This is a genomic window from Bradyrhizobium sp. SZCCT0148 (assembly GCF_018129985.1).
Lineage (GTDB): Bacteria > Pseudomonadota > Alphaproteobacteria > Rhizobiales > Xanthobacteraceae > Bradyrhizobium > Bradyrhizobium japonicum_H.
In genome coordinates this window covers 55,635-112,805 of sequence record NZ_JAFCKT010000008.1, presented here as the reverse complement: position 1 = coordinate 112,805, position 57,171 = coordinate 55,635, and the positions used below count along the sequence as shown (strand labels likewise).

47 protein-coding genes and 1 pseudogene (2 of these 48 running past the window's edge) are annotated in these 57,171 nt (G+C 65.1%); 26 read left to right on the top strand and 22 right to left on the bottom strand.

Annotation, left to right across the window (positions count from 1 at the left end; translation table 11 throughout):
- The 7 genes from JQ580_RS23000 to JQ580_RS22970 all read right to left on the bottom strand — a co-directional run.
- A protein-coding gene (locus JQ580_RS23000) for a P-loop NTPase family protein (RefSeq protein WP_106951166.1) crosses the window boundary here: on the bottom strand, nt 1-659 show its 5' portion. Its footprint begins 94 nt before the window's first position; only the first 659 of its 753 coding nucleotides appear in the window; the start codon lies at nt 657-659; its stop codon lies off the left edge, out of view.
- Between the two features lie 195 nt (nt 660-854).
- Nucleotides 855-2,072, bottom strand: coding sequence for a M48 family metallopeptidase (locus JQ580_RS22995; protein ID WP_212282484.1), 1,218 nt, complete (start codon nt 2,070-2,072; stop codon nt 855-857).
- Between the two features lie 35 nt (nt 2,073-2,107).
- On the bottom strand, nt 2,108-2,668 hold the full coding sequence (locus JQ580_RS22990) for a LemA family protein (RefSeq protein WP_212282483.1): 561 nt from the start codon (nt 2,666-2,668) through the stop codon (nt 2,108-2,110).
- Between the two features lie 138 nt (nt 2,669-2,806).
- Nucleotides 2,807-3,784: a small ribosomal subunit Rsm22 family protein gene (locus tag JQ580_RS22985; RefSeq protein WP_212282482.1), complete on the bottom strand. Its 978-nt coding sequence runs from the start codon at nt 3,782-3,784 to the stop codon at nt 2,807-2,809.
- A gap of 32 nt (nt 3,785-3,816) precedes the next feature.
- On the bottom strand, nt 3,817-7,281 hold the full coding sequence (smc, locus tag JQ580_RS22980; protein WP_212282481.1) for a chromosome segregation protein SMC: 3,465 nt from the start codon (nt 7,279-7,281) through the stop codon (nt 3,817-3,819).
- Nucleotides 7,282-7,498: 217 nt separating this feature from the next.
- Nucleotides 7,499-8,155, bottom strand: coding sequence for a DsbA family protein (locus JQ580_RS22975; RefSeq protein WP_212282480.1), 657 nt, complete (start codon nt 8,153-8,155; stop codon nt 7,499-7,501).
- A 138-nt stretch (nt 8,156-8,293) separates the two neighbouring features.
- A complete protein-coding gene (locus JQ580_RS22970; RefSeq protein WP_212282479.1) occupies nt 8,294-8,785 on the bottom strand; it encodes a DUF721 domain-containing protein in 492 nt (163 codons plus the stop codon).
- A gap of 122 nt (nt 8,786-8,907) precedes the next feature.
- On the opposite strand from JQ580_RS22970, the gene mutY reads away from it, so the two are divergent.
- Nucleotides 8,908-10,005, top strand: a complete 1,098-nt coding sequence (mutY, locus tag JQ580_RS22965; RefSeq protein WP_212282478.1) for an A/G-specific adenine glycosylase — start codon at nt 8,908-8,910, stop codon at nt 10,003-10,005.
- Between the two features lie 2 nt (nt 10,006-10,007).
- On the opposite strand, the gene JQ580_RS22960 is transcribed toward mutY, so the two are convergent.
- Nucleotides 10,008-11,756 (bottom strand): sensor domain-containing diguanylate cyclase, encoded by a 1,749-nt coding sequence (locus JQ580_RS22960; RefSeq protein WP_212282477.1) that lies wholly within the window; start codon nt 11,754-11,756, stop codon nt 10,008-10,010.
- Between the two features lie 233 nt (nt 11,757-11,989).
- Between JQ580_RS22960 and JQ580_RS22955 the strand changes: the two genes are divergently transcribed.
- The gene (locus tag JQ580_RS22955; protein WP_212282476.1) at nt 11,990-12,409 is read left to right on the top strand and encodes a PaaI family thioesterase; all 420 of its coding nucleotides are present in this window, start codon (nt 11,990-11,992) and stop codon (nt 12,407-12,409) included.
- Between the two features lie 74 nt (nt 12,410-12,483).
- On the opposite strand, the gene JQ580_RS22950 is transcribed toward JQ580_RS22955, so the two are convergent.
- A complete protein-coding gene (locus JQ580_RS22950) occupies nt 12,484-13,758 on the bottom strand; it encodes a flavin-dependent oxidoreductase (protein WP_212282475.1) in 1,275 nt (424 codons plus the stop codon).
- Nucleotides 13,759-13,884: 126 nt separating this feature from the next.
- Here JQ580_RS22950 and JQ580_RS22945 point away from each other — a divergent pair, with 126 nt between their 5' ends.
- Complete coding sequence (locus JQ580_RS22945) at nt 13,885-14,505, top strand: glutathione S-transferase family protein (RefSeq protein ID WP_212282619.1); 621 nt, start codon at nt 13,885-13,887, stop codon at nt 14,503-14,505.
- Between the two features lie 52 nt (nt 14,506-14,557).
- Here JQ580_RS22945 and JQ580_RS22940 read toward each other — a convergent pair whose 3' ends face one another.
- Nucleotides 14,558-15,472, bottom strand: a complete 915-nt coding sequence (locus tag JQ580_RS22940; RefSeq protein ID WP_212282474.1) for a LysR family transcriptional regulator — start codon at nt 15,470-15,472, stop codon at nt 14,558-14,560.
- A gap of 91 nt (nt 15,473-15,563) precedes the next feature.
- On the opposite strand from JQ580_RS22940, the gene JQ580_RS22935 reads away from it, so the two are divergent.
- From JQ580_RS22935 to JQ580_RS22920, 4 genes are all read left to right on the top strand, one after another.
- Complete coding sequence (locus JQ580_RS22935) at nt 15,564-16,007, top strand: nuclear transport factor 2 family protein (protein ID WP_212282473.1); 444 nt, start codon at nt 15,564-15,566, stop codon at nt 16,005-16,007.
- Between the two features lie 348 nt (nt 16,008-16,355).
- Nucleotides 16,356-16,940: a biliverdin-producing heme oxygenase gene (locus tag JQ580_RS22930; protein WP_212282472.1), complete on the top strand. Its 585-nt coding sequence runs from the start codon at nt 16,356-16,358 to the stop codon at nt 16,938-16,940.
- Nucleotides 16,937-19,483: an HWE histidine kinase domain-containing protein gene (locus JQ580_RS22925; protein ID WP_212282471.1), complete on the top strand. Its 2,547-nt coding sequence runs from the start codon at nt 16,937-16,939 to the stop codon at nt 19,481-19,483. The genes JQ580_RS22930 and JQ580_RS22925 overlap by 4 nt, the downstream gene beginning before the upstream one ends.
- Nucleotides 19,484-19,728: 245 nt before the next feature.
- A complete protein-coding gene (locus JQ580_RS22920; RefSeq protein WP_212282470.1) occupies nt 19,729-21,738 on the top strand; it encodes a methyl-accepting chemotaxis protein in 2,010 nt (669 codons plus the stop codon).
- A gap of 59 nt (nt 21,739-21,797) precedes the next feature.
- Here the strand turns inward: JQ580_RS22920 and JQ580_RS22915 are convergent, their stop codons facing one another.
- Together JQ580_RS22915 and JQ580_RS22910 are read right to left on the bottom strand one after the other, a co-directional pair.
- Nucleotides 21,798-22,484 (bottom strand): glutathione S-transferase family protein, encoded by a 687-nt coding sequence (locus tag JQ580_RS22915; RefSeq protein ID WP_212282469.1) that lies wholly within the window; start codon nt 22,482-22,484, stop codon nt 21,798-21,800.
- 298 nt (nt 22,485-22,782) lie between these two features.
- Nucleotides 22,783-23,913 (bottom strand): site-specific DNA-methyltransferase, encoded by a 1,131-nt coding sequence (locus JQ580_RS22910; RefSeq protein ID WP_283813972.1) that lies wholly within the window; start codon nt 23,911-23,913, stop codon nt 22,783-22,785.
- A 413-nt stretch (nt 23,914-24,326) separates the two neighbouring features.
- Here JQ580_RS22910 and ypfJ point away from each other — a divergent pair, with 413 nt between their 5' ends.
- Both ypfJ and moaB read left to right on the top strand, forming a co-directional pair.
- Nucleotides 24,327-25,262: a KPN_02809 family neutral zinc metallopeptidase gene (gene ypfJ, locus JQ580_RS22905; RefSeq protein WP_212282468.1), complete on the top strand. Its 936-nt coding sequence runs from the start codon at nt 24,327-24,329 to the stop codon at nt 25,260-25,262.
- A gap of 152 nt (nt 25,263-25,414) precedes the next feature.
- On the top strand, nt 25,415-25,978 hold the full coding sequence (gene moaB / locus JQ580_RS22900; RefSeq protein WP_212282467.1) for a molybdenum cofactor biosynthesis protein B: 564 nt from the start codon (nt 25,415-25,417) through the stop codon (nt 25,976-25,978).
- Between the two features lie 209 nt (nt 25,979-26,187).
- Here the strand turns inward: moaB and JQ580_RS22895 are convergent, their stop codons facing one another.
- Nucleotides 26,188-27,147: a bifunctional helix-turn-helix transcriptional regulator/GNAT family N-acetyltransferase gene (locus tag JQ580_RS22895; RefSeq protein WP_212282466.1), complete on the bottom strand. Its 960-nt coding sequence runs from the start codon at nt 27,145-27,147 to the stop codon at nt 26,188-26,190.
- Nucleotides 27,148-27,209: 62 nt separating this feature from the next.
- Nucleotides 27,210-27,785 (bottom strand): glycosyltransferase family protein, encoded by a 576-nt coding sequence (locus JQ580_RS22890; RefSeq protein WP_212282465.1) that lies wholly within the window; start codon nt 27,783-27,785, stop codon nt 27,210-27,212.
- Nucleotides 27,786-28,108: 323 nt separating this feature from the next.
- On the opposite strand from JQ580_RS22890, the gene JQ580_RS22885 reads away from it, so the two are divergent.
- Nucleotides 28,109-28,948, top strand: a complete 840-nt coding sequence (locus tag JQ580_RS22885; RefSeq protein ID WP_212282464.1) for an RMD1 family protein — start codon at nt 28,109-28,111, stop codon at nt 28,946-28,948.
- Nucleotides 28,949-29,081: 133 nt separating this feature from the next.
- Here the strand turns inward: JQ580_RS22885 and JQ580_RS22880 are convergent, their stop codons facing one another.
- Together JQ580_RS22880 and JQ580_RS22875 are read right to left on the bottom strand one after the other, a co-directional pair.
- Nucleotides 29,082-30,266 carry an acetate/propionate family kinase gene (locus tag JQ580_RS22880; RefSeq protein WP_212282463.1) on the bottom strand — a complete coding sequence of 395 codons (1,185 nt, stop codon included), beginning with the start codon at nt 30,264-30,266 and terminating at the stop codon, nt 29,082-29,084.
- A gap of 2 nt (nt 30,267-30,268) precedes the next feature.
- Nucleotides 30,269-32,683 (bottom strand): phosphoketolase family protein, encoded by a 2,415-nt coding sequence (locus JQ580_RS22875; RefSeq protein ID WP_212282462.1) that lies wholly within the window; start codon nt 32,681-32,683, stop codon nt 30,269-30,271.
- A gap of 212 nt (nt 32,684-32,895) precedes the next feature.
- On the opposite strand from JQ580_RS22875, the gene JQ580_RS22870 reads away from it, so the two are divergent.
- The 4 genes from JQ580_RS22870 (at nt 32,896) to JQ580_RS22855 (ending at nt 37,238) form a co-directional block, all read left to right on the top strand.
- Nucleotides 32,896-34,062, top strand: a complete 1,167-nt coding sequence (locus JQ580_RS22870) for a PA0069 family radical SAM protein (RefSeq protein WP_212282461.1) — start codon at nt 32,896-32,898, stop codon at nt 34,060-34,062.
- Nucleotides 34,063-34,084: 22 nt separating this feature from the next.
- On the top strand, nt 34,085-34,540 hold the full coding sequence (locus JQ580_RS22865; RefSeq protein ID WP_212282460.1) for a VOC family protein: 456 nt from the start codon (nt 34,085-34,087) through the stop codon (nt 34,538-34,540).
- A gap of 73 nt (nt 34,541-34,613) precedes the next feature.
- A complete protein-coding gene (locus tag JQ580_RS22860; protein WP_212282459.1) occupies nt 34,614-35,474 on the top strand; it encodes a ribonuclease HII in 861 nt (286 codons plus the stop codon).
- 255 nt (nt 35,475-35,729) lie between these two features.
- On the top strand, nt 35,730-37,238 hold the full coding sequence (locus tag JQ580_RS22855) for a glycosyltransferase family 39 protein (RefSeq protein ID WP_212282458.1): 1,509 nt from the start codon (nt 35,730-35,732) through the stop codon (nt 37,236-37,238).
- Between the two features lie 121 nt (nt 37,239-37,359).
- Here JQ580_RS22855 and JQ580_RS22850 read toward each other — a convergent pair whose 3' ends face one another.
- Entirely contained in the window at nt 37,360-38,175 is an 816-nt protein-coding gene (locus JQ580_RS22850; RefSeq protein ID WP_212282457.1) for a uracil-DNA glycosylase, read from the bottom strand.
- A gap of 137 nt (nt 38,176-38,312) precedes the next feature.
- On the opposite strand from JQ580_RS22850, the gene JQ580_RS22845 reads away from it, so the two are divergent.
- The 3 genes from JQ580_RS22845 to JQ580_RS22835 all read left to right on the top strand — a co-directional run bounded on the left by JQ580_RS22845 (nt 38,313) and on the right by JQ580_RS22835 (nt 42,978).
- Nucleotides 38,313-39,974, top strand: a complete 1,662-nt coding sequence (locus JQ580_RS22845; RefSeq protein WP_212282456.1) for an electron transfer flavoprotein-ubiquinone oxidoreductase — start codon at nt 38,313-38,315, stop codon at nt 39,972-39,974.
- A gap of 296 nt (nt 39,975-40,270) precedes the next feature.
- Nucleotides 40,271-42,064 (top strand): tetratricopeptide repeat protein, encoded by a 1,794-nt coding sequence (locus JQ580_RS22840; RefSeq protein ID WP_212282455.1) that lies wholly within the window; start codon nt 40,271-40,273, stop codon nt 42,062-42,064.
- Nucleotides 42,065-42,093: 29 nt separating this feature from the next.
- On the top strand, nt 42,094-42,978 hold the full coding sequence (locus JQ580_RS22835) for a 4-(cytidine 5'-diphospho)-2-C-methyl-D-erythritol kinase (protein ID WP_212282454.1): 885 nt from the start codon (nt 42,094-42,096) through the stop codon (nt 42,976-42,978).
- 130 nt (nt 42,979-43,108) lie between these two features.
- On the opposite strand, the gene JQ580_RS22830 is transcribed toward JQ580_RS22835, so the two are convergent.
- The 4 genes and pseudogenes from JQ580_RS22830 to JQ580_RS22815 all read right to left on the bottom strand — a co-directional run bounded on the left by JQ580_RS22830 (nt 43,109) and on the right by JQ580_RS22815 (nt 46,701).
- Nucleotides 43,109-43,984 carry an alpha/beta fold hydrolase gene (locus JQ580_RS22830; protein ID WP_212282453.1) on the bottom strand — a complete coding sequence of 292 codons (876 nt, stop codon included), beginning with the start codon at nt 43,982-43,984 and terminating at the stop codon, nt 43,109-43,111.
- Nucleotides 43,985-43,991: 7 nt separating this feature from the next.
- Entirely contained in the window at nt 43,992-44,624 is a 633-nt protein-coding gene (locus JQ580_RS22825) for a LysE family translocator (protein ID WP_212282452.1), read from the bottom strand.
- Nucleotides 44,625-44,684: 60 nt separating this feature from the next.
- A pseudogene (locus JQ580_RS22820) lies at nt 44,685-45,434 on the bottom strand (beta-ketoacyl synthase N-terminal-like domain-containing protein); the annotation flags it as partial.
- Between the two features lie 259 nt (nt 45,435-45,693).
- Entirely contained in the window at nt 45,694-46,701 is a 1,008-nt protein-coding gene (locus JQ580_RS22815) for a polyprenyl synthetase family protein (protein WP_212282451.1), read from the bottom strand.
- 134 nt (nt 46,702-46,835) lie between these two features.
- Here JQ580_RS22815 and JQ580_RS22810 point away from each other — a divergent pair, with 134 nt between their 5' ends.
- From JQ580_RS22810 to glyS, 6 genes are all read left to right on the top strand, one after another.
- Nucleotides 46,836-47,063 (top strand): putative signal transducing protein, encoded by a 228-nt coding sequence (locus JQ580_RS22810; RefSeq protein ID WP_018323354.1) that lies wholly within the window; start codon nt 46,836-46,838, stop codon nt 47,061-47,063.
- The gene (locus JQ580_RS22805) at nt 47,056-47,820 is read left to right on the top strand and encodes a tRNA1(Val) (adenine(37)-N6)-methyltransferase (protein WP_212282450.1); all 765 of its coding nucleotides are present in this window, start codon (nt 47,056-47,058) and stop codon (nt 47,818-47,820) included. The genes JQ580_RS22810 and JQ580_RS22805 overlap by 8 nt, the downstream gene beginning before the upstream one ends.
- A 214-nt stretch (nt 47,821-48,034) precedes the next feature.
- Nucleotides 48,035-48,943 (top strand): S49 family peptidase, encoded by a 909-nt coding sequence (locus tag JQ580_RS22800; protein WP_212282449.1) that lies wholly within the window; start codon nt 48,035-48,037, stop codon nt 48,941-48,943.
- Nucleotides 48,944-49,047: 104 nt separating this feature from the next.
- Nucleotides 49,048-49,239, top strand: a complete 192-nt coding sequence (locus tag JQ580_RS22795; protein ID WP_212282448.1) for a hypothetical protein — start codon at nt 49,048-49,050, stop codon at nt 49,237-49,239.
- A 193-nt stretch (nt 49,240-49,432) separates the two neighbouring features.
- Nucleotides 49,433-50,368 carry a glycine--tRNA ligase subunit alpha gene (locus JQ580_RS22790; protein WP_063196539.1) on the top strand — a complete coding sequence of 312 codons (936 nt, stop codon included), beginning with the start codon at nt 49,433-49,435 and terminating at the stop codon, nt 50,366-50,368.
- On the top strand, nt 50,368-52,467 hold the full coding sequence (glyS, locus tag JQ580_RS22785; RefSeq protein ID WP_212282447.1) for a glycine--tRNA ligase subunit beta: 2,100 nt from the start codon (nt 50,368-50,370) through the stop codon (nt 52,465-52,467). Before JQ580_RS22790 ends, glyS begins: the two co-directional genes overlap by 1 nt.
- 184 nt (nt 52,468-52,651) lie before the next feature.
- On the opposite strand, the gene JQ580_RS22780 is transcribed toward glyS, so the two are convergent.
- Nucleotides 52,652-53,005 (bottom strand): DUF1236 domain-containing protein, encoded by a 354-nt coding sequence (locus tag JQ580_RS22780; protein WP_212282446.1) that lies wholly within the window; start codon nt 53,003-53,005, stop codon nt 52,652-52,654.
- 226 nt (nt 53,006-53,231) lie between these two features.
- Between JQ580_RS22780 and JQ580_RS22775 the strand changes: the two genes are divergently transcribed.
- The 3 genes from JQ580_RS22775 to JQ580_RS22765 form a co-directional block, all read left to right on the top strand.
- Nucleotides 53,232-53,387: a DUF3096 domain-containing protein gene (locus JQ580_RS22775; RefSeq protein ID WP_018648785.1), complete on the top strand. Its 156-nt coding sequence runs from the start codon at nt 53,232-53,234 to the stop codon at nt 53,385-53,387.
- Nucleotides 53,388-53,483: 96 nt separating this feature from the next.
- Nucleotides 53,484-56,411, top strand: a complete 2,928-nt coding sequence (gene ppdK, locus JQ580_RS22770) for a pyruvate, phosphate dikinase (RefSeq protein WP_212282445.1) — start codon at nt 53,484-53,486, stop codon at nt 56,409-56,411.
- A 415-nt stretch (nt 56,412-56,826) separates the two neighbouring features.
- Nucleotides 56,827-57,171 carry the 5' end (the start) of a cell wall hydrolase gene (locus JQ580_RS22765; protein ID WP_212282444.1) on the top strand. Its footprint extends 1,110 nt past the window's final position, so 345 of the gene's 1,455 nt are visible here — the first part of the coding sequence; its start codon is at nt 56,827-56,829; its stop codon lies off the right edge, out of view.

The window sequence follows — 57,171 nt, the reverse complement described above, 5'->3', positions numbered from 1 at the left end:
CGGACATAGCCGCGCAGCACGAACGAATAATTCGCGGCCTCGTCGTTGATGCCCTTGTTGGCCACGAACTTCAGGAACGGGACGGAGGACACTTCGACCTGTTCATAGGCCATTTCGTTGAGCTTTGGGATGGTCAGCTCGGTCGCGTCCTTGATGCGGTTGAAATACGATTGGTAGGTCGCCTGGTCCCACTGGAAGAACTGGGTGTCGTTGATGAAGTTCTTCACCAGGAAATATTTCGCGCCGCCCATGAAGCCTGCGGTCTCGGCAATCTCGTCCAGTGAGGCGATCGAGGGGCCGAGGATGTGGAACACCGCGAAGGTGATCTGGCCGGCCTTGGCGGCGTCCAGGAAGCCGATGTCCCGGAGCGAGGCCAGCGCCGGCGAAAGCAGGCCGGCGCGGACGTCGATCACGGTGACCGACGGGCTTGTTGCGTTGAGCGTGTCGAAGATCTTCATCTGATCGGCCGTCGTCGTCATATCGACGATCTCGGTGATGTCGGGGTGGAAGCGCTTCAGCGTTCCGCGCGGCGACTCCGTGTCGAACGCGCGCGTCGGCACGTTGTTGGCGGAAAAATAATCAAGCAGGGTGCGCGATACCGTGGTCTTGCCGACCCCGCCCTTGTCCGCGCCCACCACAACCACTGCCGGCTTTGCCATTGCTGTCCCCTAACGCGCCCTCCGATCGCAAGGTCGCAATCGGCCGGGCCCCAAATCGATGTCCCGAGTCTGCTGTTGGGCGCGAACATGGCAGAAACAAGGGAGAATTCAATTCCTCGGCATGCCGATAAGGCAATTCCCGAAGTTTTTCCCAGCCCTCGCAAAGCCCGGCGCGCGCGGCGGTAAATCACGCACTCAATGGCGGCCCCAGGGACCCATCGGATCGATTGGGCTTCCCGCTGCGGTTCCGGCGGGGCCGGGTGCGAGCACGGGTGGCGGAGCCGAGCCACCGGCGTCGTTCCACGGTCCCTTCGCCACCGGCGGCGGCGCGTCGGGCTGGCCGGTCTGCGGCTCCGGCTCGTCGGTCTCGTCTCCGGGCGGTGGCAGCGGGCCGGGATCGCGGCCGCCGGCAAACTTGACCAGCGCGTCGACCCGGGATTGCACCGACGGGTGGGTCGCGAACAGATCGGCAAAGCCTTCGCGAGGGTTGTCGACGCAGAGCTCCATCACGGCCGAGGTCGCGCCGGGCAGCTCGCCGCGATTCTCGATCTTGCGCAGTGCGGAGATCATCGCATCGGGATCTTTCGTCAGTTCGACGGAGCCTGCGTCGGCGAGATATTCGCGCGACCGCGACAAAGCGAGCTTGACCACCTGGGACAGCAGCCAGGCCACCACGATCAGCACGATTGCGATGATGATCACGATCACGGCGCCGCCGCCGCCGGAATTTTTGCTGTCGCTCGAGGACGAGGACGAGCGGGATGAGGAGGAAGATCCCGAGGACCACGAGCCCAGGCTGGAGCCCCAGTTGGAGTTCGCGAACAGACGGAAGAACAGTTCGCCGAAGAAGCCGACCACGCCGGCGATGATGACGGCGACCACCATCAGCTGCACGTCGCCGTTCTTGATGTGGGTCAGCTCGTGGCCCAGCACCGCCTCGATCTCCTTATCGTTCAGCGCGCTGAGGAGACCCGTGGTTACGGTGATGGAATATTGCCTGGGATTGAGGCCGGTCGCGAACGCGTTCAGCGCCGGGCTCTCCATGATCTTCAGCTTCGGCATGGTGATGCCGCGCGAGATGCAGAGGTTTTCCAGCAGATTGTAAAGCCGCGGCTCCTCCTGCCTTGTGACGTCGTGGCCGCCGGTCACCGCGTCGATCATCGACTGGTGGAAGAAATAGGCGATCACGACCCAGACCGCCGCCACGATCGTCGCAACCGGTGCGGCCACGATCAGATCGTGGAGGGCGCGCCTCAGATAATAGACGACGGTCTCATTGCCGTTGATGACGACTTCTGCGACCAACGCGCCGGCATAGACCAGCACATAGACCAGCGCGAACAGGCCGGCGAGCAGCAGCATCGAACGAAACTTGTTCGAGGCGATGTGCGTGTAGAGACCATACGCGGCCATGACGCGGTGTGCCCTGCCGGCCTATCGGCTCAACTTCAGAACTTCACCTGCGGCGCGGCCTCGACCTCGGTACGGCTGGCGCCGAGATCGAAGAAGTCCTTCTTGGTGAAGCCGAACATGCCGGCGAACAGCGCCGCAGGCAGTTGCTGAATGCCGGTGTTGTATTCCTGAACCGCATTGTTGAAGAAGCGGCGGCTCGCCGCGATCTTGTTCTCGAGGTCGGAGAGCTCGGATGCGAGCTGCTGGAAATTGGCATTGGCCTTGAGGTCGGGATAGGCCTCCGACAGTGCGATCAGCCGGCCGAGCGCGCCCGACAGCTGGTTTTCGGCCGCGGATACCTGCGCCGGCCCCTGAGCCGACATCGCCGAATTGCGCGCCTTGATGACGTCGTCGAGCGTGCCGCGCTCGTGCGAGGCATACCCCTTTACGGTCTCGACCAGGTTCGGAATGAGGTCGTGGCGCTGCTTGAGTTGCACGTCGATATCGGCAAAGGCCTGGCCGACGCGCTGGCTGAGCGCCACCAAGCGGTTGTAGGCGCTGAACGCCAGGAATGCGAGGACGACGATGACGCCGAGAACGATCCAGCCGGTCGACATGGAGAACTCCTGAAGGGGGGAAGAAGGCGGGCGCTAGCCTAAACCAAATTGACGCGGGATGAGAGCCCGGCGCAGAAGGAAGGTAAGACTTGGTCGAATGAGGAGCCGCACGAGTTCAAGGCAAAACGGGCTGCGAGGTTAACTTTCGGCAATCACGGCATCGCCCCACCGCCAGCGGCGCGCACCGGCGTATGCCGCTTTGTCGCGCCGCGGCACCTTGGCGAGTTCGACGCCATGCTTGGTGCAGAGCTTCGCGGTGATCTCGGCCTTGCCGACATCCGGCGGCGCCAGCATGCGCGAGGCGCGCGTGGCGGGTGGGGTGCGGGTCAGGGCGACGTAGATGAAGCGTTCGTCCTCGAACGGCACGTCGGCGCCCTTGATCTGCCGATGGGCCTGCGAGCGCGGCAGGCGCTGGCTAAAATGGCACCAGTCGGGCGCGACGAGCGGGCAGGGCTTTTCGTGCGGGCAGGGCGCGGCGACGAAGGCACCCGCAGCGATGAGCTGCTGGCGCAGGGCGAGGATACGCGCATAGCCGGCCGGCGTGCCGGGCTCAATCACGATCAGGGCATGGCGCGCCTTGGCCCACATGGCTTCCGTGAGCTTGCGTTGCGCGGCGTCACTGAGTTCCCCGATGACGTAGCTCGCAACGACCAGATCGGCTTGCGGGACCTCTGTGAGGTTGCCGCCGGCGTCGCCCGGCAGGTAGCGGCAGTCCGCCAATCGCGAGCTGCCGCGGGCCAGTTCGAGTGCGAGGCGGCTGAGGGTCGCGTTGGCATCGAGCAGCGTAAAGTCTTGCAGCGAGGGGAAGGCCTCCGCCGCGGCCCAGCTTGCGGTGCCCGGCCCTGCACCGACATCGAGCAGCGTTTCCGGGGCCAGGTTCGGCGTCATCCCGGTCAGCGCATTCAGGCTGGCCGCCACGGCAGCATAGGTCGCTGGCATGCGCGCCAGCGCATAGGCGAGGGCATCGGCGTCCGACTTGATCGTGCCGGAGCCGCCGCCTGAGCGATAGCTTGTCGAGATCCTCTTGGATCGATGTGCGGCCTCGGTGCGCGAGAAGCCCTGGAGCTTGCCGTCGAGGGCGGCCTTGAGTTCAGCGGGGAGGGTGGGCGAGATCATGGTCGCCCACCGTCATTCCTGGGCCAGCCGTATCACGCCACGTTCTGGTCGAGAATGTCCACCGCCTCGGACAGGCTGACCGACACCAGCTGCGAGACGCCGCGCTCGGCCATGGTGACGCCGAACAGTCGGTTCATCCGCGCCATCGTGATCGGATTGTGCGTGATGATGATGAAGCGCGTGTCGGTCGAGCTGGTCATCTCGTGCAGCAGATTGCAGTACCGTTCGACGTTGTGGTCGTCGAGCGGCGCGTCGACTTCGTCCAGCACGCAGATCGGCGAAGGGTTGGTGAGGAACACCGCGAAGATCAGCGCCATCGCGGTCAGCGCCTGCTCGCCGCCCGAGAGCAGGGACAGCGTCTGCGGCTTCTTGCCCGGCGGTTTTGCGATGATTTCGAGGCCGGCTTCGAGCGGGTCATCGCTCTCGATCAGGTGCAGCGCGGCTTCGCCGCCGCCGAACAGCTCGACGAACAGGCGCTTGAAGTGGTTGTTGACGACCTCGAACGAGGTCAAAAGCCGCTCGCGAGCTTCCTTGTTGAGGCTCTGAATGCCCTGGCGCAGCCGCTTGATGGCTTCGACCAGGTCGTCGCGCTCGGTGACCAGACCGTTATGCTGGGTCTCGACCTCGCGCAGCTCTTCCTCAGCGCGCAGATTGACGGCGCCGAGGCGCTCGCGGTCGCGGCGCATCTTTTCGAGGTCTTCCTCGATGTCGTGCAGCGGCGGCAGCTCCGCGCCGGGCTCGATCTCGGCCAGACCTGCAACGGCCTGGGGCTCGACTTCCAGCATGTCGCGGATCTCGCGCTCGATGTCCTCGAGCCGGCGCCGCGCGCTTTCCATGCGTTCCTCGGCGCGGGCGGTGGCCTCGCGCGAGCTGGAGAGCGCCTCCAGCGTCAGCTTGGCGACGCGGTCGGTCTCGGCCATCGCGCTCTCCGCGGTGGCAAGCGCGTCGGCGGCCATGCGGCGGTCGTTCTCGGCGTATTCGATCTCGGTGATCAGCGCGCTGCGCTTCTCGGCGAACACTTGCGGCGCGTTTTCGAGCTCGCTGCGCTCGATCGTGAGCTCGGCGATGCGGGCCTGAATGGTGTCGATGTGCGAGGCCGCGCTCTCCTTGCGGTTCTGCCACTCGGTGCGTTCGGCCAGGATCGCCTGGACGCGGCGGTCGGCAAGCTCGGCCTCGCGCGCCAGCGCCTGCGCTTCGGCGCGGACCTGCGCCGCCATGCGGCGATGGCCTTCGATGTCGCTGCGGACCGCGGCGAGACGGGTTTCGGTGTCCTCGCTCGACGGCAGTTCGGAGATGCCGGCTTCGGCATATTCGTAGGCGGCTTCGGCCTCGGCGCGGTCGGCGGCGAGACGGCTGTGCGCTTCCGACAGCGTCGCCTTGCGCGCGGCGTGACGGCTGATCTCGCGCTCGGCGGTGGCATGACGCTCGCGCGCGACATTGAGCTCGCGCTGCGCGGCGCGCCAGGCTTCGCGGCTGGCGCCTTCGGTGCTGGCTGCCATCTGCAGCTCGGACTCGGCGTTCTCCAGCGCCTGACGCTTGACCTGCGCGTCGATGCGGGCCTGCTCCAGCTCGTTCTCGATGTCGACGAGACGGGCGCGCTCGGCGAGGCGCCGCGCGGCACCGGTCGGGGCATGGGCTGCGGCGACGAAGCCGTCCCAGCGCCAGACGTCGCCTTCAGGCGAGACCAGCCGCTGGCCGGTCTTGAGTTGCGACACCAGTTCGGCGCCACGCTCGCGCGGCACCACGCCGATCTGGGCCAGACGGCGCGTCAGCTCGGCCGGCGCCTGCACGTGATTGGCGAGCGGCACGGCGCCTTCCGGCAGCTCCGGATCGCCGTCGGTGTGTCCGACATTGGTCCAGCGCATCGGCGCCGACGGGTCGATGGGCGCATCGAGATCGTCGCCAAGTGCGGCGCCGATCGCCTTTTCAAAGCCCTTGTCGACGGTGATGCCGTCGATGATCGGCGGCCACAGATTTTTGGTCTCGCCGTTGAGGATCTTGGAGATCGTGCGCGCTTCGGTTTCGAGCCGCTGCGCGCGCTTGTCGGCCTCGACCAGCGGCGAGCGCGAGGATTCCAGCGTCTGGCGCGCCGCGACGTGCGCGGCCTCGCTCGCCTGCGCTGCAGCTTCGGAAGCCGCCAGCGTCTCTTCCGCGGTCTCGACCAGGGCAGTCAGCTCGTCCAGATCGCCGAAGCCGCCGGTCTCGGCGGCAAGCTTCTGCTCTTCGGCGGCGACGTTCGCGATCTCCTGGTCGAGCCGGGCCAGCTTGTCGCGGTGGGTGCGGACGTTGGCCTCGAGCTGGTTGCGCTTGGCGGTGAGGTCGGCGAGCGCGGTGGTGAGTTCGGCGAATTGCTGCTCGGTTTCGGTCAGCACAGCCTCGGCTTCGGCGACACGCTCGTCGACGCCGGAGCGCTTCTCGACGCGCGACTTGATCTCTTCCTTCAGCTCGGCATCTTCGGTGTCGAGACGCTGCAGCGCGACGTCGGCGTCCATGGTTTGCTGCTGGGCGCGGGAGATGTCGCCTTCGAACTGGGCGAGGCGACGCTCGAGCTCGGCGACGCGCTCCTTGGCGCGCTCCTCCTCGCGGTCGAGCAGCTCGCGGGCATTGGTGAGACGCTGCAGCCCGGCCGCGGCGCGCGCCTCGGCATCGCGCAGCGCCGGCATTTCGGCGGCGCGAATGGCCTGGATGCGGGCGGCTTCGGCCTGGTGCTGGGTGCGCTCGGCCATCTCGCGCACCGCGAGATCGTGGGTCTGGCCGGATTCGTTGACGTCGGCATGGGCGCCGATCCAGCGCAGATGAAACAGCGTGGCTTCGGCCTTGCGGACCTTGGCCGCGACCTCGCGGTAGCGCACGGCCTGGCGAGCCTGCTTCTTCAGGCCTTCCATTTGTCCTGCGAGCTGGCCGATCACGTCCTCGACGCGGGTGAGGTTGGTTTCAGCCGCCTTCAGCCGCAGCTCGGCCTCGTGGCGACGGGCGTGCAGGCCGGCGACGCCGGCGGCGTCTTCCAGTACGCGTCGGCGCTGCTCGGGCTTGGCCTGGATGATCTCGCCGATCTTGCCCTGGTGGACGAGGGCGGGCGAACGCGCGCCGGTGGCGGCGTCGGCGAACAGGATCTGCACGTCGCGAGCGCGCACGTCGCGGCCGTTGATGCGATAAACAGAGCCGGCCTCGCGCTCGATGCGGCGCGAGATTTCGAGCAGCTGGCTGTCGTTCATCGCCGCAGGCGCGGTGCGATCGGCATTGTCGATCGTCATCGTCACTTCGGCGTGGTTGCGCGCGGGACGGTTGCCGGAGCCGGCGAAGATCACCGCATCCATGTCGGCGGCGCGCAGAGACTTGTACGAGGTCTCGCCCATCGCCCAGCGCAGTGCCTCGACGAGATTCGACTTGCCGCAGCCGTTGGGTCCGACCACGCCGGTGAGGCCGGGCTCGATGACGAAGTCCGTGGGCTCAACGAAGGACTTGAAGCCGTGAAGGCGCAGGCGGGTGATTTTCATAAGCACGCATCTCTGTTGGCAGGCGCGAATCCCCCTGCCGGGACACTACCATGGAAGGCAATGCCGCTATCCGGGCGAGTCGCGCGAGGCGCCTCATGCGGCTGGACAATGGCCGCGGTGCGCCGCGAGGGCAACCGGCGAAAGCCGCTTTTCCCAAGGGATTTATGCCGGGAAAGATACGGCTTTCGAGATGCGAATCAGGATCTTGACGAGCGAATCAGCTCTTCAGCAGCGGATTGATCTTCTTGGCGAACTCCTCGAACGAGGTCTCGCCCTTGATCTTCTCGCCGTTGATGAAGAAGGTCGGCGTCGAATCGACCTTCAGCACGTCGCTGGCATATTTCTGGTCGGCGGCGATCTTGTCGAGCAGCGCCTGATCCTTCAGGCAGGTCTCGACCTGCTGCTGGGTGAGGCCGGCCTGCTTGCCGATCCGCGTCAGGGTCTCGGTGGTGTTCTTCACCACCCAGTCGTTCTGCTGGCGGAACAGCATGTCGGTGACCGCGAAGTATTTCGGTCCGTCGCCATTGGCGATGCAGCGCGACAGCATGGAGCCGGCGGCAGCTTTGATGTCGAGCGGAAACTCGCGGAAGATGTAACGCACCTTGCCGGTGTCGATGTATTCCTTCTTGATCTTGGGAAACACCTGCTCGTTGAAGGCGGCGCAGTGCGGGCAGGTCATCGAGGCGTATTCGGTGATAGTCACGGCGGCGTCGTTGGGACCGAGCGCCATGTCGGGCAGCGACACCGGCTTGGCGACGTCGGCGGCCGACTGCGCCATCGCCTCGGATATGAATTGCAGCGGCGAGAGTCCGGCGAGCGCGGCAAGCCCTGTCAGCGACAGCATCGTGGTGAAGGCGCGGCGGGTGATGATCACGGTCGGCTCCCGAATTGGCAAAAATGTCGCCCCAGGGGTCTATCATCTTCCCGCCGGGCGGCCTGTCGCTAGCTTGAAACGTAGCTTGAGGCAATGGCGAGCGGTGGAGGCGGGTCCAGATTGACCGCGAAATAAGGCTCAATTTCGCTTGATGGCAGCCCCAAGCCGCGCCAGCGCCGTCTTCAGTTGTTCATCTTCGATGTCGCCCAGGCTCTCCGCCATCTCCGCCACCGCTTTGGCGTCGGGCGGGGCGGGCCGCTTCCGGGCCCGGGGCCGCGACAGCGGCGCCTGGCGGAAGGCGAGCTTGCCGACCGCGCTCCAGCCGAAGAAGCGGTTGACCCGCTCCAAGATGATGTCGGCGGAATGCTGGATTTCCAGCGCCATCGGCCCCTCCACCCGGAGCACCAGAGTCGCCGGTTCCTGCGGCTGGCCCTCCACCGGGCGCGGCCATTGCATCTTCAGGGGCTCGGCATGGGCCGCGATCTCGGGACCTGCAATCTGCGCCCACCGCGTCACCAGTTCGCGCGCCGCAAAGCCCTGCTTGGCATAGGCCTCGGCAAAGACGTCGTTGAGCAGGATCCCGAGCGGCTTGGCGCTGATGGGGCCGGGCTTTGGAGGGTATTTGGACATGAACCCTTATAGCACTCCGGGGCGCGACCCACAGGCTCCCGGCGGTGAAGAAAGACGGGGATGCCCGCGAGGAGCGCGGCCATGACGTGGAGAGATCAGGCCGATCTCGCTACAGTGTGAGCATGACCCCCAAACCCGCGCTGAAGGCGACATCGGAACCCAGTCGGGCGGAGACCTCGTCACGCCCGCTCGCCCTTCTCCAATGGTACGACCGCCACCGTCGCCGACTGCCCTGGCGAGCCGCACCCGGCGAGACGTCGGACCCTTACCGCGTCTGGCTGTCGGAGATCATGCTGCAGCAGACGACGGTAAAGGCGGTCGGCCCATATTTCGAAAAGTTCGTCGCGCGCTGGCCTGATGTCACCGCGCTGGGGCGGGCCTCGCAGGACGACGTGCTGCGGATGTGGGCCGGGCTCGGCTATTACTCCCGCGCGCGAAATCTGTACGCCTGCGCGGTCGCGGTGACGCGCGACCACGGCGGCAGCTTTCCCGACACCGAGGAGGGCCTGCGCGCGCTGCCGGGAATCGGGCCGTACACGGCGGCGGCGATTGCCGCGATCGCCTTCGACCGCCGCACCATGCCGGTCGACGGCAATATCGAGCGCGTGGTGTCGCGCCTGTTCGCGGTCGAGGAGGAGTTGCCGCAGGCCAAGCCCGTGATCCAGCAGCTTGCGGCGACGCTGTTGGCGGACTCTCGCGCTGGCGATAGCGCGCAGGCGCTGATGGATTTGGGCTCTTCGATTTGCACGCCGAAGAAGCCGGCCTGCTCGCTGTGCCCGCTCAACGAGGATTGCACCGCGCGGGCGCAAGGCACCCAGGAAACGTTTCCGCGTAAGGCGCCGAAGAAGAACGGCACGTTGCGCCGTGGTGCGGCCTTCGTCGTCACGCGCGGTGACGAACTGCTGGTGCGATCCCGTCCCGAAAAGGGCCTGCTCGGCGGCATGACGGAAGTGCCGGGCTCGGACTGGGTGGCGGGACAAGAGGACGCGACAGCGAAGCAGCAGGCACCGGCGTTGAGAGGGCTGTCGCGCTGGCAGCGCAAGGTCGGCGTCGTCAGCCACGTCTTCACGCATTTTCCGCTGGAGCTGGTGGTCTACACGGCGAAGGCCGAGGCCCGGACCCGCGCGCCCGCGGGCATGCGCTGGGTGCCGATCGCGACTCTTGCCGATGAGGCGCTGCCCAATGTCATGCGCAAGGTGATCGCGCACGCCCTCGACTGAATTCAGGCGGCGCGCGCAGGGCGCTCGACCTCCGCCGGCATCAGGAAGGTACGATTCCGCCCGGATGTCTTGGCGACATAGAGGCCCTGGTCCGCGCGCTCGATCACATCCTGCACGTCGCGATCGCTCTCGTCGAACAGTGCGAGCCCGACCGAAACGGTGATGGGAATAACGACATTGCCGTGCGTCACTTTCGCGCCCTCGATTGATGTTCGGATGCGGTCGGCAAGCAATATGGCGGTCTCCTGATCGATCTCACGCAGCAGCACCACGAACTCCTCGCCGCCGAAGCGGGCGGCCTTGTCGGTGGTCCGGATCGACTGGCTGACGATCTCGGCGACGCGCTTGATCGCGTCGTCGCCGGCGGCGTGGCCATGGGTGTCGTTGATCTTCTTGAAATGATCGATGTCGATCATCAGCGTCGCCATATTGCGCTTGTAGCGGCGGGAGAACGCCACCGCGTCGTCGGCGACAGCGAGGAAAGACCGGCGGTTCATTAGGCCGGTCATGAAATCGGTTTCGGCGAGCTGGCGCAGCTTCAGCATGTCTTCCTGGAGCTGCATTGCGTTCTCGGTCGCGCGCAACTCGGCTTCCTTCGTGCGCTCCTCGGCAAGGCCGATGCGGCGCAGCAGCGAACGCAATGCGCGTGAGAGCTGCACTACCTCGGCCGAGCCGCTCTGCCGGGCCAACATGGTCGGGCCGTGGACGCGTCCGATGCGATCGGCCTCCCGGGTCAGGGCGATGATTGGGGCTGCTATTCTTCGAGAGACCACAACGGCCAGCGACAGCGCGATCAGCGCCGTCGCAGCGCCGATCGCCAGGATCATCTGCGCCGACGAGATCGCGGCCTTGAGCGCCACGCTCGCCGGTTGGGTCGCGGTGACGATCCAGTTCAGGCCCTGATAGTCGCGATGTCCCTTGCCGACGTGGAAAGCCGTCAGCATCTGCTCGCCGTTCTCGGTTTCCCTGAATGTGCCGGCGCCGGCTTTCACGATGCGCGCGAGCTCATCGCCGCCGTAGCGGATGCTCTGCTTCTGCGGGCCCAGCAACACCATTCCGCCCTTGCTGAGGATCGACAGGGTCGCGTCGGCGTTGCCGTCATTGGCTTCGACGTCCTTGATCAGGCTTGTGGCCCAGTCCCAGTTCAAGTGACCGCCGAGCACGCCGAGCAGATCGCCATGGACGTCACGCACGGGGACCGCAATGTCGACGAAGCGGTAGGGCTCGTTATTGGCGCGCTGCGCCAGCAGCGACGACAGCAGCACCGCCTCATGCACGTCACCCACAGCCATTCTTTCGAGCCCCTGCTTGAACCACGGGCGCTCGGCCACGGACTTGCCTTGCAGGAGTCCGCCGGTGGCAGCAACAACGTTGCCATTGACGTCGGCATAACCAATCCAGGCGAATTCAGAAAATGAGCGCTGGAGGTTCTCCAGCGAACTGCGCAAAGCGGCCGGATTTCCCTGCCATTGCGTTTGCATCGGCTGCATCTCAGCGAACAGTTTCATCTCCTGTTGGCGCGTCGCCATGAACCGATCGAGCCGGCCCGAAGCCGTGGCGGCAGTCGCTGTCAGGCTGCTCTCGATGAGAACGGCCGTGTTTCTGTAGCTGATGAGTGCGGCGCCGGCGGCGAGCGTGCCGACAAGCACGACAGACATGACGGCCACGGCCGCGGCGATCTGCGTCCTGACGGTTAAGTGGTTTTCGATCGCGTGCAGGCGGTTTCCGACCTGCTGCAAGAGGGCTCGCATGAATAGGCTCCGGTTTCACCGTCGCGTATGCCATGTGGTACCTGCCAACCGCTTACCGGCGGATTGCCCAATTGGATCGTATTGAATCGGTCGTGAAGCCGCTTGGTTGATAAAACCTGAAGCGCCGCTTCGCTCGCGAAGTTCCGGTGTCTCCGGCCCGCTGCGGGGCGGCGTCGCCTGCTGACATCAGGCTGTCAGCAGGCCTCAGCTAAAGACCGGCAACGGAGCCCCGAATGGTCAAGACCGCCCTCGACGATTTTCCAAGGCCGCCCTGTGCCGAATTGCTGGGATGGCGCCTGCTCGATGCCCGCCCCAAGGAGGGCTGGATCAGGCTCGGCTTCGAGGGCAAGCCGGAGTTCTGCAATCCGGCCGGCTTCATCCAGGGCGGCATGCTGTCGGCCATGCTCGACGACACCATGGGCCCGGCGGTGCTGGTGATGAGCGAGGGCCGGCTCTACACCACGACGATCTGCATGACCGTGAATTTCCTCAGCCCGGCGAGACCCGGTCCGATCGTCGCCGAGGCGAAGGTGACGCAGCTCGGCAGGACGATTGCCTTCGTCGAGGCCAGGCTGATGGCGGAAGACGGCACGGTGCTGGCGACGGCGAGCGCAAGCGAGCGGCTGCTGGAAGCGGCGCGGGTGGTGCGGTGAAGCGGGCACGGGTCGTCACTCCCTCGCCCCGTTCTCACGGGGAAGGTGAAGAGGAGCCCGCGGCTTTGTAAGTGTTAGCCGGCGCGCGCGCCCGCACTCACGATCGGCGGCTTGGCGTTCAGCGCCTCGACCTGGAACCCCGCGACGCGCTTGTAGTTCGCGGCGATGTCTTCCAGCTCCTTTTGCGACAGCACGTCGGTGACGATCTTGTAACCGTCGGGCGCGCGCTCCTCGACCAGCTGCATCACCTGCTCGGGGCCGTTCTTGCGGTTGAGCAGGACAAGGTCGGTGGTCGCGGGCCGGCGCTCGGCTTCATAGGCGAGCAGCGCCGCGGTCGTCGGTCCGTGCGCGAGAATCTCGCGGGTGATGGTGCGGGCATCGAGGATCGCCTGCGAGGCGCCGTTCGAGCCGATCGGGTACATCGGGTGTGCGGCATCGCCCATCAGCGTGACCTTGCCGAAGGTCCATTGCGAGATCGGATCGCGGTCGACCAGTGGATATTCATAGGCGTGCGGGCAATTCCTGATCAGGCCGGGCACGTCGAGCCAGTCGAATTGCCAGTTCTCGAACCAGGGCAGGAACTCTTCCAACCGTGCGGTGCGGTTATAGTCCTCGCGCCGCCACTGATATGTCGGCGGCATATGGCGTTCGGCAACCCAGTTGATCAGATGGTTGCCCGCCGCGTCCGGCGCCTTGCTGATGGGATAGCAGACGAATTTCAGGATCTCATGTCCGGCCATGATCATGGTGCGGCCGGTCAGGAAGGCCTTGGACGGCGTGACTCCGCGCCAGAGGATGCGGCCGTTCCAGATCGGCGGACCTTCGCCCGGATAAAGCTTTTCGCGCACGGCGGAATGGATTCCGTCAGCGGCGATCAGGATCGCGCCCTCGTAGGTCCCGACGGCCTTGCTGGTCGCCTTGTCGATGAAGTCGGCGCGCACGCCGTCCGCGGTTTCGGTCCAGCCGGTGAGATGATGGCTGGTCAGGATGTTGCCTCGCCCGAGCCGCTCGATCGCGGTGTCCAGCAGGATCTGCTGGAGAGTCCCGCGATGGATCGAGAATTGCGGCCATTTGTAACCGGCCTCAAGTCCGCGCGGCTCGCTCCAGATCGGCTTGCCGTGCTTGGAGAAATAGGCGAGCTCGCGCGTCCGCACCCCGCTGGCATCGAGCTTGTCCAGCAGCCCGAGCTCGATCAGTTCGCGCACCGCATGCGGCAGCACGTTGATGCCGACTCCGAGCGGCTTCAGTTCCGCAACGCTCTCGAACACTTTCACGGGAATGCCGATTCCGTGCAGGCTGATAGCAAGCGTCAGGCCGCCGATGCCGCCACCGGCGATGAGTACCGTCATGACCAAATACCCCCTCGATTGAAGGCGTCATCGCACAGCCGGGCGGGGGTGGGCAACTGCGAAGACGTCCCCTATGGACGGCGCGACTGAGGGCCGTTAACCTCGGATTTTCCCATGAGGTCCGACATGCTCAAGCTCTACTACGCGACCGGCACCTGCGCGCTTGCCACCTACATCACCCTGGAGGAGGCCGGCGCCGACTACACGGCCGAACGGCTGAGCTTCAAGGACAACCAGCAGAACAGTCCGGATTATCTCAAGATCAACCCGAAGGGCCGCGTGCCGGCGCTGGTGACCGATCGGGGCGTCCTCACCGAGACTCCGGCGATGCTGGCTTACGTCGCCCAAACCTTTCCCAAGGCGAAGCTCGCGCCGCTCGACGATCCCTTCGATTTCGCACAGGTGCAGTCCCTCAATTCGTATCTGTGCTCGACCGTGCACATCAACCATGCCCACAAGATGCGCGGTGCGCGCTGGGCGACGCAGGAGAGCTCGTTCGCCGACATGAAGGCGATGGTGCCGAAGACCATGGCGGCCTGCTTTGCCCTGATGGAGCAGAAGATGTTCAGGGGGCCCTGGGTGATGGGCGAGCAGTACACGATCTGCGATCCCTATCTCTTCACGCTCTCCACCTGGCTCGAAGGCGACAGCGTCGACATCAACGCCACGCCGAAGATTGCCGATCATTTCAAGCGCATGTCGGATCGTCCCGCGGTGGCGAAGGTGATGGCCGCGCAGAAGGCGTGAGACTCTCGTCGGGTAGGTTAGCCTTGCGGACGGCGCCTCGCGCATCCGCAGGCTACGAAACCTTCTTCTCCAATTCCCGCCCCGTCTCCAGCATCAGCCGCCGCAGCCAGATCGAGCCGGGGTCCATCTGCGCGCGGGTCGGGTAGAACATGAACTGCTCGTCGACCCCGGGGTCGAGGGGCGGCGTCACCGCGACGAGGCCGAGCTGCTTCGACAGGGCCGCGATCAGCCGGCGCGGCACGAAGGCGACGAGGTCGGTGCGGGCGGCCACATGCAGCGCTTCGAGATAGCCTGACACGACCAGCGAGATGTGCCGCTCGATGCCCTCGGTACGCAGCCAGGTGTCGATGAGATCTTCGGCATTGCCGCGGATGATCACGCCGACATGGCGGGCCGCCAGGAACGTCTCGCGCCGCTTCAGCTTCGTCACCTGCGGATGGCCGCGCCGCACCGCCAGCGCGTCGCGGTCGGTGTAGAGCAATTGGCGATGAAAGCCCTTGAAGGCATTGCCGATCGAGATCACGAGGTCGATCGTGCGGGCAAACTCGGCGTGGAAGATCGCAGGGCCCCGCCACGGCACGACGTCGATGCGGACGTTGGGCGCAAGGCGCGTCACCTTCTCCATCAACGGCGGCATCAGCAGCTCGACGGCGAGATCGGGCATCATTAGGCGAAACTGCCGCTCGCTGCGCGCCGCGTCGAAATCGTCGGGCAGGAACAGTCCGCGCACCTGGTCGAGCGCCTGCGCCAGCGGCGCACGTAGCGCCAGCGCCCGCGGCGTCGGCTCCATCCGTGCGCCGGTGCGCACCAGCAGCGGATCGCCGAAGATGTCGCGCAAGCGTTGCAGCGCGTGGCTCGTTGCGGGCTGGGACAGGCCGATCCGCATGGCCGCGCGGCTGACATTCGCCTCGCGCAACAGCGCGTCGAGCGCAGTCAGAAGGTTGAGGTCGAGCGAATTCAAATTCATGAGGTGAATAGATATCATACCAGCTATCGATTTGAAGAATTATTGGCGCGCCGCGATGATCCCTGACGTTCTCACCAAAGGAGATGCCGCCATGAGCGCGAGCGCCAACAAGAAACTGCTGCAGGATATTTTCGCCGCCGCCGCCAATCCGGATCCGGCCGCGCGCGATCGCGCCCTGTTTACTGCAAGCCTTGCCGAGGATGCCAGATGGGTCGTGACCGGCCAGTATTCCTGGTCGCGCACCTTCACCGGCAAGGAGGCGATCCTTAACGACCTGCACGGCTATGTGCGCACCCGCCTGCGCGACCGGACCCGCACCGTCGCACATCGCTTCATCGCCGATGGTGACGTCGTCGTGGTCGAAGCCAAGGGCGACAACGTCACGCCGGAGGGCGTGCGCTACGACAACGACTATTGCCTGGTGTTTCGTCTCGAGGACGGCAAGATCAAGGAGATCCGCGAGTACTGCGACTCGATCCTGACCGAGCGGGCGCTGGGCCCGTTTCCGCAGGCACCTGTGAGGGTCGCAAGCTGAGAGAATTGAGCATCGTCTCGTCTGCGGGACGCCGTAGATCCCTGCATTTGGTTCCGTTCGTGCGGTTCTGGCGAGAACTGACGCAAATGGTTCGTTTCACGCGCGGACGGCCCGCGACCCGGTATCACCTCGCCGCCATGAGCGACCGAGAACTTTAGGATCTTGGAATGACCCGGGCCGAGATCGAGTACGAACTCTATCGGCCCCGGCGACATCATTAGAGAGGACGGGGCGCATGCCCCGCCTCGATTTTTCCAAGTTCTCAGGCGGAACCTTTGGGTTTCTCGCGGCGTTTTCTTCGCTTCCGGGGCAATAGAGCCCCCGGCATTGCGCGCGCTTGGGAATTTTATGCTAGCTGGGGCTATGGACGTTTCGACACAGGTGGGCCGTAGCCTTCCCGGACTCCGCGAAAGATTGAGAGACGCGACTTCCGCCGCGCACCGGGAGCTCGATGCGCAGATGTCCTCGTTCGATCTCACAGTTTTCTCCGGATATCGCCGTTTCCTCCAGGCCAGCGCCGGCGCCTTGCTGCCGCTCGAAGCGGCCCTGGTCGAGGCCGGGGTCGCCAGGATTTTCCCGGATTGGCCGGAGCGGACGCGCAGTCAAGCCATCGCGATGGATCTCGAGTGGCTCGACCGGGACGCGCAGTCCACCGTGTCGGTTGCGCCGATGACACCGAGCGGCGTGCTCGGCACGATGTACGTGCTGGAGGGCTCGCGACTCGGGGCGAAATTCCTGCTCAAGACCGTCGCGGATTCGGCAGATCCCCGTGTCGCGGGGGCGACGGCTTATCTCAGCCATGGCACCGGCAAGCGGCTCTGGCAGAGCTTCCTGTCAAGGCTGCAGGGCGAGGAGTCCTGCGACGAAGATGAGGTGATCGAGGCGGCTCAGGCCGCGTTCGCCGCGTTCGAATTGGCGGCGGATCGCGTATGAACGAGGCGGTCAATCTCACCAATTGTGATCGCGAGCCGATTCACGTTCCCGGCAGCGTGCAGCCTTACGGCTTTCTGCTCACCGTGCTCTCCGATTTCACGATCTGCATGGCGTCCGAGAATGCCGGCAGTTTCCTCGGGACCGAAATTGCCGATCTGCTCCAGCAGCCCCTGTCGCGGGTTTTCTCCGAAGCCGCCGTCGAGACCATCCGCCGCCACGTCGACCATTTGAGCGGGCCGGATGCGACCGAGCGCCTGTTCGGCGTCGAGCTCCTGACCGGCAAACCGCTTTACGATCTGGCGATCCATTTCTCCGGCGTCTATCTCGTGATCGAGGCAGAGCCCAGCGTCAACGAGCCCGGCATCAATTCCGGCGAACTCGTGCGCCTGATGCTGGAGCGCATCCGCAAGACGCGCGGCATGACCGATCTGGCACGGGAAGCCGCGCGCCAGCTCAAGGTGTTGACCGGATTCGACCGCGTCATGGTCTACCAGTTTCACCCGGATGGGTCCGGGGAGGTCATCGCCGAGACCGCGGAAGCGGGTCTCGAAACCTTCCTCGGCCTGCATTACCCGGCGTCCGACATTCCACGCCAAGCCCGCATCCTCTATCAGCGGAACTGGCTGCGCATCATTGCCGACATAAATGCCAGGCCGGCTGCGCTTCTGTCCACGGCCACGCACAATGCCGGTCTGCTCGACCTCTCGATGAGCGTGCTGCGATCGGTTTCCCCGATCCACATTGAATATCTGCGCAACATGGGCGTCGCCGCGTCGATGTCGGTGTCGATCCTGCGCGACGGCAAGTTGTGGGGCCTGTTCGCCTGCCATCATTACTCGCCGCGCTACATCTCGTTCGAGAAGCGCACCGCGGCCGAGCTGTTCGGACAGATGTTCTCCTGGATCGTCGAGGGACGCGAGCGCGAGAGCGATGTCGCCTATGAGGCGCGCGCTCACCAGGTTCAGGAGCGCTTGATCGAAGTCGCGGCCTCACACGAGCACAGCCGTCGCGCGGTCGTCGACTTTCTCAGCGATTACCGCAAGATGATCGCGTGCGACGGCGTCGCGGTCTGGTCCGACAACAAGATTGTGCTCGAGGGAGACACGCCCACCGAAGACGAGGTGAAGGATCTCGTGGCCTTCATCAACCGGACCTCGCCGGGCCGGATCTTTGCCAGCGCCGAGATCGCCAAGGTCTATGCCGCCGGCCAGGCGTTTCGCGACCGCGCGGCGGGCTTTCTCGCCATTCCCATCTCTCGGACTCCGCGCGACTGCCTGGTGTTCTTCCGGCGCGAGGTCACGCGTTTCGTGAACTGGGCCGGCGCTCCCGACAAGGTCTATGACGAAGGTCCGAACGGGCCGCGCCTGACGCCGCGCAAGAGCTTCGAGCTCTGGCAGGAGGCCGTGGCGGGGCAATCTAAACCGTGGTCGTCCGCCGACATCCGCATCGCCGAGAGTCTGCGCGTCACGTTGCTGGAGGTGATCCTGCAATTGTCCGACCTCGCCGCGCGCGAGCGCCGTGGCGCGCAGGAGCGGCAGGAGTTGATGATCGCCGAGCTCAATCACCGCGTCCGTAACATCCTGAGCCTCGTCCGCGCGCTGGTGGCGCAAAGCAAGGACACGGCGACGAGCGTGGAGGAGTTTGCGAGCGTCCTTGGCGGTCGGATCCAGGCGCTGGCCCGCGCGCACGACCAGATCACCAATCTGAACTGGGCGCCGGTGGCGCTGCGAACCCTGCTCGAATCCGAAGCCGGCGCCTATCTCGGGGCGCGCGCAGGGCGGGTGAAGATGGGCGGGCCAGACGTCGCGCTCGATCCCAAGGCGTTCTCCACGCTGGCTCTCGTCGTCCACGAAATGATGACCAATTCCGCCAAATATGGCGCGCTCGCCGATTCCACCGGCAGCGTCGAGGTGGTCTGGCGCCTCGATCCCTCGTCCAGCCTCGTGATCGAATGGAAGGAAAGCGGCGGGCCACCGGTGCAGCCGCCGTCGCGACGCGGCTTCGGCACCACGATCATCGAACGCTCGGTGCCGTTCGATCTCAAGGGCGATGCGGAAATTCGCTTTGACCTTCTGGGCGTCCAGGCGACGTTCGTCATTCCGGCCAATTACGTCGAACTGATGCCGGCGATAGCAGGAGCAGCCATGCGACTTGAGGAACAGCAGTCCGACCGTCCGCGGATCTCCGAAACAGCGCTGATCGTCGAGGATAATCTGATCATCGCCATGGCGGCGGAGGTCATTTTGCTCGATCTCGGCGCGCGCCACGTCGACACCGCCGCGTCGGTCGACCAGGCGCTACGTTCGATCGAGCGCACCCGACCGAATTTCGCTCTGCTCGATCTCAATCTCGGCAACGAGAGCAGCATCAAGGTGGCGCAGAAGCTGAAAGAGATTGGCGTACCCTTCATCTTCGCAACCGGTTACGGCGAGCGCGCGCCGATCCCAGAGCAGCTGGCCGATGCGCCGGTCGTTCAGAAGCCCTACACGCTGGAAGTGGTCGAGCACGCGCTCGGCAAATTGCAGCAGGCCCGTGCATCATGAGGGTTACGTCACGTTATGCATGCGGCTGCGGATCCTTGCACGATCTCGCATAGCTGCCGATAAAATCAGCAGCATTTGCGCCCGCCGATTCGACTCGCGCGAATAATTTGAAGGTTCAATTAAGGAGTGTCCTCCATTGTGCCGCGGTGCAGCGTGGGTCGCAACGACGCGACGCGCGGCTGCCGGGGTGGCTGGTGACTGTGGCCGGCGGCTCGAAGTGAAATGCATCTTGGTGGACATTGGGAATGCCGAAGTTTCGTTTGCGGATCAGGGGACGCCTGTACGCAGGCTTCATGGCCTTGGTGGTGGTTGGTCTCGTGATGGCGGTGGTTGCCGTCTGGAATTTGCGGGCGGTGCAGGAGCAGGTTGCAAGACAATCCGCGCTCTCGGACAGCACGGCGCGGGTGTTGGAGATTTCGACCCATCTTCAGGCGATCCAGCGCGCCAATTTGCGATACGTTTATGATGCCGACGAACCCGCGATGAAAGAGGCGCTGGAGCGGGAAAACGCCGCCACCGAGCTGTTGCGGGTCGGTGCGAAGGGAACGGCCTCCGAGGAGCGGCGAGCGCTCTATAACGGTCTTATCGACGACATCGCCAAGATGCGACGCTTGCGTGACAATCTCGGCGACGCCGTCAACGAGGCGCGAACGGGCAAGGCGACCCTGCTGCCGAGCGGTGAGGAACTGGCCGTCAAGATGGGCAAGCTGGTCGATGCGGCGCGCGCAGCCGTCGACGAAGACACCGCGGCCCTCGTCGCCGACCTCGAATCCAGGGTCCTCCTCGTTCGGGTTGCAAACTGGCGCTTCCTGGCGCTGCGCGACGCGCAGGGGCCGGCAAATTTCAGGGCGAGCGTAGACAGGGCGGCGCAACGGCTCGCGGCTCTCGAAAAGAGCCCGCAGGCGACGGAATTGCGATCCGCGCTGGCGCCCGTCAAGACCTCGCTCGGAATCTACAAATCCGCGTTCGAGTCGACCTCCGCCGCAATGCTTCAGGCGGACGAACTCTACCACAAGGACCTCGCGCCCCTCATCGTCAGCAGCATCGGCAGGCTCAAGGCCGCGGAAACGACCCTGAAGAAGGACTACCAGGGCTCGCGAAATGAAGCCGAAGCCGTGATCGCCGGCACGACGACCATTCAGGAGGTCGCCGGCGGCCTCGCCATCCTGTTCGGCGGCATCGTCGCCTTCCTGATCGCCCGCAGCATCGTCGGTCCTCTCACCTCGATGACGCGCGCCATGGGGATGATCGCCGGCGGCAATCTCGCGGTCGAGATCCCCGGTCGTGGCAAGGCTGACGAGATCGGCGACATGGCCAAGGCGATCCAGGTGTTCAAGGACAACATGATCGAGACCGAACGCATGCGCGCCGAGCAGTCCGAGGTCGAGGCGCGGCAGGCCGAGAGCCGCAAGAAGGACATGGCGAGGCTGGCCGACCAGTTCGAGCAGGCGGTCGGCGAGATCGTGAACACGGTGTCGTCGGCCTCGAACGAGCTTGAAGCCTCCGCCGGCACTCTCACCACGACCGCCTCGCGGGCCCAGGACCTGTCGACGGAAGTTGCCAGCGCCTCGCAGGAGGCTTCGGCCAATGTGCAGGCGGTGGCCTCAGCGACCGAGGAGCTCTCCTCCTCGGTGTCCGAAATCGCCCGTCAGGTGCAGGAATCCGCCCGTATCGCGGTTGAGGCCGTCGGTCAGGCGAGCAGGACGAATGACCGCGTCGGCGCGCTGTCCAAGGCTGCCGCCCGGATCGGCGACGTGGTCGAACTGATCAGCACGATCGCCGGCCAGACCAATCTGCTGGCCCTGAACGCCACCATCGAGGCGGCGCGCGCGGGCGATGCTGGTCGCGGCTTTGCCGTGGTCGCCTCCGAGGTCAAGGCGCTCGCCGAGCAGACCGCGAAGGCCACCGGTGAGATCGCCCAGCAGGTTTCCAGCATCCAGGCCGCGACGGAGGAATCGGTCGGATCCATCAGGGAGATCAGCGGCACTATCGAGCGGCTATCGGAGATCTCGTCGACCGTCGCGGCCGCCGTGGAGCAGCAGGGCGCGGCGACGCAGGAGATTTCCCGCAACGTCCAGCAGGCGGCTCATGGCACGCAGAGGGTGTCGTCCAACATCGGCGACGTGCAGCGCGGCGCCTCCGAAACCGGATCGGCTTCGTCGCAGGTGTTGTCGGCAGCGCGGTCGCTGTCGGCCGACAGCAACCGGCTGAAGCAGGAAGTGGCCAAGTTCCTGAACTCGGTCCACGCTGCCTGAGTCACAAACGCAAAAGGCCACGCGCATGCGCGTGGCCTTCGAAGAGCGGGGCGGCGTGATCAGGCGACCTTGGTCGCCATATGCTTGAACATGTTGGCGCGCGCCTCGTCGTCCATCTCCGCCTTGAAGGTGAATTTGTCCTTCAGCGCGATCGCACGCGCCGCCGCCGGGCGTGCCGAGATCTCGTCCACCAGCCGCTTCACGTTCGGGTAGCGCGCGAAGGCGTCATCGCCGAGCTTGAACGGCAGCATCCGCGCCCAACCCCACAGCGCCATGTCGACGATCGAATAGCTGTCGCCGACCATGTAGCGGCGGCCTTCGAGGTGAGCGTCCAGGATCTTGTAGTGGCGATCGGTCTCGTACTGGTAGCGGTTATGGGCGTAGTCGTGGTTCTGGTCCTTCGGAGCAAAGTGCTTGAAGTGAACCGCCTGACCTGAATAGGGCCCGACGCCGGTGGCGATGAACATCAGCCAGGACAGCGTCTCGCCGCGCACGTTGGCGGCGGGCAGGAACTTGCCGGTCTTCTCGGCGAGATAGAGCAGGATGGCGTTCGAGTCGAACACGATGGTGCCGCCATCGTCGATCGCCGGCACCTTGCCGTTCGGATTGACCTTCAGATAGTCGGGCGTGAACTGCTCGCCCTTGCGGGTGTCGATCTTCACGGGCTCGAAGGGCAGGCCGGCCTCCTCCAGGAAAAGCGCGACCTTGGTCGGGTTCGGCGAGCCGTTGAAATAGAATTTGAGCATCGATCTCCCCAGTGTTTGTTACGAGGTGCGAGGGCAGCACGGTTGCCGCAATGCCTCTCTTGCCTGAACCCGTCGCGAGAGCAAGCGGCGAGTTTGCCGGGCTGTATCTGCGCGCCACGCAGATCAGCCGGCGTAACAACGGCCGATCGCCGCCATTCTGGCGCGCCAAACGACCACCATGGTCACTCCGGGGCGCGCCTCCTGGCGCGAGTCCGAATCCATTGGGCCGCACATGCTGTGGTTGGGTGAATTCCGGGCTCTCGCTTCGCGAGCCCCGGAATGACGGGGGACGGGTGAGCTACCCCGCCGCCATGCCGGCGCGGATTTCGGCGCGCAGCTCGTCGATCAGCTTGAGGCCCTTCTTGGTCTCGACGTGCCAAAAGGTCCAGCCGTTGCAGGCCTGCGCGCCCTGCGCCACTGCGCCGATGCGGTGAATCGAGCCGACCTTGTCGCCGAACATGATGGCGCCATCGGCACGAACCAGCGCGCCGAGCTTCTTCTTGGCGTCGAACAGCTTCGTGCCGGGCATGATCATGCCGCGCTCGATCAGTTCGGAGAACGCGACCCGCGGCGCTTCGCGCGCGGTCATGAACGGGGCGAGGCTCGCCTCCGGCAGCGGCTCGACCGCGGCAATGCGGGCTTCGGCCGCCTTGGCATAAGTCTTGTCGCGCTCGAAGCCGATATAGGAGCGGCCGAGGCGCTTGGCGACGGCGCCGGTGGTGCCGGTGCCGTTGAATGGATCGATCACGAGGTCGCCGGGCTTCGATGAGGACAGCAGCACGCGGGCGAGCAAGCCTTCCGGCTTTTGCGTCGGATGCACCTTCTTGCCGTCGGCACCCTTGAGGCGCTCCTCGCCGGTGCAGAGCGGGATCAGCCAGTCGGACCGTGCCTGCACGTCCTCGTTCGCGGCCTTCAACGCTTCGTAGTTGAACGTGTAGCCCTTGGCTTTTTCGTCGCGCGCGGCCCAGATCATGGTCTCGTGCGCGTTGGTGAAGCGGCGGCCGCGGAAATTCGGCATCGGGTTCGACTTGCGCCAGACGATGTCGTTCAGGAGCCAGAAGCCGAGATCCTGCATGATCGCGCCGACGCGGAAGATGTTGTGGTAGGAGCCGATCACCCAGATCGTCGCCGACGGCTTCATCGCGCGGCGCGCGGCCAGCAGCCAGGCGCGGGTGAAATCGTCATAGGCGGAGAATGAATCGAACTTGTCCCAGTCGTCGTCGACGGCGTCGACGTGGGACTCGTCGGGGCGCTTGAGATCGCCCTTGAGCTGGAGATTGTAGGGTGGATCTGCGAACACCAGATCGACGCTACCTGCCTGAAGCTTCGACATCTCGGCGACGCAATCACCGAGGATGATGCGATGCGACGGAGACTCAAAATTTGTGCGGGGCGCCCTTGCAGACGCCCCGCGACGCGACTCTACCATGACTCAAGAACTCTGACTCAGGCGACGCTGTCGGCGACGCGGGACCAAACAACCGACTGACCGTTACAATGAAGCGGCAAAGTAAAAATCGACTTAACCCGCCGTTTTGTTGAGCAGGCCGCGTGTCGCGTTCTGCGTGTATGTCGTCGTGCGCATTCGCCGTTTTTTACAGGGGATTTTGCATTTGTTCGGGGTGCGGGAGTGATCGTGGCGCCAAAAAGGCTGCAAATTTCTCTCGGAAAAAATTGCTCGACCCTGGGAAAAAATTGCTGGCATCGGCGGGCTGTCGCACTAGGCAATAATTGCCGAGCGAGATATTGATAAAAGCAACGGAAATTTTACGTGTGTGGCGCGTTGAGCTTTCGCGCCTATGCGCCCAATTGATGCCAATCGAGGACTGAGGGAAGCCCGCCATGCGCTACGATGATTTCCGCCGCAGCGACGACATCGAGGATCGTCGCGATGATGGTGGAGGCGGCGGTGGCGGAGGCGGGTTCGGCCTGCCCATGGGCGGCGGCGGGCTCGGCATCGGCACGATCATCATCCTCGGCCTGGTCGGCTACGCCTTCGGCATCGATCCGCGCATCCTGATCGGCGGGGCCGAGATCCTCACCGGCGGCGGCCAGGCCCCGAGCTACCAGACCGACCGCCAGGCCTCCTCCGGCAAGCGCGGCGCGCCCACGGACGAGATGGGCAGCATGATATCGGGCATTCTCGGCGAGATCGACGATCGCTGGAGCGAGATCTTCCAGGCCTCGGGCCAGTCCTATACCGGCCCGAAGATCGTGCTGTTCCGCAACTCCACCAATGGCGGCCGCTGCGGCATGGCGCAGTCGGCGATGGGGCCGTTCTATTGTCCGCCGGACCGCACCATTTTCCTCGACACCGGCTTCTTCCGCGAGGTCGAAACGCGCTTTCGCGGCTGCTCCGGCAAGTCGGCGTGCAATTTCACCACCGCCTACATCATCGCGCATGAAGCCGGCCATCACATCCAGAACCTGCTTGGCATCATCCCGCGCGTGACGCGGCTGCAGCAGCAGGCCGGCAGCAAGGCCGAGGCCAACGCGCTCCAGGTCAAGGTCGAGTTGCAGGCCGATTGCCTCTCCGGCGTCTGGGTCAATCGCGAGGCAAAGAAGCGCCCGAACTTCCTCGAGCCCGGCGACATCGACGCCGCGCTGACCACGGCGAGTGCGATCGGCGACGACACGCTGCAGCGTCAGTCTACGGGACGGGTCATGCCCGACTCCTTCACCCACGGCTCGGCGGCGCAGCGCAAGCAATGGTTCATGACCGGCTACCAGCAGGGCACGGTCCAGGCCTGCAATACGTTCGGCGCCGGGGCGCTGTAGCGGAGATGCGCGTGCTCCGGACGCAGCGCAGCGCTCTTTGCGCTGCAGAGCCGGGGCACACCTTGCCGGCCCAGTCAGTTGGGAAGTGGCTCCCGGCCCTGCGCAGCAGCGTTTCACGCTGCGGCGCGTCCGGGACACGAGAGGAATGAGCAATGGCCTCCATCGACGAAACCAAGCAGTTCATCCCGCTCAACATCGCGGTGCTCACCGTGTCAGACACGCGCGCGCTCGCGGACGACAAGTCGGGCCAGACGCTTGCCGACCGCCTCACCGCGGCTGGTCATCATCTCGCCGCGCGCGAGATCGTCACCGACGATGTGGAGGCGATCCGCGCCATTGTTCGCCGCTGGATCGCAGATAGTGGCATCGACGTCGTCATCACCACCGGCGGCACCGGCTTTACCGGGCGCGACGTTACACCGGAGGCGATCGAGCCGTTGTTCGAAAAGCGAATGGACGGCTTCTCGATCGCCTTCCACATGCTGAGCCACGCCAAGATCGGGACCTCGACGATCCAGAGCCGCGCCACCGCCGGCGTCGCGGGCGCGACCTACATCTTCTGCTTCCCGGGCTCCCCCGGCGCCTGCCGCGACGGCTGGGACGGTATTTTGGCCGCTCAGCTCGACTACCGCACGCGTCCCTGCAATTTCGTCGAGATCATGCCGCGCCTGGATGAGCATCTGCGCCGACCAAAGGCTCAGGGCGCGACGGCGTGAGTGCGCTGACTTCGCTTCTCCCCTCGTGTCCGCCGAAGCCTTGGCGAAGGCGGATGTGGAAGATAGTGGCGCGAAGCGCCGGATGAGGGGTGTGTCTCGGTACAAAATGCGCGAAGACATCCCGTTCATCCAAGTGAGCGTCTGTCTACCAGCGGAGCTGCCCTCTTCCTCCAAAGGGCGCATTCATGCGCATCGCGTTCGCAGCGAGATCAGAGATCACGCTCCCAGGTCTCGCCGATCAGATCCTGCCCAAAGCTGTGATGCGGCTCGGTGGCGACGAGCTTGAAGCCGGCACTTTGATAGATGCCGCGTGCGGCAACCAGGATGCTCTGCGTCCACAGCGTCATCCTGCTGTAGCCCCGCTCGCGGGCGCCCTGGATACATCGTTCGACCAGGGCCCGGCCGACACCAAGGCCCCGCGCTTTCTTCTCCACCTGCAGCAGGCGTAGCTTGGCGATTTCGTTGGTGGCCTTGACCAGGAAGACCGAACCGACCGGCTCGCCACCCACTTCCGCGATCCAGCAGTGTTCGCGCGCGGAGTCGTAGTTCTTGATGAACTGCGCGCAGATCTCGGCGACCAGCGCCTCGTAACTGATGTCCCAATTGTAGTCCGCGGCATAGGCGGCGGCCTGCTTGGAGATGACCCAGCCCATGTCGCCGACGCGATGGCTGCGCAGCATGACAGCTGCGGGCTGGGTTCGACGTTGCTCCAGCACGGCCTCGATGGTCGCCATCGCCTGCGTCAGCCGCGTTGCATCCTCGGCCGAAAGCTGAGCCAGCATTGCGGCGACCTCGTTTTGCGAGCTCAGGTTCAGCTTGGCGTAGGTCTGGCGGCCCTTGGCGGTGAGGTTGAGCTGGTATTGCCTGCGGTCTGCGGGCAGGGGCTTTCGCGTGATCAGCCCTTTTTCCTCGAAACCTTGCACGATGCGGCTGAGATAACCGGGGTCGAGGCCAAGCTCGTTTCCGATCTGTTTCGCCGCCAGCTCGTCGCGATGCGCGAGTTCATAGAGCACGCGGGCCTCGCTGAGCGAAAACGGGCTCTTTCCCAGATGCTGGTCGAGCACACCGAGCTTGCGGGTATAAAAGCGGTTGAAGGCGCGGACCGCTGCGACGCGGTCGTCGGCGACCTGTTCGGTCGCCTTGGCTGATGCGGAAGGGCTTGATGGCATGAGGGCACCTCGATATTTGCCATTGTCAATTAATTGTTTGACTTTGGCAAGTATGAGATGGTTCAGGCGACCATGACGATCCGGCTTCGCAGCATGGTCCGGGAGGAGCGGCCGAGCCGCCGCAGCAGCCGCGCCTCGGAGTGGCGGGCCTGCGGCGGGTAGCCGCCGATGCGGTCGTAATGATCACGCGCAATCAAAAGACCCTGATCGCCAAAAGGCCCGATCAGCCCGCGCACCACGGCCCGGACGATGTCGCGCAATCCGGTATCGGCGTAAGGCGAGCGCGCATAGCGGAACACCGCCGCACGGTCGCGTCCGCTATTCGCGACGGCCTGGATGAATTGGGTGGTTTCCTCGATCCAGCCGGTTTCGAGCACAGCGCCCGCAGGCAGGAACATCAGCCATGGCGAGCGGGCCTGAAGGGCGCCGGCCGCGAGCGCGGCGCCTTGCGAGGATCCCTCGAAGCCGACGAAACGGCAGCCTGCGACGTCGGCAACCCGCTCGATGACGCCGTTGCGGGTGCCGTCGACCAGAAGCACCTCCCGGATGATCCCGGCGGCGGCCCCGGGGACCAGCGCGGCCAACGTCGCCACCGCGGTCTGCTCGACGCCTTCGGTCGGAATGATGACGCTCAGCATGATTGAGGCTTCAATGTCCGCACTTCGGGAGAAGCGTAGCTTGCTATGATGTTGTCATAAACACTTGGCGTTGCCGAGTGCAACTTTCCGGCGGCGCCCCGGCGTGCGATGGTAAACTTCAGCCAGTCATCGCAGCCAAATGTGTCACGCGCGGGTTGGTAATATTGCCGATTGTTTCGGCACAAGCTCGTCTGGAGAGTGTTAGCCGGCAGCTTCACGGTGACGTTGCGCGGCGTGGATTGTTTTCTCCGGCAAGGAGGGTGCGCCCGGCAAGAAAGGTTTGAACTGCAAATGTGTGACTTTGGTCCTCACGGAGGCCTCCTGTGAACGCCGATCAACTTGCGATTGGCGCGGCGTCGACGTCCCCGAAGCCGGAGGCTGCGCCGACCTTGCGAATCCGCGCGTTGATGCTGGGCGACCGCATCAACGCCTCGGGCCTCGAGATCGGCACGCTGGTCTCGTCGTCGCCCGCCGCCTTCCGCGTCCATGCCGGTCTTGCCGTAGTCTTCCGCTACGGCGTGGTGGTGCTGATCGGTCTGCTTCCGTCCGAGGAGAAAGTGCTGATCGACACGCTGAAGCCGCGGGTGATCGGCGAGCTCAGCCCCTATGAGGAAGAGATCGCGCAGGCACAGCTCTGCAAGGATGAAAACACTGAGGCGATCCAGCCGGGCGGGCCGATCTGTCTCGCCAAATTCTCCGACGACCGGCTGTTGCTGGTTGCGGATGCGCTCGCCAAGAGTACGTCGCTGGCGCGCGACGAGCGCCGCGTCGCCGCGGTCTTCGACGTGATCGAGCCGTTTGCGCGCGAACTCGCCGAGCACGGCCGCACGCCGCGCCGTCGCAAGGCCATCCTGCAACTGATCGGCAATGCACTGCTGGTGCAACAGCGCGTCGCCGGCCGCGTCGCGATCGCGGAGAAGCCTGACGTGCTCTGGGAGAAGCCCGAGCTCGACCGGCTCTATTCGCGCCTCGAGGACGAGTACGAGCTCAAAGAGCGTCTCGACACGCTCGAGCGCAAACTCACCGCCGTGTCGGAGACCGCGAATGCGCTGACCGACATCATCGACACCCAGCGCTCGCTCCGCCTCGAAATCGCGGTGGTGGTTCTGATCGTGATCGAGGTCGCGATCGGGTGTTTTCAGATTTTGACCGGATCTCATTGAGCGCTTTTTTCGGCGCAGGGTTGTGCCTCGCAGCTCCGCGAGTGACGTAGGTTGGGCAAAGCGAAGAGTGCGACCCGTTGCGACGGAGAGAGACTGTGGGCGCGGCGCTTGGCGAGCCTTTGTACCTACGATATCAAGCTGTCGTTCGCAGCACCGATCTGCAGTGGCGCGCGATCGTCAGCTCCTCGTTCGTCGGAATGGCGAACACCTCCACCGCACTGTCGTCGCCGCTGATCCGCTCGCGCGCTTCGTCATTCGCCGCGGCATCGATGCGTACGCCCATCCAGTCAAGACGCTCGCTGATTGCGCTGCGGATTTCCTTGGCATGCTCCCCGATGCCGCCGGTGAAAACCAGACAGTCGAGTCCACCAAGCGTCGTCGCCATCATCGCGACCTGCTGCGCCGCGCGGAACGTGAAGAGATCGACCGCCTCTCGTGCCGCAATCTCGTTGCTCGCGAGCAGCGCGCGCATGTCCGCGGAGATGCCCGAGACGCCGAGCAGGCCGGACTCGTGATAGAGCAGGTGCTGGATATCTTCGAGCGACATCTTCTCGTGCTGTTGCAGATAGAGCAGCACGCCGGGATCGATCGTGCCGCAGCGTGTGCCCATCACGAGGCCGTCGAGCGGCGTCAGTCCCATGGTGGTGTCGACGCTGCTTCCGTTGCGCAACGCGCACAGGCTGGCGCCGTTGCCGAGATGCGCGATGACGACGCGCTTGGCGGCGAGCTCCGGCGCAATCCCGGCGAGGCGGCCTGCGACATATTCGAAGGAGAGGCCGTGAAATCCGTAGCGTCGGACGCCGCGTTCCTCGAAGCGCCTGGGCATGGCGAAGCGACTCGCGGGCGGCGTCAGACCGTGGTGGAACGCGGTATCGAAGCACGCGATCTGCGTCAGCCCAGGTCGAAGCGCCGCGAGTGCGTGAATTGGCGCGAGGCAGCGCGGCTGGTGCAGAGGAGCCAGCGGCGTCAATGCCGCCAGCTTCGCGATGACGTCCTCGGTCAGTGCGACCGGGCCCAAGTAGTCCGGCCCACCGTGAACGATGCGATGCCCGACGGCTTGCAGACGGTGTCCGCCGTAACGCTCCTGGATGAAGGCGAGCACATCGGCAAACAGATGGCCGCCATCCGCATCCGGCGCCTCTCTCCGTGTCTCGAACAGATCTTCGCCTGTCGGGCTCCTCACCACGAGCCGGGGTTTTGCCTCGTGCTCGTCGAGCAGGCCCTTGCAGAGCAGGCTGGGCTCGGCCGCCGCGACGTCGAACAGGCCGAACTTGATGCTCGACGAGCCCGCGTTGAGGACGAGGACCATGTCCGGCATGGCTAGTCGCCGGCCTCGGTCGGGGTATCCCCGCCGGAGCTGTTGGGCCAGACCCAGTCGCGGATCTCGGGCATGTCCTCCCCGTATTCGCGCACATAGTGTGAATGCGCGATCAGCTTGTCGCGGAACTGCTGCTTCACCTGCGCGGCCTTGGTCGCAAGACCCGGCACGCGTTCGATCGCCTCGATCGCGAGATGGTAGCGGTCGAGCTCGTTGAGCACGACCATGTCGAACGGCGTCGTCGTGGTGCCTTCCTCGATGAAGCCGCGCACATGCATGCCGGAGTGGTTGGTGCGGTTGTAGGTCAACCGGTGGATCAGGTGCGGATAGCCGTGATAGGCAAAGATGACGGGCTTGTCCGTCGTGAACAGGTTGTCGAAGTCGCGATCCGAGAGCCCGTGAGGATGTTGGTCTTTCGGCTGCAGGGTCATGAGATCGACGATGTTGACGACGCGGATCTTCAGCTCCGGCAGCGCCTTCCTCAACAGGTCGACGGCGGCGAGCGTTTCAAGCGTCGGTACGTCGCCAGCGCAGGCCATCACCACGTCGGGCTCGCCCTTCCCATCCTCCGTTCCGGCCCAAGTCCAGATGCCGATGCCGGCATCGCAGTGGGTGGCCGCGTCCTGAATCGACAACCATTGCGGCGCCGGCTGCTTGCCGGCGACGATGACGTTGATGCGGTCATAGGTGCGCAGGCAGTGGTCGGCGATCCACAGCAGGGTGTTGGCATCCGGCGGGAAGTAGATACGGACGATATCGGCCTTCTTGTTGGCGACGAGATCGACGAAGCCCGGATCCTGATGGCTGAAGCCGTTGTGGTCCTGGCGCCAGACATGAGAGGTCAGCAAATAATTGAGCGAGGCGATCGGCCGTCGCCACGGCAGGTGCCGCGTCACCTTCAGCCATTTGGCGTGCTGGTTGAACATGGAATCCACGATGTGGATGAAGGCCTCGTAGCAGGAGAAGAAACCGTGGCGGCCGGTGAGCAGGTAGCCTTCGAGCCAGCCCTGGCAGAGATGCTCGCTCAAGACTTCCATGACACGGCCGTCTTGCGCCAGATGGACATCGTAACACTCGATGGGTTCCATCCAGACCCGCTCGGTCTCATCGAACACCGCATCCAGCCGGTTTGACGCGGTTTCGTCAGGGCCCACGATGCGGAAGTTGCGCTCCTTTGCGTTGAGGCGAATGACGTCGCGCAGGAATTTGCCGAGCTCGCGCGTCGCTTCCCCAATAGTGCCGCCGGGCTGATGAACCTCGATGGCGAAGCTGCGGAAGTCCGGCAGCTTCAGCTCCTTCTTCAGCAGCCCGCCATTGGCGTGCGGATTGGCGCCCATGCGCCTGACACCTTGGGGCGCGAGTGCCTGAAGTTCTGGAATGAGCGCGCCGCTCTCGTCGAACAGCCTTTCGGGCTCGTAGCTGCGCATCCAGTCTTCGAGAATTTTGAGATGCGCCGGATTTTCGCGGCAGCCCGCAACGGGAACCTGATGCGCGCGCCAAAAACCCTCGACCTTCTTGCCGTCGACTTCCTTCGGGCCGGTCCAGCCTTTCGGGCTGCGCAACACGATCATCGGCCAGCGCGGCCGCGCGACGTTGTTGCGGCCGTCTCGGGCGTGCTGCTGAATCGAGCGGATGCTGGCGAGTGCGACATCGAGGGCATCGGCCATCGCCTGGTGCATCAATTTGGGATCGTCGCCCTCGACGAAAAGCGGCTCGTGGCCCAACCCGCGGAACAGATCGCGGATTTCGCTGTCGGGCATCCGCCCGAGCACGGTTGGATTGGCGATCTTGTAGCCGTTGAGATGCAGGATCGGCAGCACTGCGCCGTCATGGGCGGGGTTGAGGAACTTGTTGGAGTGCCAGGACGCAGCCAGCGGGCCGGTCTCGGCCTCGCCGTCGCCGACGACGCAGGCGACGATCAAATCGGGATTGTCCAGCGCCGCGCCATAGGCATGCACCAGCGCGTAGCCGAGCTCACCGCCCTCGTGGATCGAGCCCGGCGTTTCCGGCGCTGCGTGGCTCGGAATGCCGCCGGGGAAGGAGAACTGTCTGAACAGCTTGCGCAATCCGTCCGTATCGCGCGAGATGTCGGGATAGATCTCACTGTAACTGCCTTCCAGATAGGTGTTGGCGACCATGCCCGGCCCGCCATGGCCGGGGCCGCAGACATAGAGCATGCTGAGATCGAGTGCGCGGATGACGCGGTTGAGATGGGCGTAGATGAAGTTCAGGCCCGGTGTTGTGCCCCAATGGCCAAGCAAGCGCGGCTTGATGTGCTCGGCGCGCAAGGGCTCGCGCAGCAGCGGATTGTCGAGCAAATAGATTTGCCCGACGGAGAGGTAGTTCGCGGCGCGCCAGTAGCGATCGAGGAGGTCGAGGTTGCTGCTAGCTGCGGCCGATTGTTTTTGATTTGTCATGTTCCTGCTGACCTTCACCCCCGGCGATCGTCACCAACATTGGTCCGAGACGATTGATCCCTGGCCGCCATCAAACGAGATCATTGCGACGGGCATGTTGCGTGAGGTCAACTGGCCGAGCCCGAAATTTGGGCGGCTACTGTGCATGGGGTTGTTTTCCCATTTTTTGTTTGTGTTCTTGATTTGTTCCGATGCCATGCTATCTTGGCTTCATGAGTCCAGCAGCATCCTCTCATGCTCTCAAGCACCCGCCGGTCAAGGCGCCCTCCGAGCCGGCGGGTGTGGACTCTGACTTTCCAGAACTGGGCGTTGCCATCGACCGCGCGCGCAGGCGAGGGCGGGGCGCGCAGTCCAATGCCAGCGGCCGCTATGAGGCCGAAGCCCGCGTCGCCTTCGACGACGGCTGGCACAGCCTGGAAGAGCTGCCGCCGTTCAAGACCAGCGTCGGGGTCGACACCTCACGCAAGGTGATCACCCGCAACGACAGCCCCGATATCGGATTCGACCGTTCGATCAATCCCTATCGCGGCTGCGAGCACGGTTGTGTTTATTGTTTTGCGCGGCCGACCCATGCCTACCTCGGCCTGTCTCCGGGGCTCGACTTCGAGTCAAAACTGTTCGTCAAGCCCGACGCGCCGGCGCTGCTCGAGAAAGAGCTCGCCGCGACCGGCTATGAGCCGCGGATGATCGCGATCGGCACCAACACCGATCCCTATCAACCGATCGAGCGCGAGCGCAAGATCATGCGCGGCATCCTCGAGGTTCTCGAGCGTGCCGGCCATCCCGTCGGCATCGTGACCAAATCGGCGCTGGTGGTGCGAGACATCGACATTCTCGCGCGCATGGCCAAGCGCAACCTCGCCAAGGTCGCGATCTCGGTCACCTCGCTCGATCCGAAGCTGGCGCGCACGATGGAGCCGCGGGCCTCGACGCCGCCGAAGCGGCTGGAAGCGCTGATGCAGCTCTCGGAGGCCGGCATCCCGACCACCGTGATGGTCGCGCCCGTGATTCCCGCGCTGAACGATTCAGAGATCGAGCGCATCCTCGATGCCGCCGCTCATGCCGGCGTCAAGGAAGCCTCCTATGTGCTGCTGCGGCTGCCGCTGGAGGTGCGTGATCTCTTCCGCGAATGGCTGATGGCGAACTATCCGGACCGCTACCGCCACGTCTTCACGCTGATCCGCGACATGCGCGGCGGGCGCGACTACGACGCGAAATGGGGTGAGCGGATGAAGGGCACCGGACCGATGGCCTGGACCATCGGCCGCCGCTTCGAGATCGCTTGCGAACGGCTCGGTCTCAACAAGCGGCGCTCCAAGCTGACCACCGATCATTTTGCCCGGCCGAAGCGGCACGGCGACCAGCTCAGCCTGTTCTGAGCGGAAGTGGAAGAGGCGTCGCATGAGCAGGCCATTGCAGGGCCCGGTGCCGCGGCTGACCGTCATCACGCTCGGCGTCAGCGATATCCGCGCCAGCATTGCGTTTTACGATGCCCTCGGCTTTTCACGCCGGCTGAAGGCGACCGGCGAGGCGGTGGCGTTCTACGATACCGGCGGTCCGGTGCTGGCGCTGTATCCTTGGGATCAGCTTGCGGCCGACGCCCAGCTGCCGGACGGTCCAAGGACGGTGGCCTTCCGGGGTATGACGCTCGCCTGGAACTGCGCCACGCTTGAAGAGGTGGATGCCGTGCTGGCCTTCGCCCTCAGCAAGGGGGCGAAACTGGCAAAGGCCGCGCACGAGACCGATTACGGCGGTTATTCCGGTTATTTCACCGACCCCGATGGCCATCCCTGGGAGGTCGTCGTTGCACCCGGTATCGAGGTCGGCAACGACCGGCGTGTCCATCTGGCGGAGTAGGGCAGGCTGAATTGCGGGAATTGCGAGGGGTTCCCGGTTGCGCCGGCCGGACCGCTTGCGCACGATCGCGGCCATGATTCGGGACAAGACCGCCAAGACACCGGCCAAAGACGCGCCAAACAAGGACGCTGCGAAGAAAGCAGCACCCGCCAGGGCCGGCAAAGCGCCTGCGCCCAAAGTGTCGGCCGGCAAGAGCGCGGGCAAGAAAGGTATCATCGCGATCGCTTCCCCGAGCTTCCGCCGCGAGCGCGCGCTGATCAAGCGCGGCGTCTGGCCGGTCGCCGGCTGCGACGAAGCCGGCCGCGGGCCGCTCGCCGGGCCCGTGGTGGCTGCGGCAGTGATTCTCGACCCCGACCGGATCCCGCGCGGCATCGACGATTCCAAGCGTCTGACCGCGGAGGAGCGCGAAAGACTGTTCGACAAAATCTGCGCCACGGCCCAGGTCTCGGTCGCCGTCGCATCGCCCTCGCGGATCGATCGCGACAACATTTTGCGGGCCTCGCTCTGGGCGCTGAAGCGCGCGGTCGTGGCTCTGCCGGAGGCGCCGAGGCACGTCTTCGTCGACGGCCGCGACCGGCTCGACACGCCTTGCGACTGCGAAGCCGTGATCGGCGGCGACGGCATCGTGCTGTCGATCGCCGCGGCCTCCATCGTCGCCAAGGTCACGCGCGACCGCTTGATGTGCGCGCTGGCACAGGACTGCCCGGGCTACGGCTTCGAGCAGCACAAGGGCTACGGCGTCCCCGAGCACCTCGATGCGCTGAACCGCCTTGGCCCCACCGTCCACCACCGCCGCTTCTTCGCTCCGGTCGCGGCGGCGCGTGCCAAGCACATGCCGTGGACGGTCGAGCCGGTGCAGGATTTGTTTGGGGGCACCGCGGTCCAGATGCAGGTGGAAGCGAGCGTCGAGGTCGACGCATCCGCAGGGCTTTAGGGTCTAGTACGACTGCTTCGACATGGTCATGCCCGGGCTTGTCCCGGGCATCCACGTCTTGTGGAGCCGAGAGAAAGACGTAGATGGCCGGGTCAAGCCCGGCCATGACGATCTGTCGTGCGTGCCTCTGTGGCTCCCCGTAAGATCGGGGACAGGGAGGAGACCAAAGTTGCCACGACGCGCAACGCCCTCTATCAAAACAGTCGTGAGCGAATAGGGCCGGCTGACGGGTTGGCTGCATCTTTCGGGCGTTGCATGCGGTTTACCTCCCTGGTCATCGAGCTCATTCGCGCCCGGCCGCGGCTGATCGTCTGGATCGCCGTGCTGCTACAGGCCGGGATGTGGCTGTTCGTCGCGCTGGTGTTCTACCGCAGCCCGCCCGGCAGCCTCGCGACGCTGCTGGCTTTCGGACGCGAATACCAGGTCGGCACCGATCTCGGCCCACCCTTACCGGTCTGGCTCGCCGACATCGCCTATCGCGCCGCCGGTGGCCACATGTTCGGCGTCTATGTGCTGGCCGAGCTCTGCGAGATCGCGACCTTCATCACGCTCTACTACCTGTCCCGTGCCGTGGTCGGCTCGCAGCAGGCGGTACTCGCCGTGCTCTTGACGATGACGGTGCTCGCCTTCTCCTCCTCGGCGCTCGACTTCGGCCCCCTCGTCCTGGCCCGGCCGCTCTGGGCGCTGCTGCTGCTTCACTCCTGGCAGATCATCGGCCAGCGTCGCGGTAATGCCTGGTTCGCCTGGTCGATCGAGGCCGGCCTGTTGCTGTTGACGACGCCCGCGGCCATTTTCCTGCTGCTGCTGCTCGTCATTTTTGCGGTGTCAACCGCCGGCGGCCGCCGGACGCTGTGCGCGCTCGATCCGTTGTTCGCGCTGATCGTCGTCGCGGTGCTGGCGCTGCCCTATGCGGTCTGGCTGATACGCGCCGAGACGCTGGTGATGCCGGCCCTGCCGCAAGTCGCGGAGCTGCAGGCCCGGGCTCTGCATGCGGCCTGGCTGCTCGCCGGCCTGGTGCTCGGTGCCGCCGCGATTCCCGCGCTGACCTTCCTCAACTCCGGCCTGTTCGCCAGCAAGGGCGAGGAGCCGCCGATCATCTATCGGCCGCCGGTCGAACCGCTCGCGCGCAACTTCGTCTATTTCTTCGCGCTGGCGCCTGCGCTGGGCGCGCTGCTGATCTCCGGCCTGCTCGGGCTCGACTCCGTCGTCGGCGGAGCCGGTGTCTTGCTGGTCCTGTCCGGGCTTGCCGTGGTCGTCGCGGCCGGCGACCTCATTGCGATGCGCCGCGCGCGCATGCTGCGCATGGTGTGGGCTGCCGCCGTCGTCGCGCCGGCCGTGGGCGTCGTGCTCGCCGTGCTGTTGATGCCCTGGACCGGCACCGGCGAAATCGCGACCTCGATGCCCGCGCGCGCGATCTCGGATTTCTTCGACGAGAGCTTTGCCCGTCGCACGAACCATCGCCTGCGCGCGGTCGCCGGCGAGACGCAGCTGGCCAGCCTGATCACGCTGCATTCCGGCCGGCCGCATCTCTTCATCGATGCCGACCCCGCGCGCACGCCGTGGATGAACCAGACGAAATTTGCCGAGACAGGCGGCGTCGTGGTCTGGCGCGCCTCCGATACTGCCGGCACGCCCCCGCCGGACATCCTCAAGCGCTTTCCCGGCATCGTGCCGGAAGTGCCGCGCGCCTTCGAATGGCTGGTGACCGGTCGCCAGCAGCTGCTGCGCGTCGGCTGGGCCATCGTGCGGCCGAAGGGGACGTAGCTCGTCATTCCGGGGCGCGCCGTCAGGCGCGAGCCCGGAATTCCAACGAACAGCAGAGTTGGTGGATGAATGAATTCCGGGCTCTCGCTTCGCGAGCCCCGGAATGACGCCACCCATGGTGCTATGCCGCGCCTTGCGCCAGCACCTTGGCGATCGCGCGCAGATCCTGCCAGGCCAGTCGTTTGTACGACGGCGAGCGCAACAGATAGGCTGGATGGAACGTCGGCAGCGCGCGGATGGTGCGCCCGCCGGCGTCGTAGTCGAACCAGCGCCCGCGCGTGCGCATGATGCCCTCGCGCGTCGACAGCAGCGTCTGCGTCGAGGGATTGCCGAGCGTCACCAGCACGTCGGGATTCACCAGCTCGATCTGGCGCTGGATGAAGGGCAGGCAGATCTGCGTCTCCTGTGGCGTCGGCGTGCGGTTGCCGGGCGGCCGCCAGGGAATCACGTTGGCGATGTAGGCCGTGCTGCGGTTGAGGCCGATGGCTCCCATCATCAGATCGAGCAGCTTGCCGCTGCGTCCGACGAAGGGCAGTCCCTCGATGTCTTCGTCGCGGCCCGGCGCTTCGCCGACGAACATGATGCGCGCCTGCGGATTGCCGTCGGCGAACACCAGCCGCGTCGCGGTGTGCTTCAGCGCGCAGCCCTCGAAGCTTTGCAGCAGTTCGCGCAGCGCTTCCAAGGTCGGCGCCGTGCGCGCGGCCTCGCGGGCGGAGGCGATCGCGATGTCGGGGGCCGGTGCGGCCTCGCCGCGCAGGGGCGCGGGGGCGGCGACAGGGCGGGGCGCTTCGACCGGAGGCGCCACGCGCGGAGCCGGCGGCGGGGCGTCCAATTCCGCCAGGCGGTCGATCGGTTCCTCCGCGAGCGCGCAATCAACCCCGGCCTCCAGATAGAAGGCAAGAAGCTCTCGGACGGTGGGTGCGGGCTCGGGGATCATTTGGGAAGTTAGACTATTAGTTCATCTTAGGCTGCCTTGCATCCCAGCGGAACGCATTTCCGCTGTTGTCCTACCCGGAAAAATCGGAAACAAGGGGGCGCAAACGACCAAGGAACCGTCTCAAGGGCTGAGATCAGATGAGCATCGAAGAACTTCCCCCGCGCGAATCCATGGAATTCGACGTCGTCATCGTCGGCGCCGGTCCCTCCGGCCTGTCGGCCGCGATCCGGCTGAAGCAGCTCAATGCCGATCTCAACGTCGTCGTGGTGGAGAAGGGCTCCGAGGTCGGTGCGCACATTCTCTCCGGCGCGGTGATCGATCCTGCCGGGCTCGACAAGCTCGTGCCCGACTGGCGCGAGGATGCCGACTGCCCGCTGAAAACCCAGGTGAAGGACGATCGCTTCTATTGGATGACGGCCGGCGGCGCGATCAAGCTGCCGGGCTTCATGATGCCGCCGCTGATGGACAATCATCATTGCTACATCGGCTCGCTCGGCAATGTCTGCCGCTGGCTGGCGCGCAAGGCCGAAGCGCTCGGCGTCGAAATCTATCCGGGCTTTGCTGCGGCCGAGGTGCTCTATGATGACGCCGGCAACGTCAAGGGCATTGCCACGGGCGACATGGGCATCGGCCGGGACGGCAAGCCGAAGGACTCCTTCACCCGGGGCATGGAGTTGCTCGGCAAGTACACGCTGTTCGCCGAAGGCGCTCGCGGCAGCCTGACCAAGCAGCTCATCGCCAAGTTCGCATTGGACTCCAAGAGCGAGCCGCCGAAGTTCGGCATCGGCCTCAAGGAAGTCTGGCAGATCGATCCCGCCAAGCACCAGAAGGGCATGATCCAGCATTCCTTCGGCTGGCCGCTCGATCTGAAGACCGGAGGCGGCTCGTTCCTCTATCATTACGACGACAATCTCGTGGCTGTCGGGTTCGTCGTGCATCTGAACTACGACGATCCCTATCTGTCGCCGTTCGACGAGTTCCAGCGTTTCAAAACCCATCCTTCGATCCGCGGCACCTTTGAAGGCGCCAAGCGCCTGGCCTATGGCGCGCGCGCCATCACCGAAGGCGGCTATCAGTCGGTGCCGAGGCTGAGCTTCCCCGGCGGCGCGCTGATCGGCTGCGCGGCTGGCTTCGTCAACGTGCCGCGCATCAAGGGCGTGCACAATGCGATGGGCACCGGCATGCTCGCGGCCGAACATGCCGCGGCGGCGCTCGCGGCCAATCGCGCCAATGATGAACTGGTCGAATACGAGAATGCGTGGCGCTCGTCGTCGGTCGGCAAGGATCTGTTCCTGGTCCGCAACGTCAAGCCGCTGTGGTCGAAGTTCGGCACGGTGCTGGGCGTTGCGCTGGGCGGCATCGACATGTGGTGCAACACATTGTTCGGCGGCTCGCTGTTCGGCACCCAGGCGCACGCCAAGCCCGATCGCGCCACGCTCGATCCGGCCAAGAGCCACGCGCCCAAGAACTACCCGAAGCCGGACGGCAAGATTTCGTTCGACAAGCTGTCCTCGGTGTTCATGTCCAACACCAACCATGAGGAGGACCAGCCGGTCCATCTCAAGGTCACCGACATGAACCTGCAGAAGACCTCCGAGCACGACGTGTATGCCGGTCCTTCGAATCGCTATTGCCCGGCCGGCGTCTACGAATGGGTCGAGGAGGGCACCGGCCCGCGCTTCCAGATCAACGCCCAGAATTGCGTCCACTGCAAAACCTGCGACGTGAAGGATCCCAACGGTAACATCACCTGGGTTCCTCCCGAGGGCGGCGGCGGCCCGAACTATGAGGCGATGTAAGAGCCGGCCAAGCAAGCGGATCTGATCGCGAGCGTGATCCGACGCACGTTCGCGTGAGGACCGGGCTGCGGCCACCGGTCGCGGCCACGATAAGGCCATACTGGCAGCGTCTTGGGACAGCTCTTGGCCGATTTAAGGCGTGCGGAGGGGATCGTCCGGCCCGAATCCTTGCGGCGGAGCGCCAAAAGCGGCATTGTCGGCCCGACGGTTCCGGGTCGCGATGCCACCGGGCGCGTTCGCATGCGATACGGCCCTCTGCTGCAAACCCAGGCACTACCAACTCAAGGCGAGCCCTGATGTTTTCAAATCGTTTCAACCGCTGGACTGTTGCCGCCATCGCCCTCATGGGCACAGCGCTCGCGACCGTCCCGGGCAGGGTCCTGGCGCAGACGCCGGATCATCCGTCCGACACGGCGGCGCAATTTCCGACCCGAAATGATCTGAAGTCGCTCACCACCGCCGGCAGCTATCTCGCCGCCCGCCACGCCAGCGTCGAGCGCGACGCGGCTTCCGCCGCCGCCTTCTACCGTTCGGCGCTGCGCACGGATCCCAAGAACAACGAGCTGCTCGACCGCGCGTTCATCTCCTCGGTCGCCGACGGCGACATCGACGAAGCGGTCAAGCTCGCCGAGCGCATCCTCACCATCGACAAGACCAATCGCGTCGCGCGTCTCGTGGTCGGTGTGCATGATCTCAAGGTGAAGAAATACGCGGCCGCGCAGACCAACATCAACCAGTCGATCCGCGGTCCGATCACCGATCTCGTCGCAACGCTGCTGTCGGGTTGGGCCGCCTATGGCGCGGGCGACGCCAAGGGTGGTGTCGCCACCATCGACAAGCTGGCAGGTCCCGAATGGTACCCGCTGTTCAAGGACCTTCACGCCGGCATGATCCTCGAACTCGCGGGCAAGGAGAAGGACGCCGGCACCCGTTTCGAGCGCGCCTACAAGCTCGACGATTCCATGCTGCGCGTGACCGAGGCCTATGCGCGCTGGCTGTCGCGCAACAAGGATTCGGCCGCCGCCACCACCGTCTACCAGGCGTTCGACAAGAAGCTCGCGCGCCATCCGCTGATCCAGGAAGGCCTGCGCGAGACCAAGGCCGGCAAGAAAATGCCGCCGCTGGTCGATTCCGCTCAGGCCGGCGCCGCTGAAGCGCTCTACGGCATCGGCGCCACGCTGACCCGTCGCGGCGGCGAGGACTTGGCACTGGTCTATCTCCAGCTCTCGCTTTACCTCCAGCCGACCCATCCGCTGGCGCTGCTCTCGCTCGCCGATCTCTACGAGTCGGTGAAGCGGCCGCAGATGGCGATCAAGGTCTACGAGCGCGTGCCGGCGAGCTCGCCGCTCAAGCGCAACGCGCAGATCCAGCTTGCCATCGATCTGGATTCCGCCGACCGCACCGAGGAGGCGATCAAGATCCTCAAGGGCGTTACATCGGAGGATGCCAAGGACCTCGAAGCGATCATGGCGCTCGGCAATATCGAGCGCGGCCGCAAGAAGTTCGGCGACTGCGGCGCGACCTATTCGCAAGGCATCGACGCGCTGACACCGGGCAACGATAAGGCCAACAGCGTCTGGTACTACTATCGTGGTATCTGCGAGGAGCGCTCCAAGCAGTGGGCCAAGGCCGAGGCCGACATGAAGAAGGCGCTCGAACTGCAGCCCGACCAGCCGCACGTCCTCAACTATCTCGGCTATTCCTGGATCGACCAGGGGATCAACCTCGACGAAGGCATGAAGATGATCAAGCGCGCCGTCGAGCAGCGTCCCGACGACGGCTACATCGTCGACTCGCTCGGCTGGGCCTATTATCGCATCGGCAACTACGAAGAAGCGGTGAAGAACCTCGAGCGCGCCATCGACCTCAAGCCCGAGGATCCGACCATCAACGACCATCTCGGCGATGCCTATTGGCGGGTCGGCCGCACGTTGGAAGCCAAATTCCAGTGGGCGCACGCTCGCGATCTCAAGCCCGAGCCGGAGGAGTTGCCGAAGATCGAAGCCAAGATCGCCAACGGTCTCACCGAGGATTCGAACCCTTCGGCTGCACAGGCGGACAAGAAGAAAGACGACGGCAAGGGCGGCTGATCTGAGTGAGTTCTGGGGGCTGATCGCCGATGCCGGCGTTGATTGAAGAAGGACGGGCGAAGGTCAACCTGAGCCTTCGCGTCGTCGGCCGCCGTGCCGACGGCTATCATGATCTCGAAAGCGTGGTCGCGTTTGCCGATTGCGCCGACCGGCTGACGCTTGAGCCGGGCGGCGAGCTGAAGCTCACCACCACCGGACCGCTCGCCGCGGCTTGCGGCGATACCGCGGACAATCTCGTCGTCAAGGCGGCCAAGCTGCTGACTGACGCAGTGCCGAACCTGAAGCTCGGCGCCTTCGCGCTCGACAAGGTGCTGCCGGTTGCCGCCGGCATCGGCGGCGGCTCGGCTGATGCCGCAGCGGCGCTGCGGCTCCTGGCGCGTCTCAACAATCTGTCGCTCGACGATCCGCGCCTGCAGAAGGTCGCGCTCGCGACCGGCGCCGACGTGCCGGTGTGCCTGCTCTCGCGCGCCTGCGACATGACCGGCGTCGGCGAGCAGCTGCTGCCGCTCGCACTGCCGACCATGCCATGCGTGATGGTCAATCCGCGCGTGCCTGTGGCCACCAAGGACGTGTTCCAGGAGCTTGGCCTGCGCAACGGCGAGCTCCTGGTCGGCGCCACTTCGGTCCTCCGGGCTCCGGCCTGGCCGGAGGAGGGCGGGTCGATCGTCGATTGGGTCGAGGTTCTCGAACGTGTCCCCAACGATCTCGAAGCGCCTGCGCTGCGCATCGAACCCGTGATCGGCGAGGTGCTGGAAGCCTTGCGCTCCTCGGCCGGCGTCAAGCTCGCGCGCATGTCCGGCTCGGGCGCGACGTGCTTCGCAATCTTCGGCTCGCCCGCCGATGCGCATGCCGCGGCCGAAAACATCCGGCGCGATCATCCCGGCTGGTGGGTGCATGCGGGGACGTTGAGCTAGCTGCTTCCGCGAAGACGGTGCCGTAGGTGGGCAAAGGCGCGCTCGCGCCGTGCCCACGACATTTCTGATACGGTGCCACCGCGTGGGCACGCGTCGCTCTGCCCACCCTCCGGCAGCTACTGCAGGCGAACTAGTCGCTGCCGTCCTCAGCCAGCCCGAGAAAATTTCGGATCTCGCCCAACACCTCGTCCGGCTTGTCGTGCTGCAGCCAGTGCCCCGCGCCTGAGATGGTCTCGACCCGCGCGTTCTGGAAATACCGCTCCAGGCCTGCTGCTCTGGCACCGGCGAGGAAGCTCTCGCCGGCGTTGAGCAGTAGGGTCGGGCAGGCGATGCGCGACCAAAGCGCGACGTGATCGTCCGGCCAGAGCCGGTGCGGCGCGGAGGCGCGCTGATAGGGATCGAACTTCCAGCTATAGGTGCCGTCCTCGTTCTGCCGCGCGCCGTGTCTGGCGAGATGCAGCGCGAGGTCGCGGGACAGGCGCTTGTTGTGCAGCACCATCTGCGCGGCCGCCTCTTCGAGGCTCGCATAGCGGCGCGGCGTGCGGTCGTGCAGTTTGTCGAGTTGAGCCACCCATTTGCCGATGCGCTCATGCGCCGGCGGCTTCGGCGTGTCCGGCAGCATGGTCACGCCGTCGAGCACGACCAGCTTCGATATCTGCTCGGGGAATGCACCCGAAAAGATCAGGCTCACCATGCCGCCCATCGAATGGCCGATCAGCGTGATCTCGGATGCTGCGATGGTACGGAGGAGCTGGGTGAGATCGTAGACATATTCGGTCAGGGCGTAGCTGCCGCCTCTGGTCCAGTCGGAATCGCCGTGACCGCGCAGGTCGGGCGCGACCACATGAAAATGCGGCTGCAGAGAGCGGGCGATGACATCCCAGCTCCGGCAGTGGTCGCGGCCGCCGTGGACCAGGATCAGAGGCGGCGCGCTCTCATTGCCCCAATCGGCGTAATGCAGCCGCAGACCATGAGACTCGTAGAAGCGGCTTTGCGGGGCGAGCATCGGAGCGCTATCCATTCGCGGGCCGCCGCACGAGTGCCAGCGACAGGCCGAGGCCGGCGATGAAGACGCCGGAGCCTTGTGTCAGACGCCGCATCAGATGCGGCCGCCCAATCAGCTGCGTGCGAGTTGCTGAGGCCATCAGCACGACGACGATATCGGCGAGCGTGTTCAACGCCACCGAGATTGCGCCGAGCATGATGAATTGCAGCGTGGGATTCGATCCCGCGGGATCGAGGAATTGTGGAATGAAGGCGAGGAAGAACGCGGCGGTCTTCGGGTTCAGCGCCTCGACCAGCACGCCGTCGCGGAACGCACGCGTGTCACCGGCCGGCCCGCTCGAGAGCGACAATGCGCGGCCGGCGTTGCGGAACGTCTTGATGCCGAGCCAGACCAGATAGAGCGCGCCGATCAATTTGACGGCTGCAAACAATTCGGCGCTCGCAAGGATGATTGCGGAGATCCCGAGGCTGCCGGCGACGACATGAACCAGCCCGCCCAGTGCCGTGCCCGCCGTCGACGCAAAACCGCTGGCACGTCCCTCCGACAGGGTCCGCGCCGCGACGTAGAAGATGCCGGGACCGGGAACGGCGGCAATGAGACAGGCTGCGGCCAGGAACAGCCAGAAATTTGTTTCGATCATCCTGTTTTCGTAACGGAGCGGGCCGCGATTGCAAGTCTTCTGGCTCGAAGGGCCCGTTGTTTAATCCATGCGGCGGAAGATCACGCTGGCGTTCACGCCGCCGAAGCCAAAACCGTTGGAGATCGCGTGTTGCATCGGCATCGGCCGCGCGCTGCCGGCGACGATGTCGATGCCATCGGCGCCCGCATCGGGATTTTCGAGATTGAGCGTCGGCGGCGCGATCTGGTCGCGCAAGGCGAGCACGGTGAAGATCGCCTCAAGGCCGCCGGCGGCGCCGAGCAGATGACCGGTGGCCGATTTGGTCGCGCTGACGGCGGTGCCGCGGTTACGGCCGAACAGCGCGGCGATGGCGCCAAGCTTGCTCTCGTCGCCCGCCGGCGTCGATGTCGCATGGGCGTTCAGGTGCTGCAGATCCCCGGGCGCGAGGCTCGCCTGCCGGAGCGCGATCTCCATGGCGCGGCGGGCGCCGTCGCCATCCGGCCGACCTGATGTCATGTGGTAGGCGTCCGCCGTCGTGCCGTATCCGATCAGCTCTGCAATCGGCGTGGCGCCGCGCGCGTGCATGGTCCAGCTCCTTGATGACGAGAATGCCAGCGCCTTCACCTATGACGAAGCCATCGCGGTCGCGATCGAACGGGCGCGTGCCGGTTCGTCGTTGAAGCCGCTCGATAACGAGCGCGCTGCGGCAAAGCCGCCGAGGCTGACAATGTCGATGCAAGCCTCGGCGCCGCCGCAGATCGCGATATCGGCTTCGCCTGCACGGATCATGCGCGCGGCATCGCCGATCGCCTGCACGCCGGCGGTGACGGGGCGCGTGGAGAGAACGGTATGCGGCCGGATAACCGCTCGCGCCCCGGACGCAGCGCTTTTTCAGCGGTTCGCTGCAGAGCCGGGGCCCATGTTGCCGATCGCCGGGTGTTGCGTGGGTCTCGGCTCTGCGCAGCAGCGTTTCATGCTGCAGCCTGTCCGGGACATGAGTGCCGAGTATACGACGGTCAGCTCCCCGTCACTGCGCGGGGGATGGTGGGCAATTGCAGCGCAGGTAGACGGCGAGGCGGAAACGTACGCTCTAGTGCGACCGCGCCAGGCAGAACGCCACCACCTGCTCAAGCGCGCTCTTCATCGGCGACGACGGGAACAGCGCCAGGGCGTCCACGGCCATGGCACCGTAGTGGTGCGCGCGGCTGATTGTGTCCTCGAGCGCGCGGTGCTTGTTCATCAGGCCGATGGCGTGATCGAGGTCGCTATCGCCGATCTCGCCGCGCTCGAGCGCCTTGATCCAGAAGGCGCGCTCGGTGTCGTTGCCGCGGCGGAAGGCGAGCACCACCGGCAAGGTGATCTTGCCCTCGCGGAAATCGTCGCCGGTGTTCTTGCCGAGCTTGGCGCTTTTGCCGCCGTAGTCCAGCACGTCGTCGACAAGCTGGAAGGCGATGCCGAGATTCATGCCGACCGAGCGGCAGGCGGTTTGCTCCGCCTTCGGGCGATTGGCGATCACGGGACCGACCTCGCAGGCTGCGGCAAAAAGCTCGGCTGTCTTGCCGCGGATCACCGCGAGATATTCGTCCTCGGTGGTCGCGGTGTTCTTGGCGGCGGCAAGCTGCATCACCTCACCCTCGGCGATGGTGGCAGCGGCCGCGGAGAGGATGTCGAGCGCGCGGAGCGAGCCGACCTCGACCATCATGCGGAAGGCCTGGCCGAGCAGGAAGTCGCCGACCAGCACGCTCGCCTCGTTGCCCCAGAGCATGCGCGCCGACAGTTTGCCGCGGCGTAGCTCGCTCTCGTCGACGACGTCGTCGTGCAGCAGCGTGGCGGTATGCATGAACTCGACGCTGGCCGCCAGCTTGATATGGCCGTCGCCGGCGTAGCCGGCGAGGTTTGCCATGGCGAGCGTCAGCATCGGCCGGAGCCGCTTGCCGCCGGAGGAGATCAGGTGGTTGGCGACCTCCGGGATCATGGTCACGTCCGAACCGGTTCGCGACAGGATCGTGGCGTTGACGCGCTCCATGTCAGGGGCGACAAGGGCAACCAGCTCTTCGATCGACGCGCCGGGAGTTTCGAAAGGTACGATGACGGCCACGCCGGTCTCCAATATTTGCCCCGGAAGGGCTATTCTGACGGAAAGACAATAGAAACTGGCGGCGGATGCGGCAAGGCCCGCGGAACCATTGACATTTGCCGCTTTAGCCCCTTCGAAGCAAGGAAACCCACGTTTTGCGTGAACTGGTTCGGACCAACGATATGGTGCTGGTGTCGGCAATCGGCGCGCTGCTCGACGGCGCCAATATTCATCACCTGGTGCTGGACCAGAACATGAGCATCATCGAGGGCTCGCTTGGCATTTTGCCGCGGCGGATCCTGGTTCATGAGGACGACGCCCAGGAGGCCCGGGAGTTGCTGACCGAAGCGGGTCTCAGTCACGAACTGCGCGGCGATGAGTGAGGCCGTAGATATCACCGAGGACGCTTTTCTCGGCGGCCGGCTGCGCCTGAAGCAGAAGCGGAGTGGTCACCGCGCGGGGCACGACGCGATCCTGCTTGCGGCGGCGACCGGGGCCCGCTCCGGGGACCGCGTGGTCGATTTCGGCGCCGGCATCGGCACGGCCGGGCTGGCGTTGGCCCGGCGCGTCCCCGGTATCGGACTGAGTCTGGTCGAGATTGATCCGGAACTCGCCGCGCTGGCGCGCGCCAATGCCGCAGCGAATGCGCTTGCCGCCGAGACCGTTGTGCTCGATGTCATGGCCGACGCGCAGGTCTTTGCGGCAAACGGGCTGTCGCCCGATAGCGTCGACGTCGTGCTGATGAACCCGCCATTCAATGACCCGGCCCGGCATCGCGGCTCGCCGGATCAGGCGCGTCACACTGCGCATGTGGCAACGGAGGAGACCTTGCATGCGTGGGTGCATGCAGCGCGGCGCATCCTCCGATCGAATGGCGCGCTGACCCTGATCTGGCGCGCAGATGGAATCGCCGATGTCCTGGCGGCGCTGTCGCGCGGCTTCGGCAGCATCGCGATCCTGCCGGTTCACGGCGAGGCGGGGCAGCCTGCGATCCGCGTGCTGGTGCGTGCGGTCAAAGGGAGCCGGGCTCCGACGCGATTGCTGCCGAGTCTCATGCTCAACAACGAGTCAGGCGCGTCCAAGACAAAACTGGTCGAGATTCTGGAGGGGAGAGCGGCCTTGCCGCTGGTGGAACCGTGACGGCTTACTGCGGCAGCGATTCCGGCTGCTGCTCTTGCGGAGACGTCAGGCGGATCGCCATGAACAGCGCACCGATCAGCAACATGAGCAGATAGATTTTCATGGTGTTCTCCGCTGGCTCATTGCAGCCTCCCAACCGGAAATCTGCAAAACACGTTCCAGGCACTTCCAATGACAGTCGCGTGATAAAAATTGGTTAATCAGAGGTAACGGCATGGCCGAACAATTGAATGATCGTGAGAGTTCCGGCCTGGCCGACAAGCTCATGCAATATCTGCCGGCACGCTTCCGCCCCGGCACCGCCGTCGTACCGGTGGTGCGGCTGTCTGGGGTGATCGGGGCGGTAACCCCGCTCCGCCCGGGCATGACGCTCGCTGGCGTCGCCAAAGTGCTGGAGCGCGCGTTCTCGTATCGGCACGCCAAGGCGGTGGCGCTGGTGATCAACTCGCCCGGCGGCTCGCCGGTGCAGTCGCGCCAGATCTACCTGCGCATCAAGCAGCTCGCGGCGGAGAAGAAACTGCCGGTGCTGGTGTTCGTCGAGGATGTCGCGGCCTCCGGCGGCTACATGATTGCCTGCGCCGGCGACGAGATAATCTGCGATCCCTCTTCGATCCTCGGCTCGATCGGCGTGGTCGGCGGCAGCTTCGGTTTCCAGGAGGCGATCAAGCGGCTCGGCATCGAGCGGCGGCTCTACACGGCCGGCGAGCACAAGGCGATGCTCGATCCGTTCCTGCCAGAGAATCCCGACGACGTCGCCAAGCTCAAGGCGCTTCAGCGCGAGATCCACCAGATCTTCATTGCGCTGGTGAAGGAGAGTCGCGGTGCGCGCCTCAAAGGCGCGGACGACACCCTGTTCACGGGCGAATACTGGGCCGGCGAGAGTTCGGTCGCGCTGGGGCTCGCCGACAGCATCGGGGATATCCGCTCAACTCTTCGTGCCCGCTACGGCGAGAAGGTTCTCATGCCCGTGATTGCCCAGCCGACCGGGCTGCTCTCCGGCCTTCTGGGCCGGAAATCCCCGGGCGCAGGGCAGCTTTTGGCCATGGAATCGATGGCCGGCCTGCCGGACGAACTGATCTCGGCGGTCGAAACGCGGGCGATCTGGGCTAAATTCGGGTTCTAGGCGGCGCCTTCCCGCGCCATTTGGTCCGGCCCGAGCCAATTGCGGCGCGGGCCGGTCTGCGCAAGAATGCGCGTGGGGGCTGAGCACTAGACAAGGAACGACCGATGCCGCCGTTCGTCGCTTTCGCGGGCGTGCTGGGTGGGCTTGCCGTGGTCCGCTGGGCCTACAAGACCGCCGTCAAGATCAACCAGGAGCTGGATGAGATGCGCCCGTCGCGCGTCGCCGAGGCCGCCCATACGGCGGATATCCAGAAACTGAAGCGTGACCCCGTGACCGGAGCGTACCGGCCGGGCTAGTTACCACAGTCGTCAGGCCCTGCCTGTCCCGGGCATCGCGTTCTGCATTCGGCGACAAGACCGTGGATGGCCGAGACAAGCCCGGCCATGACGGAGTACGGCCCGCTTTCGGCCCCCCTTTGCCTTGATTCCCACCCCCTCCGTCGATACGGTCCCGCGCGATTCAAAACCCCCGCGAGAGCCTGATCTGACGATGGACGCCTCATTGCCCGCCCATATGCGCCCGGAACGCTCGTTCCAGGGCTTCATCCTCGCGCTCCAGCGGTTCTGGGCCGAGCAGGGCTGCGTGATCCTGCAGCCTTACGACATGGAGATGGGCGCGGGCACCTTCCATCCGGCGACCACACTGCGCGCGCTCGGGCCAAAGCCCTGGAACGCGGCCTACGTGCAGCCCTCGCGCCGGCCCAAGGACGGCCGCTACGGCGAGAATCCGAACCGGATGCAGCACTACTACCAGTTCCAGGTGATCATGAAGCCGTCGCCGCCGAACCTTCAGGAGCTGTACCTGAAGTCGCTCGCCGCGATCGGCATCGATTCCGCCCTGCACGACATCCGTTTCGTCGAGGACGATTGGGAGAGCCCGACGCTGGGCGCCTGGGGTCTCGGGTGGGAGTGCTGGTGCGACGGCATGGAGGTGAGCCAGTTCACCTATTTCCAGCAGGTGGCGGGTTTCGAATGCGCGCCGGTGGCAGGCGAGCTCACCTACGGGCTGGAGCGCCTCGCGATGTATGTGCAGGGCGTCGACCGCGTCTACGACCTCAACTTCAACGGCCGCGACGGCGATGCCAAGGTTACCTATGGCGACGTCTTCCTGCAGGCCGAGCGGGAGTATTCGAAGCACAATTTTGAAGTTGCCGACACCGCGATGCTGTTCGAGCAGTTCAAGATGGCCGAAGCGGCCTGCCGGAAATATCTCGACGCCGGCTGGAAGGACGATAAGCGCGAGGCGCATCTGATGGCGCTTCCGGCTTACGACCAGTGCATCAAGGCCAGCCACGTCTTCAACCTGCTCGACGCCCGCGGTGTGATCTCGGTGACGGAGCGGCAAAGCTACATTCTTCGCGTGCGCGAATTGGCAAAAGCCTGCGGCGAGGCCTGGATCCATACTGAAGCGGGCGGAGCGGCCTGATGCCCGATCTTTTGCTTGAACTTTTCTCGGAAGAGATCCCCGCGCGCATGCAGGCCAAGGCGGCCGACGATCTGCGCCGCCTGGTGACCGACAAGCTCGTCGCCGAAGGTCTCGTTTACGAAGGCGCGAAGGCCTTCGCGACACCGCGCCGCCTCGCGCTCACCGTGCACGGCATCCCCGCGCGCCAGCCGGACCTGAAGACCGAACGCCGCGGACCGAAGGTCGGTGCGCCCGATGCAGCGGTGCAGGGCTTCCTGAAAGCGACAGGCTTGAAGTCATTGGACGAAGCCAAGATCCAGCGCGATCCTAAGGGCGATTTCTACATCGGGCTGATCGAGAAGCCCGGTCGCGACGCGATCGACGTGCTCGCGGAGATCCTGCCCGTGATCATCCGCACCTTCCCTTGGCCGAAATCGATGCGCTGGGGCGCGCGCTCGGGCAAGCCGGGATCGCTGAGCTGGGTGCGCCCGCTGCACGCGATCACCGCGACGTTCGGGCTGGAGACCGAAGAGCCGGATGTCGTGAAGTTCGAGGTCGACGGCATCGCGACGGGCCAGACGACGTACGGCCATCGCTTCCTGGCACCGTCCGCGATTTCCGTTCGCCGTTTCGAGGATTACGAAGCCAAACTGCTCGACGCCAAGGTCGTGCTCGACCCCGAGCGCCGCAAGGACGCGATCCTCACCGACGCCAAGCAACTTGCGTTTGCACAAGGCTTCGAACTGGTCGAAGACCAGAACCTGCTCGACGAGGTCGCCGGTCTCGTCGAATGGCCGGTCGTGCTGATGGGCTCGTTCGAGCCGGAATTTCTGGCAACGCCGGCAGAGGTGATCCGCGCCACCATCCGCAACAACCAGAAGTGCTTCGTGGTCAGTGATCCCAAAACGGGCAAGCTCGCCAACAAGTTCATCCTGGTCGCCAATATCGAGGCCACCGACGGCGGCAAGACCATCATCGCCGGCAACGAGCGCGTCATCCGCGCGCGCCTGAGCGATGCGAAGTTCTTTTACGAGACGGACCTGAAGACGAAGCTCGAGGAGCGACTGCCGAAGTTCGAGCAGATCGTGTTCCATGAGAAGCTCGGCACGCAGGCGGAACGCATCAAGCGGATCGAGCGTCTGGCTGCCGAGATCGCCCCGCTGGTCCATGCCGATGTCGAGAAGACAAAACGTGCCGCGCACCTCGCCAAGGCCGATTTGTTGACTGAAGTCGTCGGCGAATTCCCAGAGGTGCAAGGCCTGATGGGCAAGTACTACGCACTGGCCCAGGGCGAGGACGCGTCCGTCGCTGCGGCCTGCGAAGAGCACTACAAGCCGCAGGGCCCCACGGATCGCGTGCCGACTGATCCGGTCAGCGTCGCGGTGGCGCTGGCGGACAAGATCGATACGCTGGTTGGATTCTGGGCGATTGATGAGAAGCCGACGGGCAGCAAGGACCCGTATGCGCTGCGCCGTGCGGCTCTCGGCGTGATCAGGCTGATTGCCGATAACGCGCTTCGGCTGTCGTTGACGAAGGTGGCTGCATCCGCGCTCGCAGGCTTGTCCGTGCAGCCTGTCGACGCGCAGAAGCTCCCCAGCGATCTCCTCGTTTTCTTCGCCGACCGTCTCAAGCCACAGCTCCGCGAGCAGGGCGCGCGTCACGATCTCGTCGATGCCGTGTTCGCGCTCGGCGGCCAGGACGATCTCCTGATGATCGTCCGCCGCGTCGAAGCACTCGGAAGGTTCCTGGAGACCGACGACGGCAAGAACCTGCTCGCGGGCATCAAGCGCGCGAGCAATATCCTCGGTATCGAGGAGAGGAAGGACAAGCGCACGTTCGACGGCGCGCCCGCTGCGGCGCTCTACAGCCTCGACGAGGAGAAGGCTCTGGCCAAGGCGATCGGCGAGGTACAGGCGGAAGCGAGTGCCGCCGTCGCCAAGGAAGACTTTGCCGCCGCCATGACCGCAATGGCGAAGTTGCGTCCGCCGGTCGATGCGTTCTTCGAAAAAGTCCGCGTCAACGACGATGATCAGAAAGTGCGCGAGAACCGCCTGAAGCTGCTCAACGAAATCCGCAGCGCCACGCGCGCGGTGGCGGATTTCTCGAAGATCCAGGACTGAGGCGCGCTCGCGAGGCGTACGCCGATGTCATTCCGGGTCGCGCCAAGTGGCGCGCCCCGGAATGACAGCGCAAAAAATGCCCCGCCCGGCGGGGTGAAGACCGGGCGGGGCCGATGTCCGCTCAACTGCTCGCGCCAGCCTGATGTGACGCGCCGGACACCTAGTCGATGTCAGTAGGGCGATGTCAGTTCAGCACTTCCACGATGCGGCGCGAGCGGGGCTCGACCAGCACGGTCTCACCGTTCACGACAGTGTAGCGATAGGTGGTGGCGCCGAAGCGTTGCGGCACGTCATAATAGGTGACGCCTGCCTCGGGTAAGGTGGTGCCGACGACGATCCGATCCGGAATGCTGAAGGCCGGCACACGCTGCTCGACGACATAGTCGCGGAAAGCCGGCCGCTGTTCGACCGCAATCGTCGGGCCGCTCTCGACCACGACTGGCGCGCGTCCGACGGTGACACCGCTTTGCGCCTGCGCCGCAAGAGGCGAGCCGATCGCGGCTGCAAGCACGGCAAGGGCAAGAATCCTGTTCCGCATGGACAACTCCTTCGACGTGATGTTCGGACGCGCCAAGGACGCGACCGGTTGGCCAATGCACGCACCCTTGCCAATGTTCCGGGACAAGCCCTGCCGTATTCGCGGCAATTTCGGGCAGTTTTCGTGGGAGACGGAACTCGCATCGCGCCTTGTGCGTCTCTACTCGCGGAACCCGGAGGGCTATGATCCGCCCGCGATTCGCTCCACCTCGACAGAAAGATAGTTCATGCACATCACCGTCGCCCACATTTCGCCGATCCTGTCGTTGATTGCGGGTGTGCTCATCCTGATCATGCCGAGACTGCTCAATCTGATCGTTGCGATCTTCCTCATAGTGAACGGTGCGATCGGGCTCGGGCTCCTGAAATGGCTCCACCTCTAGGAGTTCACTTTCCGGAACTGTCTGACTTGCGCGGGCCCGTTCAAAATGGTGTAAGGCCCGCGAAATCCCATTCCTCTCGCAGGTTGTGTGCAAGCTATGGCCAAAGCCGCCTCGAAGCCCAATAAAACTGCAGCGAAATCAAAGTCTTCCGCCAAGGCAAAGGCCGCTCCGCCGGCCCGCAAGGCGCTTGCCAAGAGCGCCCCCAAAGCTGCTGCAAAGCCGACCGCAAAGGCTTCCGCCAAGCCCGTTGCGAAGGCTGTGACCAAGGTGGCTCTGCCGAAGGTCGCTGCGAAGCCTGCGCCGAAGAAGGCCGCTGCAGTCAGAGTGTCGCCGGTCGCGGGCAAGGCCGGCAAATGGGTCTACACGTTCGGTGACGGTAAGGCCGAGGGCCGCACGGAGATGCGCGACCTGCTCGGTGGCAAGGGCGCGAACCTCGCCGAGATGGCCAATCTCGGTCTGCCGGTGCCTCCGGGCTTCACCATCCCGACATCGGTCTGCACCTACTTCTACGCTCACGACAAATCCTATCCGAAGGAATTGCAGGCGCAGGTCGAGAAGGCGCTCGACTACGTCGGCAAGATCACCGGCAAGGTGTTCGGCGACACCAAGAACCCGCTGCTCGTTTCCGTCCGCTCCGGCGCGCGCGCCTCGATGCCGGGCATGATGGACACCGTGCTGAACCTTGGTCTGAACGACCAGACCGTGGAAGCGCTGGCGGAATTGTCGGGCGATCGCCGCTTCGCCTATGACAGCTATCGCCGCTTCATCACGATGTATTCCGACGTGGTGCTCGGCTTCGAGCATCATCACTTCGAGGAAATCCTCGACACCTTCAAGGACGGCCAGGGCTACACCCTCGACACCGACCTCAGCGCCGACGACTGGGTCGAACTGGTCGGCAAGTACAAGGATGCGGTCGCGCGCGAGACCGGCAAGGACTTCCCGCAGGACCCGCACGACCAACTCTGGGGCGCGATCGGTGCGGTGTTTTCATCCTGGATGAACGCGCGCGCGGTGACCTACCGCAAGCTGCACGACATTCCGGAATCCTGGGGTACCGCGGTCAACGTGCAGGCCATGGTGTTCGGCAACATGGGCGAGACGTCGGCGACCGGCGTTGCCTTCACCCGCAATCCCTCGACCGGCGAAAGCAAGCTTTACGGCGAGTTCCTGATCAACGCGCAGGGCGAGGACGTCGTGGCGGGCATCCGCACGCCGCAGGACATCACCGAGGAAGCGCGGAAAGAATCCGGCTCCGACAAGGCGTCGATGGAAGCGGCGATGCCGGAGGCCTTCAAGGAGCTGACGCGGATCTACACGCTGCTCGAGAAGCACTACCGCGACATGCAGGACATGGAGTTCACGGTCGAGCAGGGCAAGCTCTGGATGCTCCAGACCCGCGGCGGCAAGCGCACCGCGAAGGCGGCGCTGCGCATCGCGGTCGAGCTCGCCAATGAAGGTCTGATCACGAAGCAGGAAGCGGTGATGCGGATCGATCCCGCTTCGCTCGACCAGTTGCTGCATCCGGCCATCGATCCCGGCGCCAAGCGCGATGTCATCGCGACCGGCCTGCCGGCCTCGCCCGGTGCTGCCTCCGGCGAGATCGTGTTCTCCTCGGATGAGGCGGCCAAGCTTCAGGCCGACGGCCGCAAGGTCATCCTGGTCCGCATCGAGACCAGCCCGGAAGACATCCACGGCATGCATGCCGCCGAAGGCATCTTGACCACCCGCGGCGGCATGACCTCGCACGCGGCGGTCGTCGCGCGCGGCATGGGCAAGCCCTGCGTCTCCGGCTGCGGCACCATTCGCGTCGATTACGGCCGCGGCACCATGAGCATCGGCTCGCGCACCTTCAAGACCGGCGACGTCATCACCATCGACGGATCGCTCGGCCAGGTGCTCGCCGGCCGCATGCCGATGATCGAGCCGGAGCTGTCCGGCGAGTTCGGCACGCTGATGAAATGGGCCGACCAGGTCCGCAAGATTGGCGTCCGCGTCAACGGAGATACGCCGGAGGACGCCCGCACCGCGATCAAGTTCGGCGCCGAAGGCATCGGCCTCTGCCGCACCGAGCATATGTTCTTCGAAGAGACCCGCATCCGCACTGTGCGCGAGATGATCCTCTCCGAGGACGAGCAGTCGCGCCGCGCCGCGCTCGCAAAGCTCCTGCCGATGCAGCGCGCCGACTTCGTCGAGCTGTTCGAGATCATGAAGGGCCTGCCCGTCACGATCCGCCTGCTCGATCCGCCGCTGCACGAGTTCCTGCCGCATACCCATGCCGAGGTCGAGGAAGTGGCGCGCGCCATGAACACCGACCCGCGGCGCCTCGCCGACCGTGCCCGCGAGCTCTCGGAGTTCAATCCGATGCTCGGCTTCCGCGGCTGCCGTATCGCGATCGCTTACCCGGAGATCGCCGAGATGCAGGCGCGCGCGATCTTCGAGGCCGCGGTCGAGGCCGAGAAGCGCACCGGCAAGGCCGTGGGTCTCGAGGTGATGGTGCCGCTGATTGCCACCAAGATGGAGCTCGATCTCGTCAAGGCGCGCATCGATGCCACCGCACAGGCGGTGATGCGCGACACCAACACCAAGCTCGCCTATCAGGTCGGTACCATGATCGAGCTGCCGCGCGCCTGTCTGCTCGCGGCGGAGATCGCGGAGAGCGCCGAGTTCTTCTCGTTCGGCACCAACGATCTGACGCAGACCACCTACGGCATCAGCCGCGACGATGCCGCGAGCTTCCTCGGCACCTACGTGTCCAAGGGCATTCTCCCGATCGATCCCTTCGTCGCGCTCGACCAGGAAGGTGTCGGCGAGCTCGTCAAGATCGGTGTGGCGCGCGGCCGCAAGACGCGTCCGAAGCTCAAGGTCGGCATCTGCGGCGAGCACGGTGGCGATCCGGCCTCGGTCGCCTTCTGCCACAATATCGGCCTCGACTACGTCTCCTGCTCACCCTACCGGGTGCCGATCGCCCGCCTTGCCGCCGCGCAAGCCGCGCTCGGCAAGGCAGTCGCGAGCCAGGCGTAAGCGACGACTGATCGTTGAATGCGAAGAGGCGGGGCAAAGCTCCGCCTTTTTTCTTTTGGGCGTCGCTGATTGCGAGCGCCATACGCGCGCCGCGCCGTCGCGGGGCACGCCCCGGTTATGTGAACCGACTCGCGCAAGCCTCACCAAGCGGAACTCTCGACGTCCCGTAATGATACGCGCGAGCAAGAGTTCCTTCACCATTCGCGTTGACCTCTTGTTTACCGCTTCACGTGACGACGCGTTTACCAGCCTGCGCGATCACCCCGTGAAAACACCTTCGCTCGCTTGAGTGTGCCGCTCGCGCAACGCCGATTAACGCCCCGGCAACCTAAATTGGATACTTACGAGAAAGATCGAATTGCACGGATGTACTGCGGTTCGATTTTTCTGGCGTAAGCGTAGCGTGAGCGTATCGATGTCTGTGTTGCGTAACCATCCGAAGGGCGCGCGGTTCGCGTCCTTCGGCATCGGTCTCTGCATCTTCGCATTGATGCCGAGAGAGACCGGCTATCAGGATATTGCCTCGCTGCTGGCGCGCCAACCCGGTGTCGCCGAGCGTTGGCAGAAGCAGGTGTTCTCCGCGGCGTCCTCCATCCAGCTTGCCACCTACAGTTTTTCCCGACCCATCGGCACCTCGGTCCCGCAGAGCGCGATGGTTCGCCTCGCAAGCCTCGATGGCCGCGACGTCACCGGCGCAATCAGCCGCAATCCGGCGCTGCAGGCTGCGCCGCGCTACCAGGCTTCCGACTTCCCCAAGGTC

Bases quoted from the DNA above. Each gene is read 5' to 3' on its own strand.
- JQ580_RS22995 (WP_212282484.1), bottom strand. From the start codon at position 2,072: ATGGCCGCGTATGGTCTCTACACGCACATCGCCTCGAACAAGTTTCGT.
- JQ580_RS22990 (WP_212282483.1), bottom strand. From the start codon at position 2,668: ATGTCGACCGGCTGGATCGTTCTCGGCGTCATCGTCGTCCTCGCATTC.
- JQ580_RS22985 (WP_212282482.1), bottom strand. From the start codon at position 3,784: ATGATCTCGCCCACCCTCCCCGCTGAACTCAAGGCCGCCCTCGACGGC.
- smc (WP_212282481.1), bottom strand. From the start codon at position 7,281: ATGAAAATCACCCGCCTGCGCCTTCACGGCTTCAAGTCCTTCGTTGAG.
- JQ580_RS22970 (WP_212282479.1), bottom strand. From the start codon at position 8,785: ATGTCCAAATACCCTCCAAAGCCCGGCCCCATCAGCGCCAAGCCGCTC.
- mutY (WP_212282478.1), top strand. From the start codon at position 8,908: ATGACCCCCAAACCCGCGCTGAAGGCGACATCGGAACCCAGTCGGGCG.
- JQ580_RS22960 (WP_212282477.1), bottom strand. From the start codon at position 11,756: ATGCGAGCCCTCTTGCAGCAGGTCGGAAACCGCCTGCACGCGATCGAA.
- JQ580_RS22955 (WP_212282476.1), top strand. From the start codon at position 11,990: ATGGTCAAGACCGCCCTCGACGATTTTCCAAGGCCGCCCTGTGCCGAA.
- JQ580_RS22950 (WP_212282475.1), bottom strand. From the start codon at position 13,758: ATGACGGTACTCATCGCCGGTGGCGGCATCGGCGGCCTGACGCTTGCT.
- JQ580_RS22945 (WP_212282619.1), top strand. From the start codon at position 13,885: ATGCTCAAGCTCTACTACGCGACCGGCACCTGCGCGCTTGCCACCTAC.
- JQ580_RS22940 (WP_212282474.1), bottom strand. From the start codon at position 15,472: ATGAATTTGAATTCGCTCGACCTCAACCTTCTGACTGCGCTCGACGCG.
- JQ580_RS22935 (WP_212282473.1), top strand. From the start codon at position 15,564: ATGAGCGCGAGCGCCAACAAGAAACTGCTGCAGGATATTTTCGCCGCC.
- JQ580_RS22930 (WP_212282472.1), top strand. From the start codon at position 16,356: ATGCTAGCTGGGGCTATGGACGTTTCGACACAGGTGGGCCGTAGCCTT.
- JQ580_RS22925 (WP_212282471.1), top strand. From the start codon at position 16,937: ATGAACGAGGCGGTCAATCTCACCAATTGTGATCGCGAGCCGATTCAC.
- JQ580_RS22920 (WP_212282470.1), top strand. From the start codon at position 19,729: ATGCCGAAGTTTCGTTTGCGGATCAGGGGACGCCTGTACGCAGGCTTC.
- JQ580_RS22915 (WP_212282469.1), bottom strand. From the start codon at position 22,484: ATGCTCAAATTCTATTTCAACGGCTCGCCGAACCCGACCAAGGTCGCG.
- JQ580_RS22910 (WP_283813972.1), bottom strand. From the start codon at position 23,913: ATGGTAGAGTCGCGTCGCGGGGCGTCTGCAAGGGCGCCCCGCACAAAT.
- ypfJ (WP_212282468.1), top strand. From the start codon at position 24,327: ATGCGCTACGATGATTTCCGCCGCAGCGACGACATCGAGGATCGTCGC.
- moaB (WP_212282467.1), top strand. From the start codon at position 25,415: ATGGCCTCCATCGACGAAACCAAGCAGTTCATCCCGCTCAACATCGCG.
- JQ580_RS22895 (WP_212282466.1), bottom strand. From the start codon at position 27,147: ATGCCATCAAGCCCTTCCGCATCAGCCAAGGCGACCGAACAGGTCGCC.
- JQ580_RS22890 (WP_212282465.1), bottom strand. From the start codon at position 27,785: ATGCTGAGCGTCATCATTCCGACCGAAGGCGTCGAGCAGACCGCGGTG.
- JQ580_RS22880 (WP_212282463.1), bottom strand. From the start codon at position 30,266: ATGCCGGACATGGTCCTCGTCCTCAACGCGGGCTCGTCGAGCATCAAG.
- JQ580_RS22875 (WP_212282462.1), bottom strand. From the start codon at position 32,683: ATGACAAATCAAAAACAATCGGCCGCAGCTAGCAGCAACCTCGACCTC.
- JQ580_RS22870 (WP_212282461.1), top strand. From the start codon at position 32,896: ATGAGTCCAGCAGCATCCTCTCATGCTCTCAAGCACCCGCCGGTCAAG.
- JQ580_RS22865 (WP_212282460.1), top strand. From the start codon at position 34,085: ATGAGCAGGCCATTGCAGGGCCCGGTGCCGCGGCTGACCGTCATCACG.
- JQ580_RS22860 (WP_212282459.1), top strand. From the start codon at position 34,614: ATGATTCGGGACAAGACCGCCAAGACACCGGCCAAAGACGCGCCAAAC.
- JQ580_RS22855 (WP_212282458.1), top strand. From the start codon at position 35,730: ATGCGGTTTACCTCCCTGGTCATCGAGCTCATTCGCGCCCGGCCGCGG.
- JQ580_RS22850 (WP_212282457.1), bottom strand. From the start codon at position 38,175: ATGATCCCCGAGCCCGCACCCACCGTCCGAGAGCTTCTTGCCTTCTAT.
- JQ580_RS22845 (WP_212282456.1), top strand. From the start codon at position 38,313: ATGAGCATCGAAGAACTTCCCCCGCGCGAATCCATGGAATTCGACGTC.
- JQ580_RS22840 (WP_212282455.1), top strand. From the start codon at position 40,271: ATGTTTTCAAATCGTTTCAACCGCTGGACTGTTGCCGCCATCGCCCTC.
- JQ580_RS22835 (WP_212282454.1), top strand. From the start codon at position 42,094: ATGCCGGCGTTGATTGAAGAAGGACGGGCGAAGGTCAACCTGAGCCTT.
- JQ580_RS22830 (WP_212282453.1), bottom strand. From the start codon at position 43,984: ATGCTCGCCCCGCAAAGCCGCTTCTACGAGTCTCATGGTCTGCGGCTG.
- JQ580_RS22825 (WP_212282452.1), bottom strand. From the start codon at position 44,624: ATGATCGAAACAAATTTCTGGCTGTTCCTGGCCGCAGCCTGTCTCATT.
- JQ580_RS22805 (WP_212282450.1), top strand. From the start codon at position 47,056: ATGAGTGAGGCCGTAGATATCACCGAGGACGCTTTTCTCGGCGGCCGG.
- JQ580_RS22800 (WP_212282449.1), top strand. From the start codon at position 48,035: ATGGCCGAACAATTGAATGATCGTGAGAGTTCCGGCCTGGCCGACAAG.
- JQ580_RS22795 (WP_212282448.1), top strand. From the start codon at position 49,048: ATGCCGCCGTTCGTCGCTTTCGCGGGCGTGCTGGGTGGGCTTGCCGTG.
- JQ580_RS22790 (WP_063196539.1), top strand. From the start codon at position 49,433: ATGGACGCCTCATTGCCCGCCCATATGCGCCCGGAACGCTCGTTCCAG.
- glyS (WP_212282447.1), top strand. From the start codon at position 50,368: ATGCCCGATCTTTTGCTTGAACTTTTCTCGGAAGAGATCCCCGCGCGC.
- JQ580_RS22780 (WP_212282446.1), bottom strand. From the start codon at position 53,005: ATGCGGAACAGGATTCTTGCCCTTGCCGTGCTTGCAGCCGCGATCGGC.
- JQ580_RS22775 (WP_018648785.1), top strand. From the start codon at position 53,232: ATGCACATCACCGTCGCCCACATTTCGCCGATCCTGTCGTTGATTGCG.
- ppdK (WP_212282445.1), top strand. From the start codon at position 53,484: ATGGCCAAAGCCGCCTCGAAGCCCAATAAAACTGCAGCGAAATCAAAG.